Genomic DNA, 57,671 nt, shown 5'->3' with positions numbered 1-57,671 from the left:
TTCGATCGTTCCTTCATTACGGCATAAAACCCAGCCGTGATCCGCAATCGCTCGCTCGAACGCCTGGGTACAAGCGACATGTTCTTCCAGCTTATGGATCACAGTACTGCTCAGCCCACGCCGTCGTGCCGCTGCCCTCGCCCATGAAATATCAGGGGCGGTGACAACCCCGACATGCAGGTCTGGCACTCGCACGTTTCGATCGATGTTCAGCTGTAGAATCTCTGCAAACGGGACTATCCGGCGAAACGCGGCATCAGACGGGTACCAGCGATCGATCAGGATGATGCTGTCTGGTGGCTGTTTAGCCAGCACGTGCCGGGAAATCCAGGTACGGCTATCGGCAAAGCGCTCACAAACCTCCAACTCCAAATCCCGGGTGGGATTTCTGACGAGTTTGTTAACGAGGGTCATTGTTTCACCCCTATAGGGATCGCTTTTTTTCTCGCAAAGTCGGATCACCTTTTTGTTGTCTGCCCTCAGTACTTTCGTAACGGCCTCCAGAAGCGTGGTTTTGCCGGCTCCCTTGGGCCCATCCAGAGAAACAAACAGCGAACGATTCATTTTTCACATAACGATTGATATACGGTTTTTTTGCCCTGTCCTTTCGCTGGAACCGCTTGGCGCGACTACGCGAATCGAGTGGAGGGTCCCTTATGAACAGACATTGATGAACACTCTAACCTGTTTCTGGCTAACGGGTCTCAAAGTCCAGCTCAAGCCGCTATCAACATGGTGCTGTCGCAAGCGAAAAATCTAATAGCCTTTAGACCGGTCAACCACATTCAACAGAGGCATTCCCCCACCCTCTCTTCGCAGATTCTCAACAATGACCGCCACACCACCTTCAATCTGCACATCGCTTGCAATATGAGGAGTCAGGAGCACTCGAGGGTGTTTCCAGAGCGGGTTGTCTTGAGAAGGAGGCTCTTGTTCCAGTACGTCCAGTACGGCACCTCCCAGACGGCCTTCATCCAATGCACAAAGCAAAGCCTTTTCTATAACGTGGGCGCCGCGTCCCACGTTAATCAGTCCAGCTCCACGAGGCAGACAATCGAACCTCGCCGCATTGAGTAACCCGTCTGTTTCGGGAGTCAGTGGCAACATGTTCACAAGGATGTCGCACTGCCCTAAAAACGCCTCCAGTTCGTCCGGGCCGACGTAACAGTGACCACCTGGCACCTCCTTCAAAGAACGATTCCAGCCACTGAGTTGAAATCCCAATGGCTGAAGACGATCAAGCGCGGCGCGTCCGAGATTGCCAACCCCCATGACGCCAACACGCCGCTGTGAAGCGTGCACGATTGGTCGAGGTTGCCAGCGACCACTGCGCTGATCTTCCTGGTAAGCGAGGATGTCTCGATGCAAGGCAAGAACACCAAACAAAACATATTCGGCCATGATGTCAGCCATCGAGCTGTCTACCAGCCTTATCAGCGACACGTGAGCAGGCAAACGGGCCAGATCGAACTGGTCAACTCCGGCCCCGGCAGCGTAGAGGAGTCGAAGATTACCAAACTGCTCCGCAATGTCGGCAAGAGGCTCCCAAGCCAGGATGTAGTGCACCTCTGCCGGGTTACCGATATCAGGCCACTGGCGGAACTCTAGTTGAGGGGCGAGCGTTGCCAGGCAATCTCGCCATTTCTGCGCATCGGCGGGGTCGGCCATGTATAGGATGCACATGGAAAACGCCCTATTCGACTTTCAGATGCGCATAGCTATCAACGAAACGCTTAAACTTGTGTTCGCCACAAGTGTAAGCTTCATACTTCGCGGGTAGAGCCTCACTCACGCAAGTTGGCACAGGTTCAACAACCGCATCGAAATCCAAATCAATAAAGAAAGGTATTGAATAGCGCTCCAGACCGCTAGTATTGATGACGCGATGCATTGTCGAGGTGTAGCGATCGTTGGTGAGGGTTTGAACCAGGTCACCAATGTTGACGATAAACGTGCCTTCAACCGGTGGCGCGGTAACCCACTCCCCTGCACGGTTCCTGACTTGCAAACCGCCAACTGCATCTTGAGACAGGACCGTCAAGAAACCATAGTCCGTGTGTGCCCCAATACCGATCTCCTCTTGGGAGACTCTTCCGATCTGAGGCGGGTAACGCAAAATTCGCTGAATAGTGATGGGCTTACGCTGAAGATGTTCAAAGTAATCTTGTGGTAAACCCAGGCTCAGCGCGATCCCGCCAATAAGCATTCGTGCGAGCGCCAATACAGAGGAATGATAATCTTCGGCAACCTTCTCGAATTGCGGCAGTGCAGAAGGCATTTGATTAGGACCAAAAAATGGAGAAACCTCATCGTAATGAGCCCCGCAATCAAAACACTCTTTGAAATCCCGGGTATTAGCAGGGTCTACGTTTTCCGCGTACATCGGAATATAACCACGTAGCGTGAGCCCGGAATTCACGACATTAAGCTTGTTCTTCTCCTCATAAGGAAGCTTGAAAAAACTTTTGGTAAGCGCATACATCTCATCTATTAACTGCTGGTCAATACCATGGTTTTTTATATAAAAAAAGCCTACCTTTTCGCATGCATCACCTATTTGGCTTGCCACCTGCAGCGGATTTTCGCCGTTTATCAGCGACGATATATCTATGACTGGAATTTCAGTGAAAGCTGTTTGTTTGCTAGCCAGACGAATATCAAATAACTCTGTCACCTACGCTCTCCTTTCCGAAATATCAATTAGGCGGAAGATTAATAAAGCACGACTGTGCCCTCTTCAGTCCCGCTGAACCATCACCTATAACACCCACTTTCACATCCGCCTCAACGAGTGCAGTTTGCCGCTGCGCGCACTTTCATCACGCTGCGGGCAAACCGCTCAATGTGATGGAAACCAAGTGTGTACGAGTCAAATCAGTCCGGGTTTTGACGGATCTTAATCCTGGATTTTTGGACATGCAAGCAAAATGTACACCTGTGTCATCACTCGTTGACACAGGTGTACATTTGTCCTAATTTTAATTCACCGAGCCTGATGAAGCCCACTTTGGAGCGCACCACGATGTCCAGCGATCCCTTGCTGCAACCCTATAAAATCAAGAATCTGACCCTCAGAAACCGGATCATGACCACCTCCCATGAACCGGCCTACCCTGTGGACGGCATGCCCAAGGATCTCTACCGCGCCTACCACGTGGAGCGTGCAAAAGCCGGTGTCGCCCTGACCATGACTGCCGGTTCCGCTGCCGTATCCCGAGACAGTCCGCCGGTGTTCAACAATGTGTTGGCATACAAGGACGAAGTGGTCGGATGGTTGAAGGACCTGACCGATGAATGCCACGAACATGGCGCGGCAGTGATGATCCAACTGACCCACCTGGGCCGCCGTACCCGCTGGGACAAGGCCGATTGGTTGCCGGTGGTGTCGCCATCACACCGCCGCGAGGCGTCGCACCGCTCCTTCCCGAAGAAAATGGAGGAATGGGACATCGAGCGGATCATCAAGGACTATGTAGACGCCGCGGAGCGCATGAAGGCGGCTGGTCTCGATGGTCTGGAGCTTCAGGCCTACGGGCATTTGATGGATCAGTTCTGGTCGCCGTTGACCAATGACCTCGACGGCCCTTACGGCGGCTCGCTGGAAAACCGCATGCGCTTTACCTTCGACATCCTGCGTGGCATCCGTCAGCGGGTAGGCGAAGATTTTCTGCTGGGCGTTCGTTACACCGGTGATGAAGAATTACCCGGCGGCTTCACTGCCAGTGAGGGCATGCAGGTTTCTCACATGCTCAAGGACAGCGGGCTGGTCGACTTCCTGAATGTCGTGCGCGGTCATATCGATACGGATGCAGGGCTGACCGATGTCATCCCGATTCAGGGTATGCGCAACTCGCCCCATCTCGACTTCGCTGGCGAGATTCGCTCCTCAACTGGCTTCCCGACCTTCCACGCAGCGAAGATTCCCGATGTCGCCACCGCGCGCTACGCGATCGCCTCGGGCAAAGTGGACATGGTGGGCATGACACGCGCGCACATGACCGATCCGCACATCGTGCGCAAAATCATCGAGAAGCGCGAAGAAGACATTCGCCCGTGCGTGGGCGCCAACTATTGCCTGGATCGCATCTACCAGGGTGGCGCGGCCTACTGCATCCACAACGCAGCGACGGGGCGGGAAACCACCATGCCGCATGACATTCCCAAAGCCGCCGTCAAGCGCAAGGTGTTGGTGGTCGGTACCGGCCCTGCCGGGCTTGAAGCGGCGCGGGTCGCCGGCGAGCGCGGCCATGACGTGACGGTGCTTGAAGCGGCTGACCAACCGGGCGGGCAGATTCGTCTGACTGCGCTGAGCGAGCGTCGTCGCGAGATGATCAGCATCATTGACTGGCGAATGGCGCAATGCGAACGGCTGGGGGTGAAGTTTCACTTCAATACCTGGGCCGAAGCCGACACTGTGCAAGCCTTCGAGCCAAACGTGGTTATCGTTGCAACCGGCGGCCTGCCGGATACCGAGGTGCTCAGCAAAGGCAACGAACTGGTGGTTTCAACCTGGGACATCATCTCCGGCGACATCAAGCCCGGTCGCAATGTACTGATCTTCGACGATGCCGGGGATCATGCTGCCCTGCAGGCTGCCGAGGTCATCGCGCAAAGTGGTGCGAGAGTCGAAATCGTCACCCCTGACCGCTCGTTTGCACCTGAAGTCATGGCCATGAACCTGGTGCCCTACATGCGCAGCCTGCAGGACCTGGACGTCACCTTCACCGTGACCTACCGGGTCGATACAGTGGAAAAACGTGATGGCGGGCTCGTTGCAACCTTTGGCAGCGATTACGGACAGGTTCACAAGCATCGCCTGGTCGATCAGGTCGTCGTCAACCACGGCACCCTCCCGCTGGACGACTTGTACTTCGACCTGCGTCCTCTCTCCACCAATGGCGGCGCGGTAGAGCAGCATGACCTGATCGCCGGCACGGCACAGAACATCGTCACCAATCCCGAAGGACGCTTCCAGCTGTTCCGGATCGGCGACGCCGTGTCTGCTCGCAACACCCACGCGGCCATCTACGACGCTTTGCGCCTGGTGAAAGAAATCTGAAACAACGAAGGCCCTTCAAAGGGCCTTCATTGTTTATCTCTTCGGCTACATGCCTTTGCGGGCAATCTCGGCGCCTGCCTGCACCGCTCGCCCCACAATCGCCTCAATGTTCTGATCGGCCATCGACTGCAGCGCTGCTGCCGTCACGCCACGGTAAGCCATCAATGACTCAATCATTTGCTGCGGATCGCGGCTGGCAAGCATCTGGCCACCCCCCACCACTACGCCTTGTGCAGCGCGCTGCGCGATGGCAAGGGGAATTCCCGCAGCCACCGCCTGATTAGTCAGGGCCATTTGCAACATTGCCGGGAAGGCCGGCCCGGTCCCGGACAACGCGCTGAGATAATCAATACAGTCTTCATCAGGCACTTCGTCCGCCGAACCTACGCACTCGAACAGCCCCTGCACCCACTGGCGGTCGTGATCAACAAGGTTTCCGACACTGTACCAAGGCGTGAACGACTGCCTGATTTCCACGGCCGCATTCGGCATGGCCCGCACCACTGCATCGGCACCGGTTGCCGCACTGATGGCTGCCGCCGGAACTCCGGCCATCAGAGAAATCACCAGCTTGCCGCGGGCGTTGATCAGCAGTTCGCGAAACTGCTCCGGCCGTATAGACAGCACGACAATATCGCTGAGGTTCACCAACTGCTGGTTGTCGGCCAGCAGTCTCACGCCAGGTTCGAAGGTACTGACGCCTGAGCGGTTCGAGATCATTAAACGGTCAGGCCCGATGAATCCGCTATCGAGCAGCGCCTGCGCGATTGCGCGCCCGAGCCAGCCGGTGCCTCCGATGATGCCCAGCGTTCTATTCTCCATCGGCAGGGGACTCCTCGAATGTTTCGACCAAGGGAACGAAAACGCCGGGTTCTTTTTCCGCGTAGCCAAACTTTCCATAAAAGCGGTCCAGCTCGCGCCGCTTCGGTACTTTGCCGGTGAACACACTCACGTACTGAGGAATCCGTCGAAATCGAACGACGATATCTTCATTGGTTTTCATGGAAATGTAGCCGATCTGCGTGAGGTAGATCGTCCTGGCCCGAACATCGGCCCCTTCGCCGTCGTAGCCAAAGCGTCGGAACATCGCGGCCAGGGCATTCATCCGTGTCTCATCAGCCAGAGCGATTTCAGCCGTGACCTCGTCCGATTGCAGCGCCCAACTGCGCACGGCAAATTCGAACTGCGAGTCGAACAGTTCAGGGTTCACCCAGCATTCGAAGACGTTGAGAATCGCTTCGGAAATACTTTCTGCGTAACTCTCGCATTGGCTGACCATACCGCCGGTGTTCTTGTCCCGCCATCGAGCCAAGAGTGCCGCGAGCAGTTGTTCCCGATCTTCATAGAACCAATAAAAGCTGGTACGAGACAAATTCAAGCGTTTGGCCAGCGGCATCACCCGCACAGCATCCACACCCGACTCTTTAAGAGCTTCGTAGGCGGCGTCCAGCCAGACATCGACGGAGCCTCGCCAGCCTGCGTCCTGCGCTTTGGTTTTCGCCCTTCCTGTCTGTGACATTCGGGTGCACCTTTATTTGAAAATTCTTCGACACTGTACACCCCAGGATCTTTGGCGTACACGGCATGTACATAGGCGTACATTTTCGAGACACTCGATCTCGAATCAGCTCCCCCTGCGACGGAGGGCGTCACTCACCCTTCTCCGTTGCAGGTTGCGCGGAGCCAGACTCTGGTTCGCTGCAAAATTTTGCGGCGGGCAACGCATTGATTACTTGGGCGCTTTGTTCTCTATCAGGCAATTGCCACCATCGATCACCAGCAACTCCCCGGTAATGTAACTGGACTCAGGTGATGCCAGGAACGTAACGGCAGCGGCCACTTCTTCCGGGCGACCAGCCCTGCCAACCGGAACATACTTCGCTGCATTCACTTCCTCTGGGGTGCTTGATCCTGTGGCGATCCAACCCGGCGCGACCGAGTTCACAGTGATTCCATAGCGCGCGACCTCAAGGGCCAGGCTCATGTTCATACCGACCATCCCGGCTTTGGCCGCAGCATAAGCCGCCTCTCCTGGGTTACCGGCCCGAGTGCCCGTCGTGGAGCTGACATTGACGATACGGCCGTAGTGTCTGTTACGCATCCCCGGCAAAATTCCACGGGTCAACAGAAAGGCGGTTGTCAGATTTCGAGCGATTGAAAGATTCCAGCTATCGACACTCATGTCCGCCAGATCGGCAAAAGGCTCCGGATGACCTTGGGCGGCCATGCCGGCATTGTTCACCAGAATATCGATTCGCCCCCATACCGATTCGGCCCAGGTCGTCAGTTCAAGGACTTGATCCTCTTCACTCAAGTCCGCCGCACGCCCTTGCGCTTCAAATCCTGCGGCTCGTAACTCCTCCACCCGATCATGAATGCGAGCGCTGCTGCCTGTGATTATCAACTTGACGCCCAGGCTGCCCAGTCGCTTTGCAATCGCAATGCCAATGCCTCGCTCACTACCAGCGCCACTGACAAGCGCTACCTGACCACTCCAGTGCGCAATCATCGCGCTTGCTCCTATCGTCCGGGGTTAGCCCCTGAATCCATGGAAACTCAGGGGACTGCGTCCTCATGGAAGATCCAGGCTGAATCATAGACGCATTGGGCACGAAGGGATGCATACCTCCAGCAAGCATCGGAACCGACGCGAGGCGATTGTTCGGAGCATGCCTGGAAACAGGTGGTGAGTGGGTGCCAAATGCCCTCGCAGAGTGCTGATACCAGGCGTAGGATTGATGTGATGACTGCAATAACACGTGGTTGGAAGGTGACTTCCAGCCAATTCTGCATCACACGCAAACGCAAGACATATACCGCCGCACTGTAAGGCCGCGCGCCCCTTCGCAGTACAAGGGCCGTGTTCTCACAACAACAAAAGCGAGGTGAAAGCATGTCTGGTAATCGTGGTGTCGTGTATCTCGGCGCAGGCAAGGTCGAGGTGCAGACCATCCCCTATCCGAAAATGGAAGACCCACGTGGCAAGCGCATTGACCATGGCGTGATCCTGCGCGTGGTTTCGACCAATATCTGCGGCTCCGACCAGCATATGGTGCGTGGCCGGACCACGGCCCAGGTCGGGCTGGTGCTTGGTCATGAGATCACCGGCGAGGTGATCGAGAAGGGCCGTGACGTGGAAAACGTACAGATCGGTGACCTGGTCTCGGTGCCGTTCAACGTCGCCTGCGGCCGTTGTCGCAGTTGCAAGGAACAGCACACCGGCGTCTGCCTGACGGTCAATCCGGCGCGCCCCGGCGGTGCCTATGGCTATGTTGACATGGGCGACTGGGTTGGCGGCCAGGCCGAATACGTGCTGGTGCCGTATGCCGACTTCAACCTGCTGAAGCTGCCCGACCGCGACAAGGCCATGGAAAAAATCCGCGACCTGACCTGCCTCTCCGATATCCTGCCGACCGGCTACCACGGCGCGGTGACCGCCGGTGTCGGCCCTGGCAGCACGGTGTACATCGCCGGTGCCGGCCCGGTGGGACTGGCTGCTGCCGCCTCCGCCCGTCTGCTGGGTGCGGCGGTGGTGATCGTCGGCGACGTCAATCCGCTGCGTCTGGCGCATGCCAAGGCCCAGGGCTTCGAGATCGCCGACCTGACCCAGGACACTCCGTTGCACGAGCAAATCGCCAACCTGCTCGGTGAGCCGGAAGTCGATTGTGCGGTCGATGCGGTTGGCTTCGAAGCCCGTGGCCACGGCCATGACGGCGCGCAGCACGAGGCCCCGGCCGACGTGCTCAACGCGCTGATGGGCGTGGTGCGAGTCGCCGGCAATATCGGGATCCCGGGTCTGTATGTCACCGAAGACCCGGGCGCGGTCAACAAAGCCGCCAAACATGGCAGCCTGAACATCCGCTTCAGCCTCGGCTGGGCCAAGTCCCACAGCTTCCACACCGGCCAGACCCCGACGATGAAGTACAACCGTCAGCTGATGCAGGCGATCATGTGGGACCGGATCAACATTGCCGAGGTCGTCGGCGTGCAGGTGATCAGCCTGGACGACGCGCCGCGCGGTTACCACGAGTTCGATGCCGGGGTGCCGAAGAAATTCGTCATGGATCCGCACAAGCTGTTTAGCGCAGCCTGAGAAGCCGGTTGGGAAAAGGGCAGCTTTGAGCTGCCTTTTTTTATGGTTCTTCACGCAATTCCGGGAAACTGTAGGAGCCAGCTTGCTGGCGATGGACCCAAGTACGCCGCGTTTATCCAGTTCACACGCGTTATCGTTAACGACCTTCGCTGGCAAGCCAGCTCCTACAAGAGCCAGCTTGCTGGCGATGGACCCAAGTACGCCGCGTTTATCCAGTTCACACGCGTTATCGTTAACGACCTTCGCTGGCAAGCCAGCTCCTACAAGAGCCAGCTTGCTGGCGATGGACTCAAGTACGCCGCGTTTATCCAGGTTACACGCGTTATCGTTAACGACCTTCGCTGGCAAGCCAGCTCCTACAAGAGCCAGCTTGCTGGCGATGGACTCAAGTACGCCGCGTTTATCCAGTTCACACGCGTTATCGTTATCGACCATCGCTGGCAAGCCAGCTCCTACAAGAGCCAGCTTGCTGGCGATGGACTCAAGTACGCCGCGTTTATCCAGTTCACACGCGTTATCGTTATCGACCATCGCTGGCAAGCCAGCTCCTACAAGGGAGCGTGCCCCACGCTTTTTTTTGGTTCATCACGCAGGAGCCAGCTTGCTGGCGCAGGTACGTTCACGCCTTCGCTTTAATCGCATACAGCCCCCCGATAATCACCAACGCTGCGCCGACAACCACCCAGGTATCAGGGCGCTCGGCAAAGACGATCACACCAATCAAAGTGGCGAAGACCAGAAGCGCATAGTTGAAAGGCTGCAGGGTAGAAGCGGTCGCGTATTTCAGTGCTTGAATGAGGAGAATTTGAGCGACGACTCCTGTCAATGACAGGATCCCCATCAAGAGGCCCTGGACCGGCGTCGGAGAAACCCATGCGGGCAGCCCCACAAAGGTGATCGTCAGGGCACCCGCACTTGCCATAAAAAGCATGTTCGTCGCAAAGCAATCGTGCTGGCTAATTCGGCGCGTCAGTACATTGAATACTGCAAAGCCCAGAGCTGACAGCAGGGGAATCAGCGCTGCGAGTTCAAAGACGCCCGCACCTGGTCGCAGGATGATCAGTGTCCCGGTGAACCCTATGGCAGCCGCGATCCAGCGTCGTAGCCCGACAAACTCTCCCAGCAGCCCCCCCGCCAATGCCAGAGTCATCAGAGGGAATACCGCATAGAGAGCGTGCATTTCAGCCAGGCCTAAATAGCGCAGCCCGACTCCGAACAGTACTATTTCACCCACGGCTAACAGCGCTCGAATGATTTGCAGCCAAGGGTGCTTGCTCCGAAACTGTTCCTTGAACCTACCTTGGTAGGCGGCATATCCGAGGGCAAAAACGACAAACACCCAATAACGCACCATGACCATCTGGACAACCGGGAGGTCTTTGACAAGCACCTTGGTTATTCCATCCTGGCTCGCAAAGATAAGCATTGAAAGCAGGCATAAAAAAATCCCGAGTTGGGGCCTTGTGACCCCTGGACCCGCGGCAACGGTAGGCGTAGTCAAGTACGCCGTATTTTTTGTTTGATCGCTCTTCAATCGCACTTCGGTCATGCCCTCCTCCGTCACAAAGGATTGGTCAGGCGTTCTTTGGTTCACTAGCCGTGTTTCGCTCGAAGGCCGGTGACCAAAATACGGGCTGCAGCATTTGCTGAAATGGCTCGGTGAAACAAAGCCGCATGCGACCAGCACATCAACCTGAGAAAGCTCTGTGTGCTGAAGCAAGTGATTTTTAAACAGCCTTATAGGAAAAGCCGACAACTTAAACTTGTTAACCTTCTCGCCCGGCCCAAAACTCATGCCAACGAATGACCGAACTGACGCCCAGCTTCGTTATTATTTGGGGGGGAAGCCTGCTCGGTCCTGGTGCGTGACTGATACTTTCCAGAAAATCAGAACGTATACCCGAAGCCAATTCCGCCGCCATTACACCTGCCAGAGTGCTCTTGACCGTTCCCAACCCATTTTCGCAGCAAGCCGAATACAGGTTTTCTTCGATCTCGCCAAATGCAGCGGCGCTGTTACGGCTCAAACACAGACGGCCGGCCCAGCTGAACTCCAACGCAGTGGATTTCAATTCGGGAAAGCGTGCATCCAGAGAATGTCGCTGTTCTCTGGCAACCGCCGCTACACGTTCTGGGGTGACCTGGATACTCGGGTCATAGGTGAATTTTGTCCGGATGACGATACGCGAGAGACCGTCCGTAGAGATTTTACGAACAGTCGCACCCATTGGATCAGCCGGCAACAAGGCCCACCTGGCTTTGCCCGGCACGTCTTTCTTGAATGCATCATCACTGTACGCGGCCGTCATGGAGGCGTACGTAAAGACGTGCAGCAGGCGTCCCCGATAATGACCAAAGTCTTCAATGTGGCCGTTAACTCCAAGAATGACCTTGGGGGCGCGCACCGTCCCGTTATGAGATCGAGCGATCCAGCCGCTACCCTGCTTCGACAATTCAATAACTGGAGAGCGCTCAAAGAGAGTGATTTTCCCTTCCAGCCCTGCTGCCAGGTCTTTGATGTATTGTGCAGGTTGAATCAACACAGCGCCGGGGGTATAGATCCCTCCTTGGTAATAGGTAGACCCGGTGATTTCACGCATTTGCACGGCATCGAACATCTCGAACTTTTCGCCAATGCGCTCAAGGGATCTGGCGTAATTGACGTTCAGCTTCAATCCCCGCTCAGTGGCGGCAGCGTTGATCTTCCCTGAAGGGTCAAAGGTCTCTGCGGACATGCCGTACTCGCGTGCGGCTTGCGCAGCAAAATCAATCGCAAAACGATTTTGGGTGATCTCCAGCGCCGTTGCAGACTCACTCGCCACGGAGTATTCCCCCGATGACAGACTGTGCGGCACATCGATCATGAAACCCGAGTTCCTGCCCGCCGGCCCCTTGGCGACTTCATGAGCATCGACCACAACAATGCTGTCACCCGGGTGCAACTGTGAAAGTCTGCGAGCGGCGGACAGGCCGGCAAAACCGGCACCGATAATCAGCCAATCCGCCGTCACATTTCCATCGAGCATGCGGACAGGCGCAGTGCGTGCGGAAATCGCCTCCCAACCTGAAACCCCGGTGTCTACCGGCAGGCGCTTGATGGTATGGGTGCTCATTTTTCGGTCTCTTCATCCGACCGATCAGACACATCGATCCAGATTGTTTTGATTTCGGTGTACTGGTCATGGGCAAAAATGGATTTGTCCCGACCGCCGAAGCCCGACTCCTTGTAGCCGCCGAATGGCGTCGATGCATCACCCTCACCAAAGCAGTTCACGGTGACGATGCCGGCGCGAATTTCCCGCGACAACTTGATCGCCCGCCGCAGGCTGCCGGTATAAACCGAGGCCGCCAGGCCGTACACCGTGTCATTGGCCAGGGCAATGGCTTCGCTGATCGAACTGAATGTGGTGACCGAAAGGATCGGGCCGAAGATCTCTTCCTGGAACAGACGGTTGTCTCGACCGACACCGTCAATCACGGTCGGCTCTACGAAGGCACCGTCCTTGGTCGCACCACCGTAAACCACTTCAAGCTTTCCGGCGGCGGCGTGCTCAAGGTACGACTTCACTTTTGCGAAATGCTCAGGGCTGACCAGCGACCCTACGCGGTTTTGCGGATCGAGTGGGTCGCCCATTTTCCATTCGCGGATGTAGGCGCCCATGCGCTCCAGCAGCTCGTCTTTAACAGACGCGTGGACGATCAGACGTGACGTCGCGGAGCAGTTTTCGCCCATGTTCCAGAACGCACCGTTGACGACATGCTGAGCGACGAGATCCAGGTCTTGGACATCGTCCATCACCACGGCCGGATTTTTCCCGCCGCACTCAAGGACGATGCGTTTGAGGTTCGAATCGGCGGCGTAATGCAGGAAACGGCGGCCGGTCGCGGTGGAGCCGGTGAAGCTCACCATGTCGACATCGTTGTGCAAGCCAATCGGCTCACCGACGTCTTTGCCGGTGCCGGTCACAATGTTGAGGACACCGGCGGGTATCCCGGCTTCAAACGCCAGCTGAGCGGCGCGCAACGTGGTCAGCGAGGTTTGTTCGGCAGGTTTGACGATGACCGAACAGCCTGCAGCGAGCGCCGGGCCGATTTTCCAGGCCAGCATCAGCAGCGGGAAGTTCCAGGGCAATACGCAGCCCACCACGCCGATCGGCTCCCGGACCACCATGGTCAGCGCGTCGCTGCCCACCGGGGCGGTGTTGTCATAAATCTTGTCGATCAGTTCTGCGTGCCAGCGGATCGTGTGGATGGTGTCCGGGATGTCGACCAACTGACATTCACTGACCGGTTTGCCGCTGTCGAGGCTTTCGAGGACGGCCAGTTCGTGTTGATGGCTTTCAAGCAGGTTTGCAAACTTCAACAGAACCGCTTTGCGTTCCCTGGGAGAAATCGATCTCCAGCGTCCATCCTCGAAGGCCTCCTTAGCATTGCTCACCGCGAAGTCGACATCCTCGGACGAACAAGCAGCGACGTCGGTCAAAAACTCACCCGTTGCCGGGTTATTCGTGGCGAAGGTTTTGCCGGAGATCGCGGGCTTGAACGCGCCATTGATGAACGCCCTGGATGGCAACGAAATGTCTTTGGCCAGAGCGGCATATTCGGCCTTGCTCAGAAGATCACCCATGGCTGGCTCCCGAAGTAATGTTGGCTACGTTACGTTTGAGTTCAGTAATGACCGACGCGAAACTCTGCTTTTCGTCCGCTTCAAGTGGCTGCAATGGCAGGCGCACGTTACCGACTTTCAATCCGGCAACTTCGCAGCCGTACTTGATCGACTGCACGAACTTGCCACCGTCCAGGGCATTCATCAGCGGCATCATTGCCGACATGATTTGGCGGCCTTTGTCGAAGTTCTTTTCGATCACGCAGGCTTCATAAAGCGCAACGTGTTCCTTGGGCAGGAAGTTGGATCCTGCGCACACCCAACTGCGGGCGCCCCAGGCAAAAAACTCGAGGGCCTGGTCGTCCCATCCGCAGGACAAGGCGATGTTGGGGAACTGCCGGGCCAGCATATGCACCTGGCCCATGTCGCCGGAGCTTTCCTTGATGGCTACGACGTTTTTCGATTGGCTGACACGTGTGAAATATTCTTCATCCATCGAAACGCACATGCGCCCCGGATAGTTGTAAAGCATGATCGGCAAGTCCGCTGCGCGATCGATAGTGAGCGCGTGAATCGCGTTTTCCTGTGAGGTTGGCAGCGCGTAAGGCGGGGACGTGACGAGAATCGCATCCGCTTTGATCGATTTGGCGTCCTTGGCGTACTGAACCGCATCTTCGGTGCGAATCGCCCCGGTACTGACGATCAGTTGCACCCGAGTGCCGATCACATCTTTGGCGTAGGCCGCCAACTCGGTGCGTTCTTCCGAAGTCTGCGCATAGTACTCGCCGGTCGACCCGCCGATAATAATGCCGTGCACCTTCGCCTCAATCAGCGACTCCAAAACTTCCGAGTACACATTCCAGTCAATGTCTCCATCAGAGTTATAAGGAGTTACTGCTGGCGTATAAATACCTTCAAATTTCAAGATGAATGCTCCGAATGCGAGTTAGGTGGAAGATCAACGAGCGCGTCAGCTTTTTTGCCTTGAGGCGCGATAAAAAATTCCATGTTTTCACGGGGCAGTTCCCAATGCTCAAACACGAGATCGCCAGAGGTTGTTTTACTGACTAAGTACCGTTAGCTGTTGAATCCAGACTGGCATGGGGCAATAGAGTGGTCAATAGCGTCTCTTCCTCGCGCAGACATCTTTAAAGCGATATAGCGCACAGAGTCGAAAAATATTTATACTTTAAATTCAATTGGTTATGTATAGAACTTTAAAGCTACGCTATCGATCGATAACATTTGTTTATGCATTGATAAGCGTAAAAGTTTCTTGTTGGGGTGTGATTGCAGACGTAGTCTTTACAACAGCGATATTTTACCGGCGAAATGGCGTTACCCAATTTCGAGATTGATGCAAACAATGGTCTTTTGTCGTCCCTTTGGTATTTTGGAGTGTGTTGACCGTGAGCACTAAATCGGCAGTTTCAAATCTTATCGCGCAGCGCAAGCCTGACCATGCGCTGCCAGGTGCCCTTTATAGCGATACAGACGTTTACCGGCAGGATCTGGAACAGATCTGGCACAAAAGCTGGATCTTCGCAGGGCACACATTTGAGCTGGAGAAGACGGGTCAGTACCTGTCGCTGCAAATCGGCGATTACCCTGTCGCTATCGTCCGTGGCGCAGACAAGCAGATTCGTGCATTCCACAACGCCTGCCGTCATCGCGGCTCCAAGGTGTGCCCGCAAGCTAGCGGCAAGGTCGCCAAGCTGGTGTGCCCTTACCACAAATGGACCTTCGAGCTGGATGGCAGGCTACTTTTCGCCGGAAACATGGGGGAGGACTTCGACAAGTCTCAGCATGGGTTGAAAACCGTGCATTGTGAGGTCGTCGAAACCTACATCTATGTGTGCGTCGCTGATGTGGCACCTGACTTTTCGTCGTTCAGAAAGTCTCTGACGCCTTTCGTTGCGCCTCATAACCTGGACGACTGCAAAGTCGCGTTTGAGTCGAACATCATCGAGAAAGGCAACTGGAAACTGGTTTTCGAGAACAACCGCGAGTGTTACCACTGCGATTTCACTCACCCGGAATTGATGCACTCATTCGTCGACAACCCATCAGTGGGCGGCGCCGGCGGCGACGAGGATCTCGAACTCAAAGAGCACTGGGATCGCTGCGAAGCGGCAGGCCTGCCCAGCCGATTGGTCATGGACGAAGACGGTCGCTTCCGCATGACGCGCATCCCCCTTTTTTCCGGTGCCGTCAGCTACACAATGGATGGCAAGCCTGCGGTTGCCGGTCGCTTGGACACAACCGGCGAAGCCAACATCGGTGCGCTGCTTTATTTCAACTACCCATCAACCTGGAACCACTTTCTGGGCGATCACGCGCTGAGCTTCCGCGTTTTGCCCATCGGTCCGGGCGAGACGTTGGTCACTACAAAATGGATCGTCAAGAAGGACGCGCAGGAAGGTGTCGACTACGACATCGATCGCCTGACCAAGGTTTGGCTTGCAACCAATGACCAGGATCGCACCTTGGTTGAAGGCGCACAGGTCGGCGTCAGCTCTCCTGCTTACGAGCCGGGCCCTTTGTCGGTGGCTAGCGAAATCGGTGTGTGCCAGTTTGATGACTGGTACTGCAAAACGATGCTTGAGCAACTCAATGACACGATCCCGTTGAGATCTGTCGGCTAAGAGCAAAACTGCCGGTGGTGAGAACCACGAATGATCACCACCGGCATACCCAGACTTCTCCCCTCCTCGCACCCCGAATCACTGCTCAGTCAGTACTCCTGTCTTCCAGACAGCTCAGGAAAACTGGGCGAGAATCCAGTCGCGTAGCCGGCAACAGGCGTCGTCATTGATCCGGTCTTCACGAAAGGTCAGATAGTGCTGACTTTCATGGAGAACCACTTCTTCTTCGATCGGCCGAATCAGCGTGCCGTTTTCGATCAGGTTTGCAACCAGGTGATTCCATCCGAGGGCTACTCCCTGATGGGTCAACACCATGCTGATGACCAGGTTGTAGTCGTTCGCGTTGAAAACGTGAGGGCTGTCGTGGGGGCGTTTCTCGATATCGACATCGTGATAAGCCAGCCAAACGCCCCAGTCAACGTGCTCCGCTACCTGGGATCTGCCATAGGGACTGAGGTTCAGCAAAACCCCGTCGCGTAGTGCTTCCAGGCTGGACAGCTCAGGGTGCTCCTCTTTGTAACGAGGCGTGCACACCGGGTAGATGACGTCATGAAACAACGGATAACTGCGATAGCCATCCTGAATCCTGGCCATTTTGGTGATGAAGATGTCCGGAGTTACACCTGGCTCCATCGACAAAAAGTTTTGAGTGGTGACCAGATTGAGGTCGATATCTGCGTTTTTGGTAAAAAACCCCGGCAGCTTCGCTGCGAGCCAGAGGGCTGAAAACGCGGGAGAACAACAAAGCGTCAATGTGCGCTTGCCTGCATTGTTGGTGCGAATGCGCTCCGCCGCTTGGGAAATGTTGACGAAAGATATCTGTGCCGCATCAAAAAAAATGGTTCCGGCTTCCGTCAATTCGACTGCTCGCCCCACCCTCTTGAATAGATCCACCCCAAGGTACGCCTCAAGTTCTCGAATCTGACGGCTGATTGCCGCTTGAGTAACGCACAGTGCTTCTGCCGCACGCGTAAAGCTCTGATATTTTGCGGCGGCGACGAATGACTTCACTGCTTTCAGAGACGGCATTTTCAGCAGTGTCATGTCTGGATCGATGTGCTTAACCATAACCTAGAGTATTGAATATCCGGTTCGGGGCCCTTCGGAGGGCCGTTAGGGACGAGATCGGCGAGAGTGTTCCACCTGGAGCCTACACTGGAGCGTAGCTCAAACACAGGGTCTAAGACAGGCCCAGCCGCACTCCTCTTCGCAACTGGCACTGCCGCAGTCGCAAATTGACATAATTAAATGATTGATAACATGACGTTATTGATTGGCTGGAAGAAATGTTGTTAGACGCTGACTCTATTAGGTAATAACTTGGTTCCCAACGGTACTGCTTAATTCAGCGCCGATAAAACAAAAATAATAAACATCACATAATAAAGAGGATGGTCACAATGACTATTTCCCAACCTTTCTCCCAGCTTGACTGCCCCCACAAGCACCGTCTGAACTGATCAAGACACATACACCTGAATTCTTGGTCTTACATCATAATTGCAGCAGGAGGGGTTATGAGTCTTGGTGACGAGATACTCTCGGTAAAAAACATTTACAAAGTCTTTGGTGGTCAGCCAAAACTCGCGATGGAGATGCTGGCTCGCGGTGCTGATAAAAGTGAAATTTTCAGCAAAACCGGTCAAGTCGTTGGCGTTTTTGATGCCAGTTTCTCCGTAAAACGTGGAGAGATTTTCGTCATCATGGGGCTTTCCGGTTCCGGGAAGTCGACGATGGTCCGCTTGTTCAATCGACTGATCGAGCCAACCTGCGGAACGATCCATCTTAACGGGCAGGAAATTACCGGTCTGTCGGATGCCGATCTTCTCAGCGTTCGTCGCAAAGACATGAGCATGGTGTTTCAGTCGTTTGCCCTGATGCCCCACATGAGTGTGATCGACAACGTTGCTTTCGGTCTGGAAATCTCGGGTGTCGAGGAAAGTGAACGGCATAAACGTGCACTCGAGGCACTCAAACAGGTGGGGCTCGATGGCCACGCCTACAGCTATCCGCACCAACTGTCCGGCGGTATGCAACAGCGGGTAGGCCTGGCCCGAGCGCTGGCTAACGACCCGGCCATCCTGCTGATGGACGAAGCCTTCTCAGCACTCGACCCGTTGATTCGCCACGAAATGCAGGGCGAACTGATCCGCCTGCAGGCAGAACAGCATCGCACCATCATCTTCATCTCCCATGACATTGACGAGGCGATTCGCATCGGCCATCGCATTGCGATCATGGAGGGTGGCCGGGTAGTACAGATCGGTACCCCGCAAGAGCTGCTTTGCAACCCGGTGAACGATTACGTCAGGGCTTTCTTCAAAGGTTTCGATGCCTCGAAGATCCTGAAGGCTGGCGATGTTGCCAGGATTTGTGCAGAGCATCCGTACGCCGTGGATCAATCCACGCCTACGCTGCGCGACGATGTACTCCTGCAGGACGTCTTTCACATTGTTGCCGATGCCGTTAATCCAGTTGCCGTGCTGGATCGCCAGGGTGTGTTCAAAGGCACGATCTCCAAGAGCCTGCTGCTTCAGACAATGAGCCGACACTAACAGGCTCTATTTGCTGGCTAGCCAGGCAAGGACATTCAGGTAATGACATGAACGAATTCAATTTTCTAGACCCATTCCAATCCATCAACGTCCCTTTGGGCCAATGGGTAGAAGTTGCCCTGAATTTTCTGGTTCATAATTTCCGCGAGGTATTTCGCTCGATCAGATGGCCAATCGACCAGGTACTCAATGGTATTCAGTTCGGATTGTTGGCTATTCCTCCATCAATATTCATTATTGTTGCGACACTCTTCGGCTGGCAGGTAGGAGGGAAAAAGACAGGAATCCTTTGCCTCGTCACCCTCACCCTCTTAGGCGTGATCGGCGTATGGAATGACGCCATGATCACCCTCGCGCTGGTGCTCACTTCACTGTTTTTCTGTGCCGTGATTGGCATACCGCTGGGTGTCCTGTGTGCCCGGAGTGACCGACTGGAGATGCTTCTGCGGCCGCTGCTCGATGCAATGCAAACACTGCCTGCTTTTGTTTATCTGGTACCGGTGGTGATGCTGTTTGGTATCGGCAACGTACCGGGGGTGCTGGTTACGATCATCTTTTCGGTAGCACCACTGGTCAGGCTCACCAATCTGGGGATTCGCCAGGTACCGGAAGACAAGGTTGAGGCCGCCCGGGCTTTCGGATGCACCCCACGCCAGATGCTGAGGCGAGTTCAACTTCCTTTGGCTGCACCGACGATCATGGCGGGGCTGAATCAGGCATTGATGTTGTCACTTTCCATGGTGGTGATCGCATCAATGATTTCGGTTGGCGGGTTGGGGATGATGGTACTTCGCGGGATCGGCCGCCTTGATATGGGCTTGGCAACCGTCGGTGGATTGGGGCTGGTATTACTGGCGATTTTCCTCGACCGACTGACCCAGGCAATGGGCGAACGCAGTAACAGGGCAACCAAAGGCGAGCACTGGTACCAGACAGGCCCGGCGGGTGTCATTTATCGCCTGAAGAGAAAAAACACTGTTACGCAAATAAAAGTCAGTCCCAAAGAAAGTTAACTCCGCTAAGCGGCGCGTCGTGAACCAAAAGAAATGCCAACTTCTTTAATCCATCCAAGGCAAACGATAATGAACTTCACAACATTCGGAATAAAACAGAAATTCATTCACTCTGTGGCGCTTTTAGTACTAGCGGTTTCCCCTGTTTTCGCATCCGCCGCCACGGCGCAGTTGCCCGGGAAAGGGGTATCGATCACTCCCATTTTCCCGTCAATCGCCGAAGAGCGATTCCGCGGAGAGATTGCAATGGCGGGTCTCAAGGAACTGGGCTATGACGTTGAGACGCCCAAGGAAACCGAGTACTCCACCATGATGATTGCGATTGCCAATGGTGACGCTGATTTCTCGGTTCATCTGTGGGAGGAGCTACACAAATCTTTCTACGAGAAGGCCGGCGGCGATGAGACGATGGTGAAAACCGGGGCTATTATGCCGGGCGTATTACAGGGCTACATGATCGATAAGAAAACGGCTGACGAGCATCACATCACTTCTATCGATGATTTGAAAAAGCCAGAGATTGCCAAGCTGTTCGATAGCAATGGCGACGGTAAAGCCGACCTGACAGGTTGCAACCCGGGCTGGGGCTGTGAGCTGATCATTGCCCACCATATGAAAGCCTATGGCCTGGAAAAAACCGTCACAAATAACCAGGGCTCCTATTTTGCCCTGATGGCCGACACCATTGCTCGTTATAAAGAAGGCAAGCCGATTCTCTATTACACCTGGGTACCTCAGTGGATCTCCGGTGTTCTGGTCGAAGGTAAAGATGTTGTTTGGTTAACCGTGCCGCGTACGGATCTTCCCGGTGGCAAAAACGATGTCAACACTACCTTCAATGGTAAAAACCTTGGCTTCGCGGTAGACAGTGTCAAAGCGGTCATCAACAAAGAGTTCGCCGAGAAAAATCCGGCGGCCGTGAAGTTCCTGTCTGAAATGCAGATCACTACCGACGATGAAAGCGCGCAAAATCTGAAAATGCACAACGGTGAAAAAAGTGCGGCTGACATTACCCGGCACGCCAAAGAATGGATCGCGGGCCATCGCGCGAAATACGACAGCTGGCTGGCAGACGCACGAGCCGCGGCTAATAGCGCCACCGCAAAAAATTAGTCCCTTCATTTAAATCTGCATAAAAGGTTGCCCTTCCCCGGGCAACTTTTTCATTCGTTTCGGCGTTCATCATTCAGGAATCATGAAATGCAGTTGTATCCATTCGTCCAGAATTTCAGTTACAAGGACGCGCCCCTGCATACACGCGAGCTGGTCAAGACTTGCCTGCTCGACATCATTGGCGTGGCCGCCGGTGCTCGCGACAATCAAACCAGCGTGATGCTCAAAACCTACGCTGACACCCACTACTCTGCCAACAAGCTGTACAGCCGCCTCTGGTTCGACGGCAGAGCCGTACATCCCTTGGGCGCCGCGTATGCCGGCGGCTTCTGCGTTGATAGCCTGGATGCACATGAAGGTCACTTCACCTCCAAGGGGCATGCGGGTGCGACCGTAGTCCCGGCCATTGTTGCATTGGTAGACGCGTATCGCCGTCAGGGCAAAGACATCAGCGGCGAGGAATTGCTCAGCGCACTGTGCATCGGTTACGAGACTGCCTTGCGGGCGGGCCAGGCTTTGATGGCCACGGCCCCGGAATACCATGCCTCAGGTGCCTTTTCCGGGATCGGGGTCGTTTGCGCCGGTGCTCGCCTGCTGAAGCTTGATGAAACGACGTTCCGTCATGCGCTGGGTATCGCGGAATACTTTGGCCCCAGGTGCCCGATGATGCGCCTGGTGAGCTTTCCGACGATGTTGCGTGATGCCCACGGCGCCGGGGCGTATGCCGGACTGAACGCATTACTGATGGCACAGCTCGGTGTCACGGGCGCTCCAGCCGCCACCGTTGAACCTTTAGAGATTTCCACTTTCTGGCAGGACATCGGAACCCGTTGGGAGATCGACGAGCAATATTTCAAACCGTGGCCGGTATGTCGCTGGGCGCAACCGGCACTCACGGCCATGACCGATTTGATGCGAGCACATCCAGTCATCACTGCTGAGTTGATCGAGACCATCGATGTCGAGACATTCCACGAGTCTGTGTGCTTGCAGGGGCATTTTCCGAAGAACGCGGATGAGGCCCAGTATGCGCTGGCGTTCCCGCTCGCTGCCTTGATCGTTCGCGGGAAGCTGGGGCCAAAAGAGGTCACCGGGGACTCCATTCATGCGCCGGACATCTTGAACATCAGCGCGAAGATAACCCTTCATGAGGCGCCCGACCTGTCCGCCAGGTTTCCGGAGGAAATTCTCTCCCGCGTCACCGTTACCCTCAAAGACGGCACGCGTCTTACGAGCCCAACCGCGACGGCCAAGGGCGACCCCGGCAACCCTATGTCGAGTGCCGAACTCACGGCTAAATATCATTTGCTGGCCGATGACAGCTTGGGATCCACCCTCAGCAATGCGATCAAGAACAGTGTTGAAGCACTGCCTGAGAGCGATGACTGCCAGGCATTCTTTGATTTATTGCTGTCTGCTCCAAAAACCGCTGTCTAGATTGCGCAATGGTTTCGTAGCTATTGGTAAAGGTGTCAAAGAGGATTTATGCCATTCGTATTCGAGAGCGTGCTTAAAGACAAGAACATGGGGTACTCCTATACGGCGCAGAAACCATTAATGCCGCAGGCGGTGACTCGTGTAGCTTTCGTGCTTTTGAACAATTTCTCGATGATGTCGTTCACCGGCGCTATCGACGCCCTGGTGACCGCTAACCTGATTAGCGAGACACCGGCGTTTGAGGTGTTGACGGTCGGCATCAGGAACCGTCTTGTGATGAGCGATCTGGGAATCGCCATTTCAGCGGACCTGGAGTTATCCCAACTACCGGATCGTATCGACGTTCTCATTGTCGCCGGTGGTTTGCGAGTGAAGCTGATCAGCGACCCGCTATTACGGCGCAAGCTACGTAACGTCGCCTCTCTTGGTGCGACCATGGGCGGTTTGTGGAATGGTGCGTTTTTTCTGGCCGAAGCTCAGTTGATGGACGGTGTCGAGTGTGCTTTCCATCCAGATGGGCGAGCGATGATGGAGGATGTTTTCCCCAAAGTCCTGGTCACTTGTCGGACTCACGTATTGGATAGAAACCGTATCACCTGCGCCGGCGCCAGCAGTTCGTTACGAATGATGCTGGAGCTCATCTCCGCTAAACAAGGCGTGTCGCTGACCCACGCTGTCGAGGAAATACTCGGTTGCGATCAAGCCGCTGAAGTCTCCGGGATATCGACTGTCATCGTTGACTCTGACCCCACCTTGCCACAAACCCTGAAGCTCGCTTTGGAACTTATGCAAAAGAACATCGAAGAGCCGCTATCGATCGACGAACTGGCTGAATGTGTGAACATTTCCCGACGACAATTGGAGCGGCGCTTCTGCCGTTTCGTGGGTGCCACGCCCACGCGCTACTACCTTGAGCTGCGCTTGACGCGTGCGCGACAGCTTATTCTGCAAAGCAATCGGCCGATCACCGATATCGCGATTGCGACCGGCTTCTGTAGTTTCGCCAACTTCCATATGCGCTTTCGCGACTTCTTTGGTGTAGCGCCAAGCAGTTATAGAGCCACGTATGAGCGCAGGCGCTAAGTTTCGAAACCCGGGCACGCGAAAAACATACGAACCCCGCACTGCCTGAGCCGAGTAACCGATGGCTGGCATCGTCGATAAGGATTACCGAGAATCATGAACGCGCCATCGCCGGTGTTAATACCCACGGCCAACCACAGCGAGCGGATGTCTACACGCATTGCCTTCCTCATCGCGGGCTTACTCATGTCCGCTTGGGCGCCTCTGGTTCCATTGGTTAAAGCACGCGCCGGCCTGGACGATGGTGGCCTGGGGTTGCTGCTGCTTGGCCTGGGCGGTGGATCTATTGTGGCCATGCCCTTCGCCGGGTATCTCACTGCACACTATGGATGCCGACCGGTCGTAATCTGGGCGACGATTGTCTTGTGTGCCGCTCTTGCGCTGTTGAGCACCCTGATGTGGCTGCCGGGTGTGGTCATCGCTGTCATTATCTTCGGCGCCAGCATGGGCATGCTGGATTGCGCCATGAACATACAGTCCGTCATCGTCGAGAAAAACAGCGGACAGGCACTTCAGTCCGGCTTCCATGGCCTTTACAGCGTCGGAGGCATAGTGGGCGCCGGGGCCATGACCGCTTTATTGACCCTAGGGCTGGATCCACTGATTGCGGCGCTCTGCATCGTTGCCACCGTTTTGGGAGCGCTTTACAAGGCAGCCCCTGCTTTGCTGACTTATGGCACTGAACGGGGTGGACCAATGTTCGCGGTGCCCAGGGGTATCGTATTGTTTTTAGGGGTGCTCTGTTTCATCGTCTTCCTCACAGAAGGTGCGATGCTTGACTGGAGCGCAGTCTTCCTTGTTTCAAACCGAGGGTTAGAGCCGAGCATCGCCGGTTTGGGCTATGCATCCTTCGCCGCTGCGATGACGGTGGGCCGCCTGACGGGGGACGCCATCGTCAGCAAACTGGGGGGCGTGCGCGTCGTTGCACTTGGCGGGCTTTGCGCAGCCGCGGGCATGATTGTGTCGCTTGGAATCGACGGCTGGCCCGCGTCCTTGGTCGGCTATGCCCTGGTCGGGGCTGGCTGCTCGAACATTGTCCCTGTGCTTTTTACCGCCGTGGGCCGCCAGCAACGTATGCCACAGGCAGTAGCGATCCCCGCTGTCATCTCGATGGGCTACGCAGGGATTCTGATCGGTCCCGTATTTATCGGGGCGGTCGCCCATCTGAGCACCTTGTCGTTCGCTCTTGGCTGCGTGATTGTTTTGCTGGTTTTTGTCAGTGCGACAGCTCGATTACTTCGCAATTAACCGGAACTTTTCAGATGTAGCAGACGGCTCTACTCTCCAAGCCACAAGCCCTCGATCCCCCTGCCCCCGGTCGTTTCAATGCCCGCGAATGTAATGCTCCAATTGCCGGATCAGCTCGGTCTGCTCGACGATGGCTTCCTTGACCAGATCACCAATCGACAACAGGCCAATCAGTTGGTCGCCCTCCACCACCGGTAGATGGCGCAGATGACTGTCGGTCATGACCGCCATGCAACGCTCGATGCTCTGCTGACTGTCAGCGGTCACGACGGGCGCGCTCATGATGGCCCGCACCGGCGTGCCGACCGAGGAGCGCCCCTGTAGAACGACCTTGCGCGCATAGTCGCGTTCGCTGATCACGCCGACCACCTGCCCCTTCTCCATGACGGGTAGCGCACCGACATTTTTTTCCGCCATCATCTTCAACGCTTCAAGCACCGTCTGGTCTGGCGCGATGCTATGCACCCGCCGGTTCTGCACGGCCTTGAGTTTCAGCAGTTGTGCGGCTGTTTTCATAAAAGCCTCCGATACTGTTTGTCATTGATCATCGACTCCGCCGGCGCCTGGCATACGTCATTAATTGAATGAGCGCTCAGACCCCGGCGAAATCCACGGGGTCAGGCCACTGCGACCTCTACCTGACCTGCGTTCAGGCGCACCGGCCAGACCCGCAGGCGCTGTTGCGGATACTCCAGGCAACTGCCGTCTTCAAGGCGGAAATGCTGTTTGTAGAGTGGCGAGGCAATCACCAGATCGCCCTTGATGCTGCCGATCAGGCCGCGACCGATGACATTCGCCCCGGATTGCGGGTCATGGTTATCGACGGCATAGAGGGTCTTGCCTTCGGCAGCCGGCAGGTAGAACAGCGCCACTTGTGCACCGTCGAGCCAGACGACGACGCCGGAGTTACTCACCAGATCCTCCTGGCTGCACACCGTTTGCCAGGCTTGGGGCTTGATCAGGGAGGAACCAGAATCGGCTCGCTGGGTATTGGACTGGCTCATCAGGCAATCTCCTCGATGACAGGGATAAGGTGGAGTTCAGCGGCTATGATCGGCCGGCGCTGACCGCGTTCCTGGACAAAATGGATGTCCGGGTCGGGGCGTTGATCGTTGACGAAGGTGCGGAAGCGCTTGAGTTTTTCCGGGTCTTTCAGGGCGTTGGCCCATTCGCATTCGTAGCGGTTGACCACCAATTGCATCTGCGATTCGAGCTCCGCGCCAAGCCCCAGACTGTCGTTGATGATCACGTCCTTGAGGTAATCCAGGCCGCCCTCCAGGCTTTCGCGCCAGACCGAAGTGCGCTGCAACTTGTCGGCGGTGCGGATGTAGAACATCAGGAAGCGGTCGATGTAACGGATCAGGGTTTCATCATCCAGGTCGGTGGCGAACAGTTCGGCGTGGCGCGGGCGCATGCCGCCGTTACCGGCCACGTAGAGGTTCCAGCCTTTCTCGGTGGCGATCACGCCCACGTCCTTGCTCTGCGCCTCGGCGCACTCACGGGTGCAACCGGAGACCGCGAACTTGAGCTTGTGCGGCGAACGCAGGCCCTTGTAGCGATCCTCCAGGGTCAGGGCCATTTTCACGCTGTCCTGTACGCCGTAACGGCACCAGGTGCTGCCCACGCAAGACTTCACCGTGCGGGTCGATTTGCCATAGGCGTGCCCGGTTTCGAAACCCGCCTCGATCAGCTCGGCCCAGATGTCCGGCAACTGATGCAGTTGTGCGCCAAACAGGTCGATGCGCTGGCCGCCGGTGATTTTGGTGTAGAGGTCGTATTTCTTCGCCACCACGCCAATCGCGATCAGCTTGTCGGCGGTGATCTCGCCCCCGGCGATACGCGGCACCACCGAATAGGTGCCGTTTTTCTGCATGTTGGCCATGAAGGTGTCGTTGGTGTCCTGCAACGGCACCAGCGAAGTGTCCATGATCGGCTGGTTCCAGCACGAGGCGAGAATCGAACCCACGGCCGGTTTGCAGACGTCGCAACCGGTGTGGCCACGGCCGTGCTTGGCCAACAGTTCTTCGAAGGTGATCACCCCTTCTACCCGCACCAGCGCATAAAGCTCCTGACGGGTATAGGCGAAGTGTTCACACAGGCTTTTGTCGACACTGACGCCACGGGCAATCAGCTCATGCTCGAACACTTGCTTGAGCAACCCGGCGCAACCGCCGCAGCCGGTACAGGCCTTGGTCTGCGACTTGAGCTGGCCCAGGTCGGTGCAGCCGCCGTCGATGGCCGAACAGATGGAGCCTTTGGTGACGTTGTGACATGAGCACACCGTGGCCGACTCGGGCAGCGCACCCGGGCCCAGGGTCGGCGCGCCTTCGGAGGACGGCAGAATCAGGCTGGCGGGTTCTGCCGGCAAGGCGATGCCGTTCTGCATGTATTGCAGCAAGGTGTCGTAGTAGCTGTTATCACCGACCAGCACTGCACCGAGCACGTGTTTGCCACTGGCATCCACCACCAGTCGGCGATAGCTGGCGCTGGTTTCATCGATGAATTGATAGCTGCGCGCGCCCGGGGTGTTGCCGTGGGCGTCGCCGATGGAACCGACATCCACCCCCAGCAGCTTAAGCTTGGTCGACATGTCGGCACCGGTGAACGGCTCGGCGACTTCGTTGCACAGACGGGCCGCGACGCTGCGCGCCATCTGGTAGCCCGGCGCGACCAGGCCGAACAGGCTGCCGTTCCATGAAGCGCATTCACCGATGGCGTAGATGTTCGGGTCGCAACTGAGGCACGTGTCGTCGATCACCACGCCACCGCGCGGGCCGATCTGCAGCGCGCATTGACGGGCCAGCGCGTCTTGAGCACGGATACCGGCGGAAAACACGATCAGGTCGGTTTCGAGGAATTCGTCGTTGGCAAAATTCATGCGATAGCGGTACTGCTCGCCCGCGCTGATCGATTGAGTGGCGCGGGACAGGTGTACACCGACGCCCAACCGTTCGATCTGCGCCTTGAGCGCCTGGCCACCAAGGTCATCGAGCTGTACCGGCATCAAGCGCGGCGCGAATTCCACCACGTGGGCTTCAAGGCCCAGGCTTTTCAATGCGTTGGCGGCTTCCAGACCCAGCAAGCCACCGCCGACCACCACACCGCGCCGGGCATTGGCCGCCGCAGCCCGAATGGCATCGAGGTCTTCCAGGGTGCGATAGACCTGGCGCGATTGACCTTCGGCGCCTTCGATTGGCGGAACGAACGGATAAGACCCGGTGGCCAGAACCAATTTGTCATACGTGACGCAACCTTGCGCGGTGACCACCTGGCGACGGACGCGGTCGATCTCCAATACCGGCACACCCAGATGTAGCGTAACGCCGGGCGTCTGGTAAAGCGACGCATCGGACAGCGCCAGCGACTCGGCATCGCGACCGGAGAAGTACTCGGAAAGATGCACACGATCATAGGCACGCATCGGCTCCTCACTGAAGACGTGCAGCCGGTAATGGTCAAGCGCCCCCCGCTCGATCAGTTGTTCGACACAATGATGTCCGACCATGCCATTACCGATCACGATCAGCGTTTGCATCTTGTTCAACGTGGCAACATTGGAATTCATAGAAAGCACCCAGCCCGAGCCAATCACGGTTTTAAAAGCAAAAAAAAACGCCTGAAACCTTGCGGTTCCAGGCGTCTTTGCCTGTTCTTTTGCGGTGTTGAAACCAGACGTCTATGCCTGATCCACCGATGCTGCCCACGACCTGTCCGGCCAATCGATCGTCGTTGACCGAGGGGGCTGTCCACACGAATGCGTTCCAGGTGGACCTGATGTCTGTCTTGCAGCCTTTGTGCCAGTCAGCCACAGAGAGGCTTCAACTACCTGCAAACACGGAATCTCGAGCCAGGGGGGATTGTCACGGCGACTGCTGTCCAGGCCCGTTTCGGCAAGTGTCAGCCGACGTCCAGGGAAGGTGAATGGTCAAGGACAACCATTCGAAACGCGGGAGCTACCGCAGGCGAAAGCGCTTTGCGGCGCATCCGACTGGTGCACGTTGTTACGCATAGCGCTTTATAAAAGTGCATGTATCGTTCGATTCCATAGCTCGCTGGAACTCAATAATCGCGCATTTGCGCAATGACCTGGTCACCCAAGTGCGGGCGAAACTCTGGCGGACGATCATCTCGCTTGTTCCCGGCTGGACGAACGCTTGGGCAGGAACACTTCGGCCAGCATGCAGCGCGCGCTGCCGCCACCGATGCGCTCGATGGTGTCGATGTTCACCGGCAACGGCGTGGTGTGGGTTTCGATCAAGCGACGCTGATCGGCGTCCAGGGATTGCCAGGCGGTGCGCGACATCACCAACAGCGGCTCGTCCGCGGCGTTGTGCACTTGCAGCATGTTGCCGGCAAAGGACTCCAGTTGCGCCCAGTTCAAGTCGATGAGCTGTTTGCCGCTGGATTCGAGTCGGTTACGCAGCGCCGTACATTCACCCGGATGGGCCACGGACGCCAGGCAAGCGACGGCCAGGCGGGTGCCGACACTCATCATCACATTGGTGTGATAAATCGCCACGCCCTGGCGGTCCACCGCGTTGAATGCGCACAGCTCATAGCCCAGATGACTGACCAACCGATCCAGTGCCCGGGCGTGGGTGCGAGTCGAGTACCCGGCGTAGCAGATCCGCTGTTGCCGATCCAGGACCATGCTGCCGGTGCCCTCCAGGAAAACCTCCTGCTCTTCGAGACTGGACAGGTCCAGCACCTGCTCGACCCGGTATTCACCCAGCAACCCGTCGAGTACACCTTTGTCCCGCTCCAGACGCCGGTTGTGGCCCTGCATCGGGTACAGCACCAGGGTGCCATCCGGGTGGCTGCTCCACCAGTTGTTGGGGAAGATCGAGTCCGGGGTATGCGGCGCTTCGCGATCGTTATGCACCAGGACCTCGACGCCGTGCCGACGCAACACGTCAACATAACCATCGAACTCGGCAAGGGCCTTGAGTTGTACGTCTTCGGCAACGGTTGCCGGACGCTGGAAACGGTTGTTCGCCGCCGTGTCCTCATTGAAGGAGAAACGTGTCGGGCGAATCATTAATAGCGTATTGGTGGTTTGCATGGGCACAGACTCAATGAGGGTCGAGAGAGGCTCATTGTCTGTTTCGAAGCGGGAAAAACCCGGTTGATAATGGCTGTTGCGCTGATGAAAACGGCTGAAGATTCCCGATTGCCCAGCCGATTCGGCGGGCGCTGAAAAGCAAAAGATCGCAGCCGGCGGCAGCTCCTACACGGACCGTGTAAACACTCTTCCTGGAGCTGCCGCCGGCTGTGATCTTTTGATCTTACTCCATGCTGGTCTTGACCATCGCCAGCTCCGGGTGGCTGACCAGTTTGTCGATGTGCAAATCCGGGTCGTCAAACCAGACTTCGGTCAACACCCGGTAATGCTCCATGTCACGGCAGCGCATGCGCAGGCTGTAGTCGAACGCGCCGCTGATCAGGCGACATTCCAGCACCTGCGGGCAGGCGCGGACCTTGGCTTCGAAGGCCTTTTGCGCCGCGCGTCCGCTCTGGTTCGACAACGCCACCAGCACCAGCAGCGACAAGCCCGGCGTCAGTTTCTTCTCATCGAGAATCGCGCCATAGCCGCGAATGACCCCGAGCTGTTCCAGCTTGCGTACCCGCTCCAGGCAGGGCCTGGGGGTCAGGTGCACGCGCTCGGACAACTTCTGATAGGTGATGCGCCCTTCGTGGCGCAACACTTCAATGATCGCCTGATCGATACGATCAAGCACGATCGACAGATCGCGGATATCCGCCATGTACGCCTTGCCTCACTTCAAACGACCCGATAGAAATTGCTGCAAACGTTCACTGTTTGGCCGGTCGAGTATCGTAGCATCGCCCTGCTCCTCGACCCGCCCCTGATGCAAGAACAACACCTGGCTTGAGACCTGCCGGGCAAACCCCATTTCGTGGGTCACCATCAACATGGTCCGGCCTTCTTCGGCCAGCGCCTGAATCACCTTCAACACTTCACCGACCAGTTCCGGGTCGAGCGCCGAGGTTGGCTCGTCGAACAACAGGATTTCCGGTTCCACCGCCAGGGCACGGGCAATCGCCACCCGTTGCTGCTGCCCGCCCGACAGGAACGCCGGGTACTGATCGGCCACCCGTTGCGCCAGGCCGACCTTGTCCAGGTACGCCCGCGCGCTTTCTTCGGCGGCCTTGCGACTCATGCCCAGGACTCGACACGGCGCCAGCACGATGTTCTCCAGCACGGTCAGGTGGCTCCACAGATTGAAATGCTGGAACACCATCGCCAATCGCGTGCGCAAGCGCTGCAACTGCTTTGGATTGGCAACGCGCATGCCACCGATGCCCTGACGGGTGAGCACTCGCTCGCCATCCAGGGCAATGGCGCCTTCGTCGGCCCGTTCCAGAAAGTTGATGCAGCGCAGCATGGTGCTTTTGCCCGAACCGCTGGCACCGATCATGCTCACCACGTCCCCTGCCCTCGCGTTTAACGAGACGCCCTTGAGTACTTCGTTGTCACCAAAACGTTTATACAGATTTTCAACGGTGAGTTTGTACATGCGAATACTCCTGGAGCGGCACACTTATCGGCGCCGCTCTGGATAAAGAATGGAAGTCAGTGGGCCGGGCCCAGGAAGCTCAGCCAGCGTTTCTCAGCCAGGCGGAACGCACCGACCAGCCCGAACGACAGCACGAGGTACAGCAGACCGGCAATGCCGAAGGCCTGAAACGTCATGAAAGTCGCGGCGTTGGCATCCCGGGCGATTTTCAGGATGTCCGGAATCGTTGCGGTAAACGCCACCGAAGTCGCGTGCAACATCAGGATCACTTCGTTGCTGTAGTAAGGCAGCGCGCGGCGCAGCGCCGAAGGCAGGATCAGTTGCAGGTACAGGCGCCAGCCACTGAGGCCATAGGCATGCGCCGCTTCGATTTCACCGTAGGGAATGCTGCGGATCGCTCCGGCGAAGATCTCCACGGTGTAGGCGCAGGTGTTGAGGGTGAACGCCAGCAAAGTGCAATTCATGGCGTCGCGGAAAAACGCTTCGAGCAATGGCTGCGAACGGACCACAGCGATGCCATAGATCCCGCTGTAGCAAATCAGCAACTGGATATACAACGGCGTGCCGCGAAAGACGTAGGTAAACAGCTGAACCGGCCAACGCAAAACCCCCACGCGCGAGACACGCATGATCGCCAGGGGCAACGACAGGAAAAAACCCATGGCAATGCTCGCCACCAGCAGCCACAGGGTCATCGCCAACCCGGTGAGGGTCTCGCCGTCGCTGAACAGAAAGGGCTTCCAGTATTCGGCAATCAACTCGATCATCGCGCCATCCCCCGTACACCCTGGTTGTAGCGCCGTTCCAGCATGCGCAAAACGTAGTTCGAAGCGCTAGTGATCAGCAGGTAAAGCGCGGCGGCCAGTAGCAGGAAATCAAGCATATTGAACGTGCTTTTGCCGGCCTCCTGCGCGACTTTGACCAGGTCCGACAAACCGATGATCGATACCAGCGCCGTGGCCTTGAGCAGCACCAGCCAGTTGTTGCCAAGGCTCGGCAAGGCGAAACGCATCATTTGCGGGAACACCACGAACCGAAAGCGTTGCCAGCGGTTCAGGCCAAAGCACGCCGCGGCTTCCTGTTGCCCGCGCGGCACACTCAGAATCGCCCCGCGAAAGGTCTCGGTGAAATACGCACCGTAGATGAAACCCAGGGTGATGATCCCGGCCACGAACGGGTCGATTTCCATATAGGGCCAGCCCATGGCCTCGGTCAGGGCGCTGAGCCAGCCTTGCAGGCTGTAGAAAATCAGCAGCATCAACACCAGGTCGGGCACGCCACGGATCAGCGTCGTGTAAAAGGTCGCCGGCAGATTCAACAGCTTCAGCGGCGACAGCTTGGCCGCCGCGCCAAGCAGCCCCAGCGCCATGCTCACCACAAGCGCGAGCGCCGACAGTTTGAGGGTGACCCAGGTGCCGTGCAGCAACAAAGGGCCATAGCCTTGCAGGGCCGAAAGGTCGACCCCGATCAGATTCAGGAAGGAATTCACGCCAGTCACCTGTCTTGATGCGCCCCGATAGCTGCAGCACAGCGACCGGGGCGCGAGGATCAGTTGTTGTAGAGGTCCAGGTCACCGAAGTGTTTCTGCTGGATCTGCGCATAGATGCCCTTGTCGTGCAGGGCCTTGATGGCGGCATTGAGCATGCCTTTGAGCTCTTCGTTGTCCTTGCGCACACCAATGGCGATCTCTGCCGGCACCAACGGGTCGCTGATGCCTTCACTGTTCTGGAAGTCCGCCCCTTGTGGCGAGGTCAGGAAACTCATCTGCGCTTGCAGCTTGTCCTGGATCGACGCATCGAGACGGCCAAATACCAGGTCGGCATAGACCTGATCCTGGTTCTGATAGGCCCGCAGTTTCACCCCGCCGGGCCCCAGTTTGGCCTTGGCGTAGGTTTCCTGAATCGTGCCCTGCATGTAACCGATGGTTTTGCCGCGCAGCGACTCGGCGGTCGGCAGCAGTCCGGAATCCTTGCGGGTGACGATGGCGGTCGGTCCGGCGTACAGGCGATCGGTAAAGTCGATCTGTTTTTTGCGCGTGTCGGTCACGGTCATCGACGATTCGATGGCATCGAACTTACCGGCCTTGAGCCCCGGAATCAGTCCGTCGAAGTCATTGCTGACCCACACGCAGGTCAACTTCAGCTCGGCACATATTGCATTGCCCAGATCCACGCCGAAGCCCTGGACCCCGCCATCGGCCGTGGTGGATTCAAAGGGTGGGTAGCTTGGGTTGACGCCAAATCGCAGCTCCTTCCATTCCTTGGCACTGGCGCCTGTGGTGCAGCACAGCAACGCGAGTGCCGGCAAAGTCAGCCATTTGATGTTCATCTTCTTGAGTCCCGGATTATTTGGATTTATCGCGATCCGGCGCCTGCGTCGGACCACACTTTTTGACAGGGGCAGAGAGTCGATGCGGTCTTCGCCGCAGCCGTTTTTTGTTGTTGTTTTCGACTGGAAGTTGCCAGTCGTCGAAGTTGCGCTCCATTTCAAGCGGCGATCGACAAGCCCTTGAAACGGACCGTCAGAATGCCAATTGCCGGGAGGGTGCTGGTGTCGTAACCCCGGGCTCAAACAGCGTGCCTGCGCTGAACGAAAGGCTTTCACAGCCGATTCTGTCGTCGCGGCAAGTCACTGTGTCTGCGCTTGAAGGAAGCGGCACAGGCATGTGCTTGTCTCTGCGGCCTTCTTCATCTGCATGACGAGATTGCGGTAACTGTCACTTCGCCGATTGCGCTGTGCACTCGCTGTTTTTCGACTGTTCTTGCTGTATCCCGGGCCGGTATTGGCCGAAACCTTCTCTGCATTGCCTCGACAATAGTCCGGACCGGCACACCAAAAAAAATCGCCCGAAGGAACCCAATATGACCCGTTACATCGACGTCAATGATCTGAGCCGCCTCGTCCAGGAAAAAGGCTTGCCCCGTTGCCTGATCGAAATGGCCGAGTACATCCGTCAAGACTACGTACGCTGGCCGGATTTCGAAAAATGCGCGCGCCTGGCGAACCACTCACCCGAGGGCGTCATCGAGCTGATGCCCGTGTCTGATGCAGCGCTCTACGCCTTCAAGTATGTCAATGGGCATCCAAAGAACACCCACAATGGCATGCTGACGGTCATGGCCTTTGGTGCGCTGGGCGACGTCGATACCGGCAAGCCTGTGTTACTGAGTGAAATGACCCTGACGACGGCTATTCGCACCGCTGCCACTTCCGCACTCGCGGCCCGCTACCTCGCCCGACCGGACAGTCGCCGAATGGCACTTATCGGCAACGGCTCACAGAGCGAATTTCAGGCCCTGGCCTTTCATACATTGTTGGGCATCACTCAAATCAGTCTCTTCGACATCGATCCTGCCGCGACGGCGAAGCTGGTAGCCAACCTGCGGGCCTACCCCGCCATACAGGTGACGGTTGCCAAAAGCGTCGCAGAAGCGGTACGCGGTGCCGATATCGTGACCACGGTCACGGCCGACAAGGCCTACGCAACGATTTTAACGCCTGAGATGATCGAGCCCGGGATGCACCTCAACGCAGTGGGCGGCGACTGTCCCGGCAAGACCGAACTGCACCGGGACATCGTGGAGCGTGCGCGGGTCATGGTTGAGTACGAGCCGCAAAGCCGCATTGAAGGGGAAATTCAGCAGATGCCCGCCGACTCACCGGTTATCGAGTTCTGGAAAGTCATCGATGGCCAGACTCAAGGTCGCCAGCATGCCGAAGAAGTCACCTTGTTCGACTCGGTCGGCTTCGCCATCGAGGATTACTCCGCCCTGCGCTATGTGCTGGATGTTGCAAGAACGCTCGACATCGGCAGCGACATTCAGCTGGTGCCAGAGCTGCAGGATCCCAAGAACCTGTTCTCGCTGCTGCAGCCTTCAGCAACTGACGATGTAAGGCTTCGGGCTTAATACCTAAACGCTGCGCCCCTGCTCGCGATGGACGTTAACGATAACGCGTGTTTTCTGAATAAACGCGCCGTCCTTCAGTCCATCGTCGGAACGCCGCCCGAAGCAATCACGCGCAGTCGCCAAGGGGGCTCACCAACGCAACTCAAAGGCATTTTTCGCGCCCGGCTGGATGCTGCTGCCCAAGCGTGCACACTCGCGAGAAAGGGTGTCGTGCAGCCATTGACGGTCATCTCCTTCGGCGCGACAGAGGCGAAAGCGCCGCAGGCGGGTGGGTATCAAGTCCAGCGACTGCAGGTGCCCGCCCGGGTCCAGCGAGGCAAAGTATAGAAGCCCCAGGTCGCCACGAAAGTTTGTGTAGCCCTCGATGCCTTCGTAATCGTTCAGAAGATCACCGCAGCCATAGAGAATCAGGTGTTCGCGGTACACCTCGATGCCTTTGACGTGGTGCGAGGAATGCCCGTGCACCACATCAACTCCCGCCTCGTCGATCAAGGCATGGGCGAACCGGAGCTGCTCGCGCGGGATATCGAACCCCCAGTTGCCGCCCCAATGAATGGAGGCGACCACCAGATCCCGCGGTTTTTTGCCCTCGAGAATCCGTTTGGCCACAGGGCGCAGGCTTTGCATCGACAGATCCTCCAGCCGCGCGACGCCCGCGCGCTGATCCGTGGCGGCCCAGTCCGACGCTATGCCGCTGTCGGGTGCGCCGAGGCCAAACACCCGCAAGCGCCGCCCGCCAGGCAGCGGCAACGCGGCGGGCGCTTCGGCAGATTGCCGGTTGTGCCCGGCGCCGGCGCTGCATATACCATTGCTCGCCAGGGTATCCAGCGTATCGGCCAGGCCGGCTGCCCCCCAGTCCAGCACATGGTTGTTGGCCAGCACGCAGCAGTCGATGCCGGCTGCGCTGATGACCGGGAAGTTCTCCGGGCTCATGCGGTAATTGATGCCCTTTGGCTCCGGTCGTCCGCGGCGGGACACCGCAGTTTCCAGATTGATGATGCGTGCGTGTGGCTGGCGAAGTTCGAACTCCTCCAGCGCAGCGCCCCAGACATAGGTGAAATCGACTGGGCGGGGAATCGAACCATTGACGCGTTCTGCCAGCCGGACGTAATCGCCGGCATTCTTGACGTAAGCTTCGTAAAGCCGCGGATCGCCAGGATGCGGCAGTACGGCGTCGATGCCGCGGGCAGTCATGACGTCGCCGCAGAGAAACAGCTTGAGCGTATCGGTAACAGCTGCCATGGCACCCTCCCGAATATAGGTCGGGGGGATGTTTCCATCCCCCGGCTTATTATTGGTTCTTTATGCAATCCCGGGGAGCACCGATACCTGTAGAAACTGCGGTGCGGCGATCCGACTTGCCAGCGATGGCAACTGACAGCCGAGCATTTTCTTCCTGGTGTACATATTCGTTGCTGCGGTAACGGCCACTTAGGGTTCCGCCCTGACGGCGGGTCACTTGGAAGAGCCTGTAGGAGCGAGCTTGCTCGCGATGGAGGTCAACGATGACGCGGGGAGCCTGACACCCCGCGGTGCTCTCAGGTTTTTCGCGAGCAAGCTCCTACAGGGCCCGCCGCGATCGGCCATCCATGGCCGTGCGCGGCCTCACGTGGGGGCGTGCACCGCAACGGCACCGCGAGGTGAGCTAACGCTCGACCTCGTTGTTTGGTGGTGCACGCATTCCCCTGTGGAGCTGCCGAAGGCTGCGATCTTTTGATCTTGATCTTCAGCAATCTCCAGATCGCAAAAGCAAGATCAAAAGATCGTCCGAACGCGGCCCGAACCTTCGGCAGCCCCTACAGATATTTCGTTATATGTGTTCCTCGGAATTGCGTGAAGAACCTTATTATTACGCTGAAATAGACAGAACGATTTCTGAACCTCTACTCAGTTGCTCTTCATATGCAACGGATAAAGCTCATTGGCAATGGCGATATCCTCCAGCCCCAGTCCGTTTTAGCGAAAGAAGAATGGGCCCGACATCTCCTCCCGCTACTGATCCGGCCGCAGATTCGCTACTATGATTCCCCGCCTTCCCTGTCTGCGGATTTCTTCATTCTGGAGCCCGAATGGCTAGTCAAAAGGACATCGCCGCCGAAAGCGGCGCACCGATGATCCCTGAACAGCGCCGTGAATTGATGCTGCGCCAGTTGCGCAAGCATCAGGTGCTGAGCGTTCATCAATTGATGGAAATGTTCGACTGTTCGCACATGACCATACGCCGCGACATTGCGTTGCTGGAGCAGGAAGGTCGTGCTTATTCGGTAACGGGTGGGGTGCGGATTGCCAGCCAGCTGCACAGTGAGCCCAGCCATCAGACCAAGGCGGTGGTCGAGTTGCCGCAGAAGCAGGCCATGGCCAGGCTCGCCGCCCGGTTATTGCATGCCGACATGTCGGTTTACCTGGATGCGGGAACCAGCACGCTGGAAATTGTCCCCTACATCAAGGCGCTGTCCGGCATGACCGTGGTGACGAACGACTTCGGCATTGTCCAGGCGCTGATCGATGCCCCCCATGTCACGGTGATTCATACCGGCGGGCAGCTGGATCACTCCAATCAATCCTGCGTGGGCGGCCTGGCGGTTGCCACCTTGCGTCAGGTGGTCACCGATATCGCGTTCATATCGACCAGCTCATGGGATTTGCGTCGCGGCCTCACCACGCCTTCGGCGCTGAAGGTCGAGGTCAAGCAAGCCGCGATGCAATCGGCTGCGCAGGTGGTGCTGGTGGCCAGCAGTTCGAAGTACGGCACCTTCAGCATGTACAGGATCGCCGGACTCGAGCAGTTCGACATCATCCTCAGCGACGACGCATTGACCCCTGCCGCGGCCGATGGCATCCGCAAGCAGGGTGTCGAACTGTTGCTGCCGGCTGACCATACACCGGCGTGAAACGACGGGCTCCTGCTTCCGGCGGGGCCCGTCGCCGCCCTCCTCTATAGCGCCTGGCGCGTCTTCCAGTCGCGCAACCACTGCAAACCGGCAGAGGTATTGCCTCGCGGCCGGTATTCGCATCCTACCCAGCCGTCATAACCCAACTGGTCGATCAGCTCGAACAGATAGGGATAATTGACTTCCCCCAGATCCGGTTCATGCCGGTCCGGCACGCCGGCGATCTGGATATGGCCGATACCATCGAAGTCCCGACGCAGTTTGGTGGCCAGGTCGCCCTCGACGATTTGGCAGTGGTAGCAATCGAACTGAACCTTGAGGTTACTGGCGCCCACTTCCTTGCAGATGGCCTGGGCCTGGTCCTGGCGGTTGAGGAAAAAGCCTGGCATGTCTCGGGTATTGATCGGTTCGAGCAATACGGTGACGCCTGCCTTGGCCGCCTGGGCGGTGGCATAGGCGAGATTTTCCAGGTACACGCCGTGATGCCGTGGGCGATCGCTTTCCGATGGCAGCAACCCGGCCATCACATGGATGCGTGAATTGCCCAGCACAGCGGCGTATTCCAGGGCGCGATCAAACCCGCTACGAAATTCACTCTCCCGGCCGGGCAACGACACCGTGCCCCGCTCCCCCGCCGCCCAATCACCGGGCGGCGCGTTGAACAGTGCCTGTACCAGGCCGTTGTCGCTCAAGCGTTGCTTGAGTTCTTGCGCGCTGTAGTCGTAGGGAAACAGATACTCCACCGCTTCGAAACCATCGGCAGCGGCGGCAGCGAAACGATCCGGAAACTCATGTTCCGGGTAGAGCATGCTGAGGTTGGCAGCAAAACGAGGCATGGTAGCTCCTCAGATAAAGGGTTAGACAAAAGGCCAGATCAACAGGGTAATACAGAAACCCAAGGTGCCGAGCAAGGTGGTCAATACCGTCCAGGTGCGCAAACCGTCGGCCACATTCAGCCCGGCCAGCTTGGTGAAGATCCAGTAGCCCGCATCATTGATATGGGACATGGCCAGCCCGCCACCGCCCATGGCCAGGCACAGCAGGGCCATGTGATTCGGAGTGAGACCGAGAGTCGCAATCAGCGGGCTGATGATGCCGGCAGTGGTCACCAGCGCCACCGTGGTCGAGCCCTGCACTGCGCGTAACAGCATGGTCAGCAGAAAGCCCAGGGCCAGGACCGGCAGACCGGTGGTGCGCAGCATATCGGAGACCACGGCACCGATTCCGGTGTCCACCAGCACCTTGCCGAACACACCGCCGGCACCGGCAATCAGAATCACCATGGCCACACCAGGCAAGGCCGAACCGATCACGTCAGACACCTGAGTGCGGCTCCAGCCCCGACGCGAACCCAGCAGCCAGGCACACAGCAAGGTGTCGATCAGCAGCGCCACCAGCGGCGCGCCGAGTACGGTCATGATGCCGCGCAGGACCGATTCGGCCGGCAGCAGCGAGGTGGACAGAGTCCCCAGCAGAATCAGAATGATCGGTAGCGCGATCAGGCTGACGATCAAGCCAAACCCTGGCGCCGGCGCCGGCGGCAACTTGGAAACGATGCTGCTGACGGACTCTTCCAGGCCCATGTGTGACACCGCTTCTGCCGCTCGTTCAGCGCTCTTGCCGTTGCCGTTGGACCAGGCGAGCAGATCCTCGTTAGTGACATGCGGACCATAGACTTCCGCACGAATATCGTCGGTCATCGGATACACCCGACGGGTCATGCGCCCGGCCACTCGGTAGCCGACATAGCAAAGGAACGCGGTGAGCGGCAGACCGAACATCAGCACGCGGCCCAGGTCCGCGCCCAGTTGACTGGCGGCGGCCACTGCGCCCGGGTGTGGCGGCAGAAAGGCGTGGACAGTCAACAACGCCGCGCACATCGGCAACGCAAACACCAACAGCGGCTTACGCGCAGTTCGGGCAACACCATAGGCCAGCGGCATCAGGATGATCACGCCCACTTCGAAGAACACCGGCACCCCGACCATGAAGCCGGCAATCGTCAACGCCAGGGGCGTACGCCGGTTGCCGAAACGGGTAATCAGGGTCTTGGCCAACGCCTCGGCACCGCCGGAGAGCTCGATGATCCGCCCGATCATCGCGCCCAGGGCAATGATGATCGCAATATGGCCCAAGGTCTTGCCCATGCCGCCTTCGATAGTGGCGACCAGATCCGCCGGTTTCACCCCGGCCACCAGCGCCACCAGAATGCTCACCAGCATCAAGGCCACGAAGGGCTGGAACTTGTACTTGAGCACCAGGAACAGCAACAGCGCGATGCCCACCCCGGCAGTAATCAGCAGGACTAACGGGCTCATTTCACAAACCCTCCACGCCGGGTAAGTGAAAGGGTACAGCCGATGGATCTGGACATGCCGCAGTGAAGGTAAGTCATACCTGGGTTTCCTGTTGTTATTGTTTTTTCAGGCAAGCCGGGGCCGTCGAGAGTCCCTGTGCGTCTCCCGGGCAGCGCCTGTGTTATGGATCTGTCGTATTACGCCCGCGCGTTACCAGTGCGCACCGAAGGTCTCTCGCAGTTCGTCCAGCGCCGCCTGATTCAGCGGTTGCGGCTTGGGATTGCTCATCAGCCAGAGTCGCGCGGTTTCCTCGAGTTCTTCCAGGGCGTAGCTGGCCCTGGAGACCGAACTCTCCCAGACCACCGGCCCAAGCCGCTCGAGCATCACCCCGCGAACACTGTTGGCCAGTTGTGCGACCTGTTCGGCAACCTTCGGCGAACCGGGTCGCTGGTAGGCAATCAACGGGATATGCCCGACTTTCATCACCTGATATGGCGTCAGCGGCGGCAGAATGTCGTTCGCCTGCCAGACACCTGCGAGCGTCAACGCCACCAGGTGGGTGGAGTGGGTATGCACCACGCCGCCGACATTCGGGTTGCGGTCATAGACCTGGCGATGCAGTGCCAGGGTCTTCGAAGGCTTGTCACCGGACACCCATTCGCCGGCCAGATTGACCTTGGCGATGGTTGCCGGATCCAGGCGCCCGAGGCACACATCCGTCGGCGTGATCAACCAGCCGTCATCCAGGCGTGCGCTGATATTGCCGGCGCTGCCAACGGTGTATCCACGCTGGTACAGGCTGCGGCCAACCTCACAGATTTCTTCGCGCAATGCGTTTTCGTTACTCATTGCGCAGCTCATTGTGCACCTCCAGCCCGGGCGAGTTGATTCAAGGCTTTACTGAAAAAATCCCGGCCACCGAAGTTGCCCGACTTGAGTGCCAGCGCCAGTGGTTCGTCAGTACTGCTGACCGTCGCGGGAACACCCGGATCGATCTGCGCGCCGATTTGCAGCAGTTGCACGCCCAGCGCCTGGACCACAGCGCCCGAGGTTTCCCCACCGGCGATCACGAAGCGGCGCACACCGCTCTGGCGCAGACCCCGGGCAATTTCGCCAAAGGCGTTTTCCACCAGACTGCCAGCCTGCTCGACGCCCAGTTGCTGTTGCACCGACTTGACCTCCTCCGGTGAGCAGGTGGCGTAGATCAATACGGTTTGCGCGTTATCACGGGCGAAGGCCAAGGCTTGCGCCACTACCGGTTCCCCCGCTGCCAGGGCCAACGGATCAATCCGCAAAGCTGGCCTGCCGGCTTCGAGCCAGGCGGCCACTTGTCCATTGGTGGCGATCGAAGCGCTGCCGGCCAAAACCACTTCCCCACCGGGCACCGCCGGAAGTTTCGAGGCGTCGAGATCGCGCAACTTGCCGGCACGACGGAAGTTTTCCGGCAAGCCCAGAGCCAGCCCCGAGCCACCGGTCAACAACGGTAGATCGGCGCAGGCGGCACCGAGGGTATACAGATCGCTGTCGGACAAGGCATCGGCGATGGCCATGCCGACACCTTGGGCCCTCAGCTCGGCGATGCGCGCCCGCACCTGCTCAGCGCCGCGGGCAACGGTGTCGTAGCGCAACAGGCCGACATTCAGGCGGGTCTGCGCTTGCAGCACGCGAACCAGGTTGGCATCGGTCATCGGCGTCAGCGGGTGGTTTTGCATGCCCGACTCGCTGAGCAACTGATCCTGTACAAACAAGTGACCGCGAAAGATCGTCCGGCCATTCTCCGGGAATGCCGGGCACGCCAGGGTAAAGTCGCTACCCAGTGCGCCCAGCAGTGCTTCACTGACCTGGCCGATATTGCCGGCCGCGGTGGAGTCGAACGTCGAGCAATACTTGAAAAAGATCTGCTCGCAGCCTTGCTCGCGCAGCCAGGCCAGCGCCGCGAGGGACTGCTCGACCGCTTCGGCGACCGGTGTGGTGCGCGACTTCAGGGCAATGACGATCGCATCGGCATCAAGCCCGGCAGCCACTTGCGCGCTCGGGATGCCAATGCTTTGCACAGTGCGCATGCCGCCGCGCACCAGCATGTTGGCCAGGTCCGTGGCGCCGGTGAAATCGTCGGCGATGCAGCCCAATAGCGGGCGTGCGGTGGAGGTAGTCATGGGGTGTTCCTCAAACAGGCTCAGGCTTGGCAGTCGGCAATTCGATGCCCGGGAAAATCTTGATCACCGCCGAGTCGTCCTCACGACCGAAGCCGGCACTGGAAGCCTGCATGAACATCTGGTGGGCGGTGGCCGACAGCGGCAGCGGGAATTTGCTGGCCCGGGCGGTATCCAGCACCAGGCCCAGGTCCTTGACGAAAATATCCACGGCGGACAACGGCGTGTAGTCAGCCTTGAGAATGTGCGGCACGCGGTTTTCGAACATCCAGGAATTACCGGCGCTATGGGTGATCACCTCATACAGCGCATCGGCATCGACCCCTTCACGCAGGCCCAGTGCCATGGCTTCGGCAGAAGCGGCAATATGTACACCCGCCAGAAGCTGGTTGATGATCTTGACCTTCGACCCCAGGCCATGGACGTCGCCCAGGCGATACACCTTGCCGGCCATGCCGGCCAGGATCGACTCAGCCTTGGCATAGGCATCGGCCGGGCCGGAGGTCATCATGGTCATCTCGCCAGCGGCAGCCTTGGCCGCGCCACCGGAAATCGGTGCATCCAGATACAGCAGGCCCTTTGCTGCCAGGCGCTGACCCAGATCCACGGCGTAAGTCGGAGCGACAGTGGCGCAGCCAATCACCAGACTGCCCGGCCGCAGAGAGGCCACGGCCCCACCCTCACCGAACAATACGGTCTCGGTCTGCTCGGCGTTGACCACCACGGTGATGATCACGTCACACTCAGCGGCCATGTGCGACGGTGACACGCAAGCCACACCGCCCTCCCCGGCGAACTGCTCTGTTACGGCAGAGCGCACATCACAGGCATGCACATTAAAACCGCTGCGCAACAACGAGCGGGCAATGCCCAGCCCCATCGCGCCCAGACCGACCACACCGACATTCTTGTTATTCATGGGGTACTCCAGTGGAAAGCAGCGACTGCTTGAACGACTGCAAGGCACAGACGTTGGCCGCGTTGTGAATAAGGCAGCGGTAGACAGAATCAGGACCACGCGGATAAGCCAGCCGAGGGGCGCTGTGATTCAGGACGTGAGTCGGGATCTCATCGAACATCAAGGCAATCCTGTTTTTGTCGTGTTATCAGGTTGTCATACCGGCTGATGAAGATCATCTACCAGTGATCAGATTATGTGAAGTGTTTTTTAACAATAACATTTTTTAACACGTCTTTTGGCGCGTAGAAAAGTGGAGATGCTTCACTGGCCTCGGCCAGCCGGTGAACCGGGTCGCGGTCGATAGCCTGCGTCTCGAGGATGGCGTGATGATCGAACACCGGGAGGTGATTCAGGATGAGGCGACGCGCGAAGGTTCCGTCAGCGGGAACCCTTTGGTAGACGGCTATCACGCAATCAGGCGGTCGCTCTTGGCGAAAGTGTTATGTTATAACTACAGAAAGCATACGCTGTCAGTCACCCCTGGCAGAACCATCCACTCCCTGCTTGCGACATTCGATGACAATCTCCGCTCACATCCCGCCCATCACACGCTTGAACCAACGCCTTCTGTCCATTGATGCCCTGAGGGGATTGGTCATCCTCTTTATGCTGTTGGATCACGTGCGCGAAACGTTCTTTTTGCACCGTCAGGTAACAGACCCGATGGACATAGAATCCACTGAGCCGGCGCTGTTTTTCAGCCGCACACTTGCCCATTTGTGTGCGCCGGTTTTCATACTGCTCACAGGACTTTCCGCTTGCCTGTACGGCCAAAAGCACCGGGGCAAGGGCGATGTGTCAGCCTTTTTATTCAAGCGCGGTCTGTTGCTGGTACTGCTGGAATTCACCCTGGTGAGTTTCGCCTGGACGTTTCAGTTCCCGCCTGCGGCCATTTACATGCAGGTGATCTGGGTCATTGGCATCTGCATGGTTGCCCTGGCCGGACTGGTCTGGTTGCCCAGGCCCATTCTGTGCTGCCTGGGCCTGGTGATCGTGGCCGGGCACAACCTGCTGGATAATGTGCACTTCGCGGCAGGCTCGCCCATGCATATACCTTGGGCGATTCTGCATGATCGCGGCTGGATCGAACTCTCCGACGGCTTGCGTCTGCGCACCTCTTATCCCGTACTGCCGTGGATCGGTGTGATCGCTCTTGGATACAGTATCGGCCCATGGTTTGCTGACCAGGTTTCGGCCGCCAAACGTCAACGCACTTTGCTGCTTGCAGGGGCCGGGGCATTGATCGGGTTTGTCGCATTGCGAGCGGTCAATGGTTATGGCGAGGCGCATTGGGTCGCCCATGAAGGCCTCACGCAAACCCTCATGAGCGTCTTCAACATCACAAAATACCCACCTTCCCTGCTGTTCCTTTTGCTGACGTTGGGCATGGGCCTGTTGCTGCTACGTGCCCTGGAACGGGCGCAACAACGCAAGTGGGTCAATGCATTGGCCGTCTTTGGCGCGGCGCCGATGTTCTTCTACTTGCTGCACCTTTACGTACTCAAGGCGCTGTATCTGGTCAGCGTGGCGTTATTCGGCCTGAACCAGGGAGTTCTTTTCGGTTTCGACAGCATTTGGGTGGTGTGGCTGACGGCGGTGCTCCTGGCTTTATCCCTGTATTTACCCGTGCGCTGGTTCGCGGCATTGAAGGCACGCCGTCGCGATATCGAATGGCTCAAATATTTCTGATCAGGACATTTGCTCAAAAAAGGGGCTCTCCAGGGGTAATGCCAGTCAGTTAAGCCGAGACACTGAACCCGTGGCGAGGGAGCTTGTCGGATCGCCGCACCGTCCCGCTGGACTGCGTAGCAGGCCCATTTGTTGGGGCCGCTTCGCTGCCCAGCGGGAGCAAGCTCCCTCGCCACAGGTTAATCAGCGCTGGTCGATCCCTTAACTGATTGGCATTCCCCCTGGAGAGCCCCTTTTTTCAAGATGTCCCGTCCTGAAAACCTTTGTCAAAGCGGAATGAGGCTCCGTAGGCAGAATCCGGTAAATGGCTGACGCCATCGTCCCGTAACCGCGAACGGAAAGTACCGCTCTGTGGCTGGGTGCGATACAAGCCACGTTTTTGCAGTTCGGGAATGATCAGTTCAACGAAGTCCTCAAGGCTGCCCGGGCTGATCAGCGGGTTGAGCATGTAGCCGCTGGTGCCGGAAATACGGGCGTGCTCTTCGATCCGGTTGGCCACTTGTTGCGGCGTTCCCACCAGAATCAGATCACTGCCCCGGGTAACGTTGGCAAAGCGCTGTTTGACATCGCCGGCGGTCAAGGGTTTGCCACTGCCATCGGGACGCATCACATAGGAGGTCATGCCTTCGGTGTGAGTGGACAACGCGTCGCTGTCCGCGTAGCGGCTGATATCGATACCGGTATCACCGGCATAACTGACCAGTTGTGCCTGCAAGTGGTAGTTGCTTTGCAATTCATCATATTTGCGTTGGGCTTCGATCTCGGTTCTGGCCGTGACGATGCGCAGCACGGTCAGTGATTTGACATCCCCGGCGTGACGCCCCCGTGCCCTGGCCTGCGTCCATATGTCTTCCAGTCCCTGGCGAATCTCCAGCGGGTTGGACTTGGCGATGAATATAAGTTCGGCATGCTTGGCTGCAAACTCGCGACCACGGCCTGACCAACCGGCCTGGATCAGCAACGGTGTGCGTTGCGGTGACGGGGACGTCAAATGCGGCCCGGCCACCCGGTAATGCTCGCCAACATGATTGATCGGTCGCACCCGATCGCCCTTGGCATAGATCTGGCGAGACTTGTCGGCCACCACGGCATCGCTTGCCCAGCTGCCTTCCCAGAGCTTGTAAACCACATCGAGAAATTCATCGGCGCGTTCATAGCGATCGTCGTGCTTGATCATCTGCTCCAGGCCGAAATTGCGAGCGGCACTGGTCAGGTAGGAGGTGACGATGTTCCAGCCGACCCGCCCATTGGTCAGGTGATCCAGCGTGCTGAAGCGCCGGGCATGGGTGAAGGGATGTTCATAACTGGTGGTGACAGTGACGCCGAAGGCGAGGTTTTCCGTCACGGCGGCCAATGCCGGGATGATCATCAACGGATCGTTGGCCGGCGCCTCCACCGCCCACTTCATCGCCGCGTCGGCATTACCGCCAAACACATCGTAGAAACCCAGCACATCACCGAAAAACAGCATGTCGAGATGAGCCTGGTCAGCGATGCGTGCCAGGTTCGACCAGTAACCCAGCGAGTTGATGGTCAGTCGTTCGTCAGCCGGATGCGTCCAGAGGCTTGGCGCGCCGCCACAGCCAACACTGGCTTGCTCGTATAACGCAAACAACAAAGGTTTTGGATCGGACATCGTAGTACCTGTAAAAGTCATTGAGCGGGTGGGTCAGCGCTGATGCTTGAAACCTTTGCCGTAGTGGCGTTCAAGACGGTTCTGTATCAGCTTCACCCCTAGCCGTCGAGCATGTAGCCAGTAATGCCAAGCCAAAAGGTAAAAGCGCCTTAGTGTTCACAGACGAATGCTCCAATCGATTCAAAATACTGAATAGATTAAAACGCACTAACAAAGTAGTTTGTACTGCATTTATGGAATATAAGACTGCGTTCAAGCTATATCGGCTCAAGCGGTCCAGACGCTTGCACCACTGCCCCTTCCAGGCAAGCGCTTTGCGCAGCCAAACAACCGAGCGAATCAGGCTTTTTCGTCTAACGTGAGTGGATGCATTTGCATGATCCACTTCCTCTTAAAATGGAGTTTGACGATGAAAACTATCGCTTCCTGGGTGACGGTTACGTTTCTTGGACTAGTGCTTGGCGGCTGTGCCGCGGTTGGCGCCGGGAGCGGAGGTGCTGGCGAGAAGGAAATTCGTTCGGGGAAAATCGAGCAGATTACACAGACCCAGATGCAGACCAATCACGATAGCGGTGTCGGCGCCATCATGGGGGGTATTGGCGGTCTGGCCCTGGGCAGCCTGATCGGCCACGGTACCGGCCGGGATGTGGCGATGGTCGCCGGTGCCCTCGCTGGCGCGGCGGGCGGCAACTACGTCGAAAAGAAAAAATATGATCAGCCCATGGATGCACAACAGATCATCGTTCGCACCCACAGCGGCGTACTGGTTCAGGTGACCCAGCCGATCAACCCGGGGCTGACAAATGGCATGAACGTTTATGTCGAGGGTTCCGGAAACGACGCGCGGGTGGTGCCACAAAGTTAGTGGCGGCGACTGGACGTTGCACACCCCCCATGATCCATGGCTGCGCACAATCCTGACTCGAATGGCGCGCCGCCATGGGTCATGGGGCAGGGGCTACTTGAATACCGCTACGCTGGCTGACCCATTGGGCTTTTTCAAGTACTCGCGCAACCGAACGCCAATCTCGGCAATTTTCGCCTCCCCCGCACGCAAGGCTTGCGGGTTGGTGTGCACCGAGTAATTTCCCAGCGCCAGATCATAGGGATGAGGTGCCGCTGAACCGATCACGAACACCGCATCTTTTTGCAGCGCCTTGAGCGTCACGGCGCCGTTGCCTGGTTCGAAGATGACCATCTCTCCTGCGTTGACCAGGCCTGGTGCAGACAAAGCGCCGCGGCTGACACTCAACCACAACGACTGATGTTCGCCAGGTGGAACATAAGTCCAGGACTCCCCGGCACCTAGCGTGACCAGCAGATAATTCATTCCGACGGGGGCACGGACCGGGCTCTGGACACCCTGGTACGTGCCGAGAATCAACCGCGCCGGCCCGATTTCAGGCATCACGCCTGACTCCAGGTATTGACTGTCGACACTGGCGCTCTCCAACTCAGGCGGTAGTGCAACCCACAGTTGAAAACCCTGAATCCGCTTCGAAGTGCCTACCGACATTTCCTTGCCGTGCCACACCCCGCCTCCTGCCCGCATCCATTCGACACCGCCATAGTCAATCATCCCCGTGCCCGAATCCGCATCTTCAAAGCGCAAATTGCCTTCAGTGATGACGGTGACGGTGGCGATCCCCGAGTGCGGGTGCATCGGCATGCCGTTGATGAAAGAGCTCTCACCTTCAAACAGATCCAGGAAAACGAACGGCTTGATCAAATGACCGAGATCCGAAGGACCCATCAGCCGGACAATAGCGCCATGCCCGCTGCCTGTGGTGCGATAGCCGATTGCGCGGCGGGTTCCGGCTTCGCGTGCAGCGCCAGGGTCCGTTGCGATGTGAGGTGGTTGCTGAAGGTTCATCATGATCACTCGAAGTGGGAAGCCTCGCGGCCCGATACCTCAAACAATAGAGCGGGACCGATTGCTTGATTAGTCGATACAATCGGATTGCACTCGTCCACCGACATCAGGAATTCCCGCCGTGCTCGACCTCAATGACATCGCGATGTTTGTGCAGGTAGTGCGCTGCGGCAGCTTTGCCGAGGCGGCGCGACGCCTGGGCATGCCGCCCAATACCGTGAGTCGCCGCATCCAGCAGCTCGAAGCACGCCTGGGCACTCGGCTGCTGCAACGCTCCACTCGCAAGCTCACACTCACCAGCGCAGGCCAGGACTTCCATGAGCGTTGCGCAGGCGCAGTCGACGGCTTGCTCGAAGCCGGACAGGCGTTGATAACGGGTAGTAACGAGCCCAATGGCCTGGTGCGTGTGGCGGCTCCAGCCGACTTCTTCGACTTCTTCCAGATGGACTGGGTGAGCGGGTTTCTCGCCGCGTATCCACGCGTGAGGCTGGACTTCATACTCAGCGATGCGAAGGCCGACTTGATCGCAGAGCAGATCGATGTCGCGTTTCGCGGCGGCGCCTTGCGCGATTCCGGTTTTATCGGTCGTCAGATCCTTGACCCGCGTAGCGTCGGCATGGTCGCAAGCCCCGCCTACATTGCCGCCCACGGCTCACCCCGCACGCTGCAGGACCTGGTCAACCACGATTGTGTGATCTTCGCGCAACCCGGCGGCCACGCCACATGGCGCTTGATCGGCCCGCAGGGTGAGGAGGAAGTGCAAGTCAGTGGGCGCTTCAGTGGCAATACTGCACAGGCACTGCGCAGGGCCGCCGTGGCCGGCCTCGGCATCGCGCTACTGCCACCGGTGATGGCCAGGCTCGACGTTCAGGCCGGTGTGCTCGTCCCGGTGCTGGCGCAATACCAACCCAAAGGTTATGGCCTGAACGTGCTGTATCCAAGCCGCCGACAGTTGCCGCTTGCGGTATCGGCCTTCATCGACCTGGTGATCGAGAAGTTGAATGCCTCGGGCGCACCAGAGGTGCATCCGTAGCGAGCGACAGTCGATGCCCATGGATCTATACCGCTGGTGGCCCTAGACTTTGCAGTCCCCCGCCCTCCTCGCCGATTGTTGAACGGGTTTCATGACTGAGCATGCCAAGTACCATCACGTATCCGAAGTACCAGGTCTGGTGCTGGGTTCCGCTCGCTTTGTGGACACCGGTTTCGATCGCCATTACCACCTCGATCTCCACATTGGCTTTGTCACCGAAGGCGTCCAGCGTCATCGGTCCAACGGCGAGTCGTTTCTTTTAGGTCCGGGAAGTATTGCCCTGATGCCGCCGGGTGAGATCCACGATGGTGTGCCCGAGGGCGGCGACGCTTATACGCTCAAGACATTCCGTCTGTCCCAGGCGCTGGTCGCGAGTCTGACCGAGGAGATCAGCGGTCAACCGAGAGAGCTTGAATTGACCAGTGTGTTGCTGGAAGACGCGAGGCTTGCCGGTAACCTGCGCGGGTTGCATAACGCGATGCAGCAGGCCGTTGGGCCAGGCAGCCTGGCGGTACAGACGCAATGGATCACCCTCCTTGAACACCTGTTGAGCCAGTCACGGGCGACCAGGCCCGAAACGATTACGGGCACGCTATCCCCCCTGCAATGGTCTCGCGTCAGGGACTATTGCTTCAGCCACATCGATCAACGAATCACCCTCGATGATCTCGCCAGTCTGTGCGGGTTAGGCCGGTTCCCGTTCCTTAAACAGTTCAAGCGGACCATCGGCATGACGCCGCACGCTTGGCTGCTTCGCCTGCGTCTTGAACGGGCTTGTGGCCTGCTATCACGCAGCGGGCAACCGATCGTCGAAGTCGCCCACGCCGTCGGTTTTTACGATCAAAGCCATTTCAACCGCGCCTTTCGACAGGCATTCGGCGTCGCACCCTCGCGCTACAGGACATAGGGCTTCGGCCATCAGGCAGCCGTCAATTTTTTACAAGCGCGACAACCGTCCCTCTCCATAGGATGCGCCAATACGGGCGAAACACCTTCGCCTGCGCAGCCGAGAAATGGATGATGAACGGTGAAACAAACAGACCGCCCGCGCTGGGTTTTTCAAGTGACAACATCGCTGGCGCATCGCCGCAGGTGACACAAGCCATCGTGAAACACAGCACGGCCCAGGCGAGCCCCTATGGCACCGACGAGCTGACGGCGCAGGTCAAGCGCAAGTTCTGCGAGATCTTCGAGCGTGACGTGGAGGTCTTTCTGGTGCCCACCGGCACCGCCGCCAACGGCTTGTGCCTGAGCACGATGACGCCGCCCTGGGGCAACATCCATTGCCACCCGGCCAGTCATATCAACAACGATGAATGCGGCGCGCCGGAGTTCTTTTCCAACGGTGCGAAGCTGATGACCGTCGACGGACCGGCGGCCAAGCTGGACATCGTTCGACTGCGCGAGCGGACTCGCGAGAAAGTCGGCGACGTGCACACGACTCAGCCCGCCTGCGTCAGCATCACCCAGGCCACTGAAGTCGGCAGCCTCTACACCCTGGACGAGATCGCAGCCATCGGTGACGTCTGCAAGTCATCTTCCCTTGGATTCCACATGGATGGGTCCCGATTTGCCAACGCCCTGGTGTCGCTGGGTTGCTCCCCCGCCGAGATGACGTGGAAGGCCGGGGTGGATGCCCTTTCGTTTGGTGCCACGAAAAATGGTGCGCTGGCGGCGGAAGCCATCGTCCTGTTCAACACCTCGCTCGCAGCCCAAATGAATTACCGGCGCAAGCGCGCAGGCCATCTCTTTTCCAAGATGCGTTTCCTTTCAGCACAGATCGATGCGTACCTGACCGACGACCTCTGGCTGCGCAATGCACGCCAGGCCAACGCTGCGGCCCAGCGCCTGGCGCAAGGCCTGACTGGCCTGAGCGGCGTTGACGTGCTCGGCGGCACCGAGGCGAACATCCTGTTCTGTCGCCTGGACTCGGCAATCATCGAAGCACTGCTCAAAGCCGGGTTCGGCTTCTACCATGATCGCTGGGGACCCAACATCGTTCGTTTTGTCACCTCGTTCGCCACCACTGCCGAGGATGTCGATCACCTGTTGAGTCAGGTGCAGCGAGCGGTCGATCGGCACTGAAGGCCGCAACTTGCAGCGGATCACCGGCCATCGCGATGTTCTTGAAGAAGTGGATGAACGGGTTCTGATCGCTCACAGTTGACCAGGGACAAAACTCGGCGCAGGGGGCATCCGCTTGCGGGTGCTCTAGTCGATTCACGACTCGTCGGCAACCACTCTCACTCTGTGGCAGTCGGACGGCCCAAGTTTTTGGCCGCTCAAGGAGCGAACTTCAATCGGCATCAGGGACTGACCGGACGCATTGTCCAGCAACACAGAACGCGTCTCCTCCCGGGCGAACAGGAAACGTTCGCCCCATTGCCTCATGCTGACCACCACCGGAAAAATCTCCCGTCCTTTCTCCGTCAGGACGTACTCCTTGTAGGCGCTGCCATCCGAAGCAGGTTGAACGTCGAACACACCGACCTCAACCAGCGCTTTCAGGCGCGATGCGAGGATGTTTTTGGCCACCCCCAGGCTTTTCTGGAATTCGCTGAATCGGCGAATGCCGTCAAACGCGTCGCGAATGATCATGAGCGACCATCGATCCCCAATGGCTTGCAGTGTTCGTGCTACCGGGCATTCGCTGCTGTGCGATGAAGCGTCTTCGACCATCGTGTTTACCTTCTGGATAAGGGCTGCCAAGCCTGTCGTCCAATCTTGAATAATGTGGTTGCAATTTGAAACCTGATTCAGCAACAATTGAATCGAGTTTTAAATTGAAACCAGTTTAGCGCCACGGAGGCTCATGTGACAGCAGATGCCGACTCCACCACCCAGCCTTTCGTCACTCCGGCTTCGGGGCTTTCTCCATCACTCACGTGTTTATTTTCGGTCACCTGCGCGCTGGCAGTCGCCAACGTTTATTTCGCACAACCCTTACTCGACTCAATGGCCCGGAGCCTGGGCGTGGCCTCATCGATGATCGGGTTTGTGGTGACGGCTACCCAGGTCGGTTACGCGCTGGGGTTGCTGTTCATCGTCCCGCTGGGTGACTTGTTGAACCGTAAAGGGCTGATTCTGACTCAAGTGCTGCTGTCCGCGATTGCGCTGGCGGGGGTCGGCGCAGCACAGCAATGGTTGACCCTGTTGGGGGCCATGATCGTTGTGGGATTGCTGGCCGTGATGGTTCAAGTGCTGGTGGCCTATGCCGCCGTGCTGGCAACACCGTCGCAGCGTGGCCAGGCGGTGGGAACCGTAACCAGTGGCATTGTCCTGGGCATCCTTCTGGCGCGATTCACCTCCGGGCTGATCGCCGATCTGGCGGGCTGGCGCGCGGTGTATTTCGTATCCTCGGGACTGATGCTGACCCTCGCGGTAGTGTTCTGGAAAGTCTTGCCTTGCGCAGTGACACCACGCAATCGATACACCTACCCGGCACTCATCCGCTCGCTCTTCATGCTGTTCATCACTGAACCGGTCTTGCGCATCAGGGGTCTTCTGGCCTTATTGATCTTTGCCGCTTTTTCCGTGCTCTGGACATCCATGGTGCTGCCATTGAGCGCCCCGCCGCTGTCGCTTTCACACACGGTCATCGGCCTGTTTGGCCTGGCCGGCGTCGCCGGTGCCCTGGCTGCCAGAAGAGCCGGTCGCTGGGCAGACCAGGGTTTGGGGCAACGCGTGACCGGCATTTCGCTGGCGATCCTGACGCTGTCCTGGTTGCCCATCGCGTTTGCGCAAACGTCACTGATCGCCCTGGTTTGCGGGGTGGTCCTGCTCGACTTCGCCGTGCAGGCCGTACACGTCACCAACCAGAGCTTCGTCTTTGCGGCACGACCCGACGCGCAAAGTCGCATGGTCGGCGCGTACATGTGCTTTTACTCGGTGGGCAGTGCACTGGGAGCTGCCGCCGCGACGCAGGTTTATGCGCTTTGGGGCTGGATAGCCGTGAGCCTGCTGGGTGCCTCGATCAGCGCGGCTGCCCTGGTGTTGTGGTTTTTCACGTTGCGATTTTCAATGATCGATCAAGAATTTGCGCGAAACCTTGGAATTGGCCAACACGCCCTCATAACAAAGGCTATACCCAACGCCTCCGAGAGGAACGACAGACCATGACCAGACAAACCGAAACTGCCATTCTCGCCGGAGGTTGCTTCTGGGGCATGCAGGATCTGCTGCGGCGCTATCCCGGTGTGCTGTACACGCGGGTCGGGTACACCGGCGGCGATGTGCCGAATGCCACCTACCGCAACCATGGCAACCACGCCGAAGCCATCGAGATCGACTTCGACCCTGCCGTGATCAGCTACCGGCAGATCCTTGAGTTCTTCTTCCAGATACACGACCCCAGCACGCCCAACCGTCAGGGCAATGACCTGGGCCCCAGCTACCGTTCGGCGATCTACTACCTCAGCGAACAGCAACGCGACATCGCCGAGGACACCGCTGCCGATGTCGATGCTTCACACCTGTGGCCAGGTCGGGTTGTCACCGAAATCGAACCGGCGGGACCTTTTTGGGAAGCGGAGCCGGAGCACCAGGATTACCTCGAGCGTATACCGAACGGCTACACATGCCACTTCATCCGCCCGAACTGGAAGCTCCCCAAGCGCGCCTGAAAGTCGTGTTTGTGAAGCACAGATGTGAACCACTTCTGGTCGATTTCAGCCGGTCGTCGAGGGCAGAAATCGGCCATGGCGGACGTTTAGAGTAGTGACAATAAATCCGTCCCGTTTCTCCCCGGAAAAACCCGGGCGCAGAGGAAGTCGACGAATACCCGCACCTTGGGAGAAGGGTGTTTACTGGCAGGCCAGAGCAAATGGAACTCGCCATTGCGCTCTGTGTGCTCTGGCAAAACGCTCCACAGCTGCCCCTCGGCGAGCGCCTGCCTGACCGAGAACTCCGGCAGGTAGGCGATGCCCAGTCCCCGCAAGGCAAAGCACAAACGGGTTTCGATGGTGTTGCAGATCATCGAAATGGGCAAGGCTAACTCGGGCTCCTCGGCAGTACGACGCAAGGCCCAGGCTTCCAGCTTGCCGCTATTGGGGAAACGGTAGTGCAGGCAGCTGTGTTGCAGCAGATCGGTTGGTACTTTTGGCGTACCACGCACTGCCAGGTAGTCCGGCGAGGCGACCAGCAACGAACGGAATGAACCGAGCTTACGCGCCGATAAACGCGAATCCGTAGGCGCGCCGGTTCTGACCACGACGTCGAAACCTTCCTCGATCACATCGACCAGGCGGTCGCTGAAGTCCAGGTCCAATTCAATGGCCGGGTACTCACGCATAAAGTCGCCGAGCACCGGATGTACCAGCGAACTGACCAAGGGCAGGCTGACCCTCAAGCGTCCACGTGGAGCGGCGCTGGCTTGCGACAGTTCCAGTTGAGCCGCCTCGATTTCGGCCAGAATCCGACGGCTGCGCTCCAGAAACAGCATGCCTTCGGCAGTCGGCGTGACGCTGCGCGTGCTGCGGTGAAACAGGCGAACACCGAGCTTCTCTTCCAGCCGCGCCACACTCTTGCCGATGGCCGACGCCGACACCCCCAGCATTCGGCCAGCCGCAACGAAACTGCGATTTTCAGCGACCTGCACAAACACCACAAAGCCGTTCAAGCTGTCCATGCTGCCCTCCATTGCGGACATTCTGCTCCGCATAAAATGGAACTCTACCCCAGTTTTTCTTTAATCCCAGACTTTCTATCGTGGCGGGGCTCTCCACTCTCAGAAGGAACTGCGCATGACCCTCCCCGAAATCGCTTTTTCCACGGGCACACTTTCACGTCAGTTGTCCGCGCGCATCCTCAACCCGCAGGCGTTTGCGTCGGGTGGTGCCGGCATGGCCGGAACAGCCGAGGACTTCCTGCGCCTCCTTGAAACATTGCGGCGCGGCGGCGGTGAGCTGCTGTCCACGGCACTCGTCGAGGAGATGGCACGCGATCAAACCGGCGGCCGGGAACTGCCCGCTGCACCGGGGTTCGGCTTTGGTCTGGGGTTCTCGGTACTGCGCGATCCGGCCTTGGCGGTCACCCCCGAGTCGCCGGGCACCTGGCGTTGGGGTGGCGCCTATGGCCATTCGTGGTGTGTGGATCGACAACAGAAGCTGAGTGTCGTCGCCTTCACCAACACGTTGTACGAGGGCATGTCGGGACGGTTCGTAACCGACCTGCGGGACGCGGTATACGCCGTCGCGGAGCCAGGCCAATGAACTCGCAAGTGCAGGATCGCATGCCTTATGGACCCTTGTTGGCGCTGGCAATGGCCGCCTTCATCACCATCCTTACCGAGGCACTGCCGGCGGGTCTTCTGCCGCAGATGGCACAGGGGCTGGCCGTCTCCGAGGCGTGGGTCGGGCAAACCGTCACCGCCTATGCCGTTGGATCGCTAATGGCCGCCATGCCGTTAACGGCGGCCACACAAGGATTTCGTCGCCGTCCCTTGCTACTCGCTGCCATCGCCGGATTTGCCATTGCCAACACGGTCACGACGTTTTCGACCAGCTTCACGTTGACGATCGCGGCGCGCTTTCTGGCCGGCGTTGCGGCGGGGCTGTTGTGGGCGTTATTGGCCGGCTATGCCGCGCGCCTGGTGCCCGAACACCGCAAAGGCCGCGCCATCGCGATTGCGATGGTGGGCACACCCCTGGCGCTCTCGTTGGGCATCCCGGCCGGAACCTTTCTGGGCAACGTCCTGGGATGGCGCATGTGCTTCGGCATCATGAGCTTGCTGGCCGTGCTGCTGATGGCATGGGTGCGCTTCAACGTGCCGGACTTCGCCGCAAAGGCTGAAGAAAAACGGCTGTCGCTGCGTCATGTATTCACACTGCGTGGCATTCGCCCCGTGCTCTTCGTGGTACTGGCGTTCGTCCTTGCGCACAACATTCTCTACACCTACATCGCCCCGTTTCTGCAAGTGGCCGGCCTGGGAGCGCAGACGGATGTAGTACTGCTGGTCTTCGGAGTCGCATCGCTGCTGGGCATCTGGATTGTTGGGGTGTTAATCGACCAGTACCTGCGCGCGCTGACCCTGGCGAGTACCGCATTGTTTGGGATTTCAGTGATAGTGCTGGGTATGGCGGCCACCGAACCCGTTGCCGTTTTCGTAGCGATTGGCGCGTGGGGATTGGCCTTTGGCGGCGCCGCAACCTTGTTTCAAACGGCATTGGCCCAAACTGCTGGCGATGCGTCAGATGTCGCACAATCCATGCTCGTGACTGCTTGGAACACCGCAATTGCTGGCGGGGGCATTGTGGGAGGTCTGCTACTCGACCGACTCGGCGTAGTAGCATTCCCTCCTGCACTACTGGTGCTGTTGGTGGCCACGCTGATGGTGACGTGGTCGGCCAAGCTGCGCGGGTTTCCCGTGGTGCAGGGGGTGAAATCCGATGCAATTTGAATGTGCTGATGTGGTTAGCAGGCAGCCGCGAACCTCGCTAACAGCGCATCCCAAAGCTATTGGACGGAAGTGGACCGGCATGACAGGCAGCTATCGGCTCAGGGGCGGACAGTGATCGATACTTCAATCAGCCTTCATGCTCGTAGTGCTCACTTGCCAACCCTGTACTGCGCAGCTATTGTCAGCCCCATGAATCAATTACGAATTGCCTTGACCACGACTACCACGACCGCCAGAGGCGGGTCGTGAGAGGTGTCGTGAGCTAATAGCCCACGAATTTCAAAGGCCCGCCAGTGATGGACAGGGCCTTTTCTTTGGTTCTTCACGGATTACCGGGAAAGACGCTCTTGATCTTCATGAAAAAGAATTCGCTGTCCCGGTAACCGTACGCCATCCGCTTAATGACCTTGATTCGATTGTTGATGCCTTCCAGCTGGCCCGTA

51 protein-coding genes and 3 pseudogenes (1 of these 54 running past the window's edge) are annotated in these 57,671 nt (G+C 58.0%); 22 read left to right on the top strand and 32 right to left on the bottom strand.

Annotation, left to right across the window (positions count from 1 at the left end):
• From KGA81_RS25385 to KGA81_RS25375, 3 genes are all read right to left on the bottom strand, one after another.
• On the bottom strand, positions 1-564 hold the 5' portion of the coding sequence (locus KGA81_RS25385) for a dTMP kinase (RefSeq protein WP_223549600.1). It extends 93 nt beyond the left edge of the window; the window shows 564 of its 657 coding nt (coding positions 1-564); the start codon lies at positions 562-564; the stop codon falls past the left edge of the window.
• A 192-nt stretch (positions 565-756) separates the two neighbouring features.
• On the bottom strand, positions 757-1,668 hold the full coding sequence (locus tag KGA81_RS25380; protein ID WP_411736576.1) for a 2-hydroxyacid dehydrogenase: 912 nt from the start codon (positions 1,666-1,668) through the stop codon (positions 757-759).
• A 25-nt stretch (positions 1,669-1,693) separates the two neighbouring features.
• A complete protein-coding gene (locus KGA81_RS25375) occupies positions 1,694-2,674 on the bottom strand; it encodes an isopenicillin N synthase family dioxygenase (RefSeq protein WP_223549596.1) in 981 nt (326 codons plus the stop codon).
• A 348-nt stretch (positions 2,675-3,022) separates the two neighbouring features.
• Between KGA81_RS25375 and KGA81_RS25370 the strand changes: the two genes are divergently transcribed.
• A complete protein-coding gene (locus KGA81_RS25370) occupies positions 3,023-5,059 on the top strand; it encodes an NADH:flavin oxidoreductase (RefSeq protein WP_223549594.1) in 2,037 nt (678 codons plus the stop codon).
• A gap of 45 nt (positions 5,060-5,104) precedes the next feature.
• Here the strand turns inward: KGA81_RS25370 and KGA81_RS25365 are convergent, their stop codons facing one another.
• From KGA81_RS25365 to KGA81_RS25355, 3 genes are all read right to left on the bottom strand, one after another.
• On the bottom strand, positions 5,105-5,881 hold the full coding sequence (locus KGA81_RS25365; RefSeq protein WP_223549629.1) for a pyrroline-5-carboxylate reductase family protein: 777 nt from the start codon (positions 5,879-5,881) through the stop codon (positions 5,105-5,107).
• Positions 5,871-6,578 carry a TetR/AcrR family transcriptional regulator gene (locus tag KGA81_RS25360; RefSeq protein WP_223549592.1) on the bottom strand — a complete coding sequence of 236 codons (708 nt, stop codon included), beginning with the start codon at positions 6,576-6,578 and terminating at the stop codon, positions 5,871-5,873. Before KGA81_RS25360 ends, KGA81_RS25365 begins: the two co-directional genes overlap by 11 nt.
• A 210-nt stretch (positions 6,579-6,788) precedes the next feature.
• Positions 6,789-7,568, bottom strand: a complete 780-nt coding sequence (locus KGA81_RS25355) for an SDR family NAD(P)-dependent oxidoreductase (RefSeq protein ID WP_223549590.1) — start codon at positions 7,566-7,568, stop codon at positions 6,789-6,791.
• Between the two features lie 384 nt (positions 7,569-7,952).
• On the opposite strand from KGA81_RS25355, the gene fdhA reads away from it, so the two are divergent.
• Positions 7,953-9,152, top strand: a complete 1,200-nt coding sequence (gene fdhA, locus KGA81_RS25350) for a formaldehyde dehydrogenase, glutathione-independent (RefSeq protein WP_223549588.1) — start codon at positions 7,953-7,955, stop codon at positions 9,150-9,152.
• 42 nt (positions 9,153-9,194) lie between these two features.
• On the top strand, positions 9,195-9,788 hold the full coding sequence (locus KGA81_RS25345; RefSeq protein ID WP_223549586.1) for a hypothetical protein: 594 nt from the start codon (positions 9,195-9,197) through the stop codon (positions 9,786-9,788).
• Here KGA81_RS25345 and KGA81_RS25340 read toward each other — a convergent pair.
• The 5 genes and pseudogenes from KGA81_RS25340 to KGA81_RS30110 form a co-directional block, all read right to left on the bottom strand.
• The gene (locus KGA81_RS25340; protein WP_223549585.1) at positions 9,772-10,701 is read right to left on the bottom strand and encodes a DMT family transporter; all 930 of its coding nucleotides are present in this window, start codon (positions 10,699-10,701) and stop codon (positions 9,772-9,774) included. The two genes, KGA81_RS25345 and KGA81_RS25340, sit on opposite strands and share 17 nt — an antisense overlap.
• A gap of 217 nt (positions 10,702-10,918) precedes the next feature.
• On the bottom strand, positions 10,919-12,265 hold the full coding sequence (locus KGA81_RS25335; protein WP_223549583.1) for an NAD(P)/FAD-dependent oxidoreductase: 1,347 nt from the start codon (positions 12,263-12,265) through the stop codon (positions 10,919-10,921).
• Positions 12,262-13,779 carry an aldehyde dehydrogenase gene (locus KGA81_RS25330; protein WP_223549581.1) on the bottom strand — a complete coding sequence of 506 codons (1,518 nt, stop codon included), beginning with the start codon at positions 13,777-13,779 and terminating at the stop codon, positions 12,262-12,264. The genes KGA81_RS25335 and KGA81_RS25330 overlap by 4 nt, the downstream gene beginning before the upstream one ends.
• Positions 13,772-14,683, bottom strand: coding sequence for a dihydrodipicolinate synthase family protein (locus KGA81_RS25325; protein ID WP_223462301.1), 912 nt, complete (start codon positions 14,681-14,683; stop codon positions 13,772-13,774). Before KGA81_RS25325 ends, KGA81_RS25330 begins: the two co-directional genes overlap by 8 nt.
• Positions 14,680-14,805: pseudogene (locus KGA81_RS30110) on the bottom strand (GntR family transcriptional regulator); the annotation flags it as partial. The gene KGA81_RS25325 and the pseudogene KGA81_RS30110, both read right to left, overlap by 4 nt.
• Positions 14,806-15,167: 362 nt before the next feature.
• On the opposite strand from KGA81_RS30110, the gene KGA81_RS25320 reads away from it, so the two are divergent.
• A complete protein-coding gene (locus KGA81_RS25320) occupies positions 15,168-16,403 on the top strand; it encodes an aromatic ring-hydroxylating oxygenase subunit alpha (RefSeq protein WP_223549577.1) in 1,236 nt (411 codons plus the stop codon).
• Positions 16,404-16,517: 114 nt separating this feature from the next.
• Here the strand turns inward: KGA81_RS25320 and KGA81_RS25315 are convergent, their stop codons facing one another.
• On the bottom strand, positions 16,518-17,471 hold the full coding sequence (locus KGA81_RS25315; RefSeq protein ID WP_056724831.1) for a LysR family transcriptional regulator: 954 nt from the start codon (positions 17,469-17,471) through the stop codon (positions 16,518-16,520).
• Positions 17,472-17,920: 449 nt separating this feature from the next.
• Here KGA81_RS25315 and KGA81_RS25310 point away from each other — a divergent pair, with 449 nt between their 5' ends.
• From KGA81_RS25310 to KGA81_RS25285, 6 genes are all read left to right on the top strand, one after another.
• Positions 17,921-18,958: a glycine betaine/L-proline ABC transporter ATP-binding protein gene (locus KGA81_RS25310; protein ID WP_223549574.1), complete on the top strand. Its 1,038-nt coding sequence runs from the start codon at positions 17,921-17,923 to the stop codon at positions 18,956-18,958.
• An 8-nt stretch (positions 18,959-18,966) separates the two neighbouring features.
• Positions 18,967-19,971, top strand: coding sequence for a glycine betaine/L-proline ABC transporter permease ProW (proW, locus tag KGA81_RS25305; protein ID WP_223549627.1), 1,005 nt, complete (start codon positions 18,967-18,969; stop codon positions 19,969-19,971).
• 69 nt (positions 19,972-20,040) lie between these two features.
• Positions 20,041-21,084 carry a glycine betaine/L-proline ABC transporter substrate-binding protein ProX gene (gene proX / locus KGA81_RS25300; RefSeq protein WP_223549572.1) on the top strand — a complete coding sequence of 348 codons (1,044 nt, stop codon included), beginning with the start codon at positions 20,041-20,043 and terminating at the stop codon, positions 21,082-21,084.
• An 87-nt stretch (positions 21,085-21,171) separates the two neighbouring features.
• Positions 21,172-22,521: an MmgE/PrpD family protein gene (locus KGA81_RS25295; protein WP_223549570.1), complete on the top strand. Its 1,350-nt coding sequence runs from the start codon at positions 21,172-21,174 to the stop codon at positions 22,519-22,521.
• A 48-nt stretch (positions 22,522-22,569) separates the two neighbouring features.
• Positions 22,570-23,604 carry a GlxA family transcriptional regulator gene (locus KGA81_RS25290; protein WP_223549568.1) on the top strand — a complete coding sequence of 345 codons (1,035 nt, stop codon included), beginning with the start codon at positions 22,570-22,572 and terminating at the stop codon, positions 23,602-23,604.
• A gap of 96 nt (positions 23,605-23,700) precedes the next feature.
• Positions 23,701-24,852, top strand: coding sequence for an MFS transporter (locus KGA81_RS25285; protein WP_223549566.1), 1,152 nt, complete (start codon positions 23,701-23,703; stop codon positions 24,850-24,852).
• A 75-nt stretch (positions 24,853-24,927) separates the two neighbouring features.
• Here the strand turns inward: KGA81_RS25285 and KGA81_RS25280 are convergent, their stop codons facing one another.
• From KGA81_RS25280 to KGA81_RS25240, 9 genes are all read right to left on the bottom strand, one after another.
• Positions 24,928-25,368 carry a CBS domain-containing protein gene (locus tag KGA81_RS25280; RefSeq protein ID WP_223549565.1) on the bottom strand — a complete coding sequence of 147 codons (441 nt, stop codon included), beginning with the start codon at positions 25,366-25,368 and terminating at the stop codon, positions 24,928-24,930.
• A gap of 101 nt (positions 25,369-25,469) precedes the next feature.
• The gene (nirD, locus tag KGA81_RS25275; RefSeq protein WP_223549563.1) at positions 25,470-25,856 is read right to left on the bottom strand and encodes a nitrite reductase small subunit NirD; all 387 of its coding nucleotides are present in this window, start codon (positions 25,854-25,856) and stop codon (positions 25,470-25,472) included.
• On the bottom strand, positions 25,856-28,417 hold the full coding sequence (nirB, locus tag KGA81_RS25270) for a nitrite reductase large subunit NirB (RefSeq protein ID WP_223549561.1): 2,562 nt from the start codon (positions 28,415-28,417) through the stop codon (positions 25,856-25,858). Before nirB ends, nirD begins: the two co-directional genes overlap by 1 nt.
• A gap of 558 nt (positions 28,418-28,975) precedes the next feature.
• Positions 28,976-29,914: a citrulline utilization hydrolase CtlX gene (ctlX, locus tag KGA81_RS25265; protein ID WP_223549559.1), complete on the bottom strand. Its 939-nt coding sequence runs from the start codon at positions 29,912-29,914 to the stop codon at positions 28,976-28,978.
• 223 nt (positions 29,915-30,137) lie between these two features.
• Positions 30,138-30,617 (bottom strand): Lrp/AsnC family transcriptional regulator, encoded by a 480-nt coding sequence (locus tag KGA81_RS25260; RefSeq protein ID WP_090322115.1) that lies wholly within the window; start codon positions 30,615-30,617, stop codon positions 30,138-30,140.
• A 12-nt stretch (positions 30,618-30,629) separates the two neighbouring features.
• Positions 30,630-31,391 (bottom strand): ABC transporter ATP-binding protein, encoded by a 762-nt coding sequence (locus KGA81_RS25255; RefSeq protein WP_223549557.1) that lies wholly within the window; start codon positions 31,389-31,391, stop codon positions 30,630-30,632.
• 56 nt (positions 31,392-31,447) lie between these two features.
• Positions 31,448-32,158, bottom strand: coding sequence for an ABC transporter permease (locus KGA81_RS25250; RefSeq protein ID WP_223549555.1), 711 nt, complete (start codon positions 32,156-32,158; stop codon positions 31,448-31,450).
• On the bottom strand, positions 32,155-32,880 hold the full coding sequence (locus KGA81_RS25245) for an ABC transporter permease (protein ID WP_223549553.1): 726 nt from the start codon (positions 32,878-32,880) through the stop codon (positions 32,155-32,157). Before KGA81_RS25245 ends, KGA81_RS25250 begins: the two co-directional genes overlap by 4 nt.
• A gap of 59 nt (positions 32,881-32,939) precedes the next feature.
• Positions 32,940-33,719, bottom strand: coding sequence for a transporter substrate-binding domain-containing protein (locus tag KGA81_RS25240; protein ID WP_223549551.1), 780 nt, complete (start codon positions 33,717-33,719; stop codon positions 32,940-32,942).
• Positions 33,720-34,252: 533 nt separating this feature from the next.
• Between KGA81_RS25240 and KGA81_RS25235 the strand changes: the two genes are divergently transcribed.
• On the top strand, positions 34,253-35,299 hold the full coding sequence (locus KGA81_RS25235) for an ornithine cyclodeaminase (RefSeq protein WP_223549549.1): 1,047 nt from the start codon (positions 34,253-34,255) through the stop codon (positions 35,297-35,299).
• Between the two features lie 129 nt (positions 35,300-35,428).
• Here the strand turns inward: KGA81_RS25235 and KGA81_RS25230 are convergent, their stop codons facing one another.
• On the bottom strand, positions 35,429-36,541 hold the full coding sequence (locus KGA81_RS25230) for a CapA family protein (protein ID WP_223549547.1): 1,113 nt from the start codon (positions 36,539-36,541) through the stop codon (positions 35,429-35,431).
• 217 nt (positions 36,542-36,758) lie between these two features.
• Here KGA81_RS25230 and KGA81_RS30310 point away from each other — a divergent pair.
• Both KGA81_RS30310 and KGA81_RS25225 read left to right on the top strand, forming a co-directional pair.
• Positions 36,759-36,860 (top strand): annotated as a pseudogene (locus KGA81_RS30310) (outer membrane lipoprotein carrier protein LolA); the annotation flags it as partial.
• 508 nt (positions 36,861-37,368) lie between these two features.
• Positions 37,369-38,190, top strand: coding sequence for a DeoR/GlpR family DNA-binding transcription regulator (locus KGA81_RS25225; protein ID WP_223549545.1), 822 nt, complete (start codon positions 37,369-37,371; stop codon positions 38,188-38,190).
• A 44-nt stretch (positions 38,191-38,234) separates the two neighbouring features.
• On the opposite strand, the gene otnI is transcribed toward KGA81_RS25225, so the two are convergent.
• The 5 genes from otnI to ltnD form a co-directional block, all read right to left on the bottom strand.
• Positions 38,235-39,026: a 2-oxo-tetronate isomerase gene (gene otnI / locus KGA81_RS25220; protein ID WP_223549543.1), complete on the bottom strand. Its 792-nt coding sequence runs from the start codon at positions 39,024-39,026 to the stop codon at positions 38,235-38,237.
• A 21-nt stretch (positions 39,027-39,047) separates the two neighbouring features.
• Positions 39,048-40,508, bottom strand: coding sequence for an SLC13 family permease (locus KGA81_RS25215; RefSeq protein ID WP_223549541.1), 1,461 nt, complete (start codon positions 40,506-40,508; stop codon positions 39,048-39,050).
• A gap of 189 nt (positions 40,509-40,697) precedes the next feature.
• Positions 40,698-41,336 carry an aldolase gene (locus tag KGA81_RS25210; RefSeq protein WP_223549539.1) on the bottom strand — a complete coding sequence of 213 codons (639 nt, stop codon included), beginning with the start codon at positions 41,334-41,336 and terminating at the stop codon, positions 40,698-40,700.
• A gap of 8 nt (positions 41,337-41,344) precedes the next feature.
• Positions 41,345-42,643: a 3-oxo-tetronate kinase gene (gene otnK, locus KGA81_RS25205; protein ID WP_223549538.1), complete on the bottom strand. Its 1,299-nt coding sequence runs from the start codon at positions 42,641-42,643 to the stop codon at positions 41,345-41,347.
• Between the two features lie 10 nt (positions 42,644-42,653).
• On the bottom strand, positions 42,654-43,559 hold the full coding sequence (gene ltnD / locus KGA81_RS25200) for an L-threonate dehydrogenase (protein WP_223549536.1): 906 nt from the start codon (positions 43,557-43,559) through the stop codon (positions 42,654-42,656).
• Between the two features lie 558 nt (positions 43,560-44,117).
• Here ltnD and KGA81_RS25195 point away from each other — a divergent pair.
• Positions 44,118-45,290, top strand: coding sequence for a DUF1624 domain-containing protein (locus KGA81_RS25195; RefSeq protein WP_223549534.1), 1,173 nt, complete (start codon positions 44,118-44,120; stop codon positions 45,288-45,290).
• 238 nt (positions 45,291-45,528) lie between these two features.
• On the opposite strand, the gene KGA81_RS25190 is transcribed toward KGA81_RS25195, so the two are convergent.
• Positions 45,529-46,926, bottom strand: coding sequence for an LLM class flavin-dependent oxidoreductase (locus tag KGA81_RS25190; protein WP_223549531.1), 1,398 nt, complete (start codon positions 46,924-46,926; stop codon positions 45,529-45,531).
• A 409-nt stretch (positions 46,927-47,335) separates the two neighbouring features.
• On the opposite strand from KGA81_RS25190, the gene KGA81_RS25185 reads away from it, so the two are divergent.
• Entirely contained in the window at positions 47,336-47,791 is a 456-nt protein-coding gene (locus KGA81_RS25185) for a glycine zipper 2TM domain-containing protein (RefSeq protein WP_223549529.1), read from the top strand.
• Between the two features lie 93 nt (positions 47,792-47,884).
• On the opposite strand, the gene KGA81_RS25180 is transcribed toward KGA81_RS25185, so the two are convergent.
• The gene (locus tag KGA81_RS25180) at positions 47,885-48,799 is read right to left on the bottom strand and encodes a pirin family protein (protein WP_223549625.1); all 915 of its coding nucleotides are present in this window, start codon (positions 48,797-48,799) and stop codon (positions 47,885-47,887) included.
• A gap of 121 nt (positions 48,800-48,920) precedes the next feature.
• Here KGA81_RS25180 and KGA81_RS25175 point away from each other — a divergent pair, with 121 nt between their 5' ends.
• From KGA81_RS25175 to KGA81_RS25165, 3 genes are all read left to right on the top strand, one after another.
• The gene (locus KGA81_RS25175) at positions 48,921-49,832 is read left to right on the top strand and encodes a LysR family transcriptional regulator (protein WP_223549527.1); all 912 of its coding nucleotides are present in this window, start codon (positions 48,921-48,923) and stop codon (positions 49,830-49,832) included.
• A gap of 91 nt (positions 49,833-49,923) precedes the next feature.
• Positions 49,924-50,739: an AraC family transcriptional regulator gene (locus KGA81_RS25170; RefSeq protein WP_223549525.1), complete on the top strand. Its 816-nt coding sequence runs from the start codon at positions 49,924-49,926 to the stop codon at positions 50,737-50,739.
• Positions 50,740-50,801: 62 nt separating this feature from the next.
• The gene (locus tag KGA81_RS25165; protein ID WP_317850820.1) at positions 50,802-51,917 is read left to right on the top strand and encodes a low specificity L-threonine aldolase; all 1,116 of its coding nucleotides are present in this window, start codon (positions 50,802-50,804) and stop codon (positions 51,915-51,917) included.
• A 135-nt stretch (positions 51,918-52,052) separates the two neighbouring features.
• Here KGA81_RS25165 and KGA81_RS25155 read toward each other — a convergent pair whose 3' ends face one another.
• Entirely contained in the window at positions 52,053-52,511 is a 459-nt protein-coding gene (locus tag KGA81_RS25155) for a winged helix-turn-helix transcriptional regulator (RefSeq protein ID WP_223549521.1), read from the bottom strand.
• 135 nt (positions 52,512-52,646) lie between these two features.
• Between KGA81_RS25155 and KGA81_RS25150 the strand changes: the two genes are divergently transcribed.
• Positions 52,647-53,951 (top strand): MFS transporter, encoded by a 1,305-nt coding sequence (locus tag KGA81_RS25150; RefSeq protein WP_223549519.1) that lies wholly within the window; start codon positions 52,647-52,649, stop codon positions 53,949-53,951.
• Positions 53,948-54,454, top strand: a complete 507-nt coding sequence (gene msrA, locus KGA81_RS25145; RefSeq protein WP_223549517.1) for a peptide-methionine (S)-S-oxide reductase MsrA — start codon at positions 53,948-53,950, stop codon at positions 54,452-54,454. The genes KGA81_RS25150 and msrA overlap by 4 nt, the downstream gene beginning before the upstream one ends.
• An 86-nt stretch (positions 54,455-54,540) precedes the next feature.
• Here the strand turns inward: msrA and KGA81_RS25140 are convergent, their stop codons facing one another.
• Complete coding sequence (locus tag KGA81_RS25140) at positions 54,541-55,458, bottom strand: LysR family transcriptional regulator (protein WP_223549515.1); 918 nt, start codon at positions 55,456-55,458, stop codon at positions 54,541-54,543.
• 184 nt (positions 55,459-55,642) lie between these two features.
• Between KGA81_RS25140 and KGA81_RS25135 the strand changes: the two are divergent.
• Both KGA81_RS25135 and KGA81_RS25130 read left to right on the top strand, forming a co-directional pair.
• Positions 55,643-56,041, top strand: a pseudogene (locus KGA81_RS25135) (serine hydrolase); the annotation flags it as partial.
• On the top strand, positions 56,038-57,228 hold the full coding sequence (locus tag KGA81_RS25130) for an MFS transporter (RefSeq protein ID WP_223549513.1): 1,191 nt from the start codon (positions 56,038-56,040) through the stop codon (positions 57,226-57,228). The pseudogene KGA81_RS25135 and the gene KGA81_RS25130, both read left to right, overlap by 4 nt.
• Positions 57,229-57,550: 322 nt before the next feature.
• Here the strand turns inward: KGA81_RS25130 and KGA81_RS25125 are convergent.
• On the bottom strand, positions 57,551-57,671 hold a 121-nt coding region (locus KGA81_RS25125; protein WP_141228961.1), incomplete at its 5' end, for a transposase.

This window comes from Pseudomonas sp. A-B-19 (genome assembly GCF_019947515.1).
Classification (GTDB): domain Bacteria; phylum Pseudomonadota; class Gammaproteobacteria; order Pseudomonadales; family Pseudomonadaceae; genus Aquipseudomonas.
Note: the sequence above shows the minus strand (reverse complement) of the source record. Positions and strands in the feature narration are given on the sequence as shown.

What these genes read in the sequence shown, in the direction of transcription:
- KGA81_RS25380 (WP_411736576.1), bottom strand. Translation starts at nt 1,668, where the DNA reads ATGGCCGACCCCGCCGATGCGCAGAAATGGCGAGATTGCCTGGCAACG.
- KGA81_RS25370 (WP_223549594.1), top strand. Translation starts at nt 3,023, where the DNA reads ATGTCCAGCGATCCCTTGCTGCAACCCTATAAAATCAAGAATCTGACC.
- KGA81_RS25365 (WP_223549629.1), bottom strand. Translation starts at nt 5,881, where the DNA reads ATGGAGAATAGAACGCTGGGCATCATCGGAGGCACCGGCTGGCTCGGG.
- KGA81_RS25360 (WP_223549592.1), bottom strand. Translation starts at nt 6,578, where the DNA reads ATGTCACAGACAGGAAGGGCGAAAACCAAAGCGCAGGACGCAGGCTGG.
- KGA81_RS25355 (WP_223549590.1), bottom strand. Translation starts at nt 7,568, where the DNA reads ATGATTGCGCACTGGAGTGGTCAGGTAGCGCTTGTCAGTGGCGCTGGT.
- fdhA (WP_223549588.1), top strand. Translation starts at nt 7,953, where the DNA reads ATGTCTGGTAATCGTGGTGTCGTGTATCTCGGCGCAGGCAAGGTCGAG.
- KGA81_RS25345 (WP_223549586.1), top strand. Translation starts at nt 9,195, where the DNA reads ATGGTTCTTCACGCAATTCCGGGAAACTGTAGGAGCCAGCTTGCTGGC.
- KGA81_RS25340 (WP_223549585.1), bottom strand. Translation starts at nt 10,701, where the DNA reads ATGACCGAAGTGCGATTGAAGAGCGATCAAACAAAAAATACGGCGTAC.
- KGA81_RS25335 (WP_223549583.1), bottom strand. Translation starts at nt 12,265, where the DNA reads ATGAGCACCCATACCATCAAGCGCCTGCCGGTAGACACCGGGGTTTCA.
- KGA81_RS25330 (WP_223549581.1), bottom strand. Translation starts at nt 13,779, where the DNA reads ATGGGTGATCTTCTGAGCAAGGCCGAATATGCCGCTCTGGCCAAAGAC.
- KGA81_RS25315 (WP_056724831.1), bottom strand. Translation starts at nt 17,471, where the DNA reads ATGGTTAAGCACATCGATCCAGACATGACACTGCTGAAAATGCCGTCT.
- KGA81_RS25310 (WP_223549574.1), top strand. Translation starts at nt 17,921, where the DNA reads ATGAGTCTTGGTGACGAGATACTCTCGGTAAAAAACATTTACAAAGTC.
- proX (WP_223549572.1), top strand. Translation starts at nt 20,041, where the DNA reads ATGAACTTCACAACATTCGGAATAAAACAGAAATTCATTCACTCTGTG.
- KGA81_RS25295 (WP_223549570.1), top strand. Translation starts at nt 21,172, where the DNA reads ATGCAGTTGTATCCATTCGTCCAGAATTTCAGTTACAAGGACGCGCCC.
- KGA81_RS25290 (WP_223549568.1), top strand. Translation starts at nt 22,570, where the DNA reads ATGCCATTCGTATTCGAGAGCGTGCTTAAAGACAAGAACATGGGGTAC.
- KGA81_RS25285 (WP_223549566.1), top strand. Translation starts at nt 23,701, where the DNA reads ATGAACGCGCCATCGCCGGTGTTAATACCCACGGCCAACCACAGCGAG.
- KGA81_RS25280 (WP_223549565.1), bottom strand. Translation starts at nt 25,368, where the DNA reads ATGAAAACAGCCGCACAACTGCTGAAACTCAAGGCCGTGCAGAACCGG.
- nirD (WP_223549563.1), bottom strand. Translation starts at nt 25,856, where the DNA reads ATGAGCCAGTCCAATACCCAGCGAGCCGATTCTGGTTCCTCCCTGATC.
- nirB (WP_223549561.1), bottom strand. Translation starts at nt 28,417, where the DNA reads ATGAATTCCAATGTTGCCACGTTGAACAAGATGCAAACGCTGATCGTG.
- ctlX (WP_223549559.1), bottom strand. Translation starts at nt 29,914, where the DNA reads ATGCAAACCACCAATACGCTATTAATGATTCGCCCGACACGTTTCTCC.
- KGA81_RS25260 (WP_090322115.1), bottom strand. Translation starts at nt 30,617, where the DNA reads ATGGCGGATATCCGCGATCTGTCGATCGTGCTTGATCGTATCGATCAG.
- KGA81_RS25255 (WP_223549557.1), bottom strand. Translation starts at nt 31,391, where the DNA reads ATGTACAAACTCACCGTTGAAAATCTGTATAAACGTTTTGGTGACAAC.
- KGA81_RS25250 (WP_223549555.1), bottom strand. Translation starts at nt 32,158, where the DNA reads ATGATCGAGTTGATTGCCGAATACTGGAAGCCCTTTCTGTTCAGCGAC.
- KGA81_RS25240 (WP_223549551.1), bottom strand. Translation starts at nt 33,719, where the DNA reads ATGAACATCAAATGGCTGACTTTGCCGGCACTCGCGTTGCTGTGCTGC.
- KGA81_RS25235 (WP_223549549.1), top strand. Translation starts at nt 34,253, where the DNA reads ATGACCCGTTACATCGACGTCAATGATCTGAGCCGCCTCGTCCAGGAA.
- KGA81_RS25230 (WP_223549547.1), bottom strand. Translation starts at nt 36,541, where the DNA reads ATGGCAGCTGTTACCGATACGCTCAAGCTGTTTCTCTGCGGCGACGTC.
- KGA81_RS25225 (WP_223549545.1), top strand. Translation starts at nt 37,369, where the DNA reads ATGGCTAGTCAAAAGGACATCGCCGCCGAAAGCGGCGCACCGATGATC.
- otnI (WP_223549543.1), bottom strand. Translation starts at nt 39,026, where the DNA reads ATGCCTCGTTTTGCTGCCAACCTCAGCATGCTCTACCCGGAACATGAG.
- KGA81_RS25215 (WP_223549541.1), bottom strand. Translation starts at nt 40,508, where the DNA reads ATGAGCCCGTTAGTCCTGCTGATTACTGCCGGGGTGGGCATCGCGCTG.
- KGA81_RS25210 (WP_223549539.1), bottom strand. Translation starts at nt 41,336, where the DNA reads ATGAGTAACGAAAACGCATTGCGCGAAGAAATCTGTGAGGTTGGCCGC.
- otnK (WP_223549538.1), bottom strand. Translation starts at nt 42,643, where the DNA reads ATGACTACCTCCACCGCACGCCCGCTATTGGGCTGCATCGCCGACGAT.
- ltnD (WP_223549536.1), bottom strand. Translation starts at nt 43,559, where the DNA reads ATGAATAACAAGAATGTCGGTGTGGTCGGTCTGGGCGCGATGGGGCTG.
- KGA81_RS25195 (WP_223549534.1), top strand. Translation starts at nt 44,118, where the DNA reads ATGACAATCTCCGCTCACATCCCGCCCATCACACGCTTGAACCAACGC.
- KGA81_RS25190 (WP_223549531.1), bottom strand. Translation starts at nt 46,926, where the DNA reads ATGTCCGATCCAAAACCTTTGTTGTTTGCGTTATACGAGCAAGCCAGT.
- KGA81_RS25185 (WP_223549529.1), top strand. Translation starts at nt 47,336, where the DNA reads ATGAAAACTATCGCTTCCTGGGTGACGGTTACGTTTCTTGGACTAGTG.
- KGA81_RS25180 (WP_223549625.1), bottom strand. Translation starts at nt 48,799, where the DNA reads ATGAACCTTCAGCAACCACCTCACATCGCAACGGACCCTGGCGCTGCA.
- KGA81_RS25170 (WP_223549525.1), top strand. Translation starts at nt 49,924, where the DNA reads ATGACTGAGCATGCCAAGTACCATCACGTATCCGAAGTACCAGGTCTG.
- KGA81_RS25165 (WP_317850820.1), top strand. Translation starts at nt 50,802, where the DNA reads ATGCGCCAATACGGGCGAAACACCTTCGCCTGCGCAGCCGAGAAATGG.
- KGA81_RS25155 (WP_223549521.1), bottom strand. Translation starts at nt 52,511, where the DNA reads ATGGTCGAAGACGCTTCATCGCACAGCAGCGAATGCCCGGTAGCACGA.
- msrA (WP_223549517.1), top strand. Translation starts at nt 53,948, where the DNA reads ATGACCAGACAAACCGAAACTGCCATTCTCGCCGGAGGTTGCTTCTGG.
- KGA81_RS25140 (WP_223549515.1), bottom strand. Translation starts at nt 55,458, where the DNA reads ATGGACAGCTTGAACGGCTTTGTGGTGTTTGTGCAGGTCGCTGAAAAT.
- KGA81_RS25130 (WP_223549513.1), top strand. Translation starts at nt 56,038, where the DNA reads ATGAACTCGCAAGTGCAGGATCGCATGCCTTATGGACCCTTGTTGGCG.